The following is a 57,671-nucleotide window of genomic DNA, read 5'->3' on the forward strand; positions in this document are numbered from 1 at the left end:
GAAACCGCCTGCGGGAAACCGCCTGCGGGAAACCGCCTGCGGGAAACCGCCTGCGGGAAACCGCCTGCGGGAAACCGCCTGCGGGAAACCGCCTGCGGGAAACCGCCTGCGGGAAACCGCCTGCGGGAAAGAATGAAAAAAAAACTGCCTTTCGGCAGCTTTTTTTTCATTCTTTTTTTAACATTCCCTGCAAAACCAGGAAGTTCTGTAATTTTTCCAAGGTTTCCAAACTGATCACATGCTCCATTTTACAGGCATCTTCTTCGGCATTTTCAGCGTCAACCTGCAAAGCACTCTGTAAAAAAGTCTTTAAAACGGTATGGCGCTTGCGCACCGCTTTGGCTGCCTTGATACCCTCTTCGGTCAGGATGATATCGGAATAACGCTCCTGCAAGACAAAGCCGCTGTTTTTTAAGACACCGATCGCTTTGTTGACACTGGCGCGGGACACCCCGATCCGGTTAGCCAAATCAATGGAGCGGACGGGATGCATCCCTCCCGACAACTCTAATAAGGCCTCGAGATAATCCTGACCCGACGCGCTGATTTTAGCCATACTCTCCCTGCTCTCAAACATTTTAGCTGAATTGATTATAGCACTTTTCAGAGGGGAGCACAAGAATTTAGTTTGCCGATTGGCTGCAAAGCAGGCTATTTCTCAAATTTATCCCTGAATCCTCTGTCTGTTTGACCGGAGAGCACCCGTTTTTTTCTGATTTTGTTTGTTGTCAATTCAGAATTGATTTGAGATAGTAAATGCTGCTGTTTTGAAACAAAGCAGCCAAAAGGAACCCAATATGGTTTTCAGCAGCGTCATTTTTCTGTTTTAATTCTTACTTCCCCTTTTTAGTCTATTTTCTGATCCCGGCTCAATGGTTATCCTGGCGTAATTTTGCAATTTTGATCCGGAGCCTCTTCTTTTATGCATTCGGCGAACCAACTCATATTATCGTGATACCGGCTTCCATCGTGATCAATTACTTTCTTGGCTGCGCAATCGAGCAGGAACGGCAACGCACAGACAAGTATTTATGTTACCTTCATTGCGACAGCCATCAACCTTAGTCTGCTGATCTATGATACCTATGCCGCCTTTTTGGTCGGCAGCTGGTTTTCTTTGCTGGGGACAAGCGGCACGTTGCCCACTATCGCCTTACCGATCGGTATCTCTTTCTATACCTTTCAGGATTTGAGTTATCTGTTGGATGTGCGCAGCGGCAAGGCCGACGCGCAGCACAATCTTTTGGACTGGGTGCTTTGGCCGAGGAAATTTTGGGGAAACCCGCCGGTTCTCTGGTCACTGCTGCCGCCTGGCTTGGTTTACCGGCTTCCAGTATGCAAATCTACTTCGATTTTTTCGGCTATACCGACATGGCGACCGGTTTCGGCCGCATGTTTGGTTTCATCTTTCCGGAGAATTTTAATTACCCTTATATTTCTCGTTTCATCACGGAATTCTGGCGGCGCTGGTATTTTTCACTCAGCACCCGGTTCCGCACGATTACTTCTATATCCTTCTGGGCGGTAATTAGGTCTCCATTGGACGGAATAGTTTACTGCGCAATCTTTTTGGCATCACAACTCCTTTCAGGAATCGATGCGAACCGTTTTATTGTCTGCGTACGGTGACTTCCCCACTGCGCAGCGTCGTTTGTTCTCCATCTTCTTTGGCTACCAGCAAGCCGCCGGCAGCATCAATATCCAGTGCTGTCCCTTTGTAAAGGATACCGTTTTCCTGCCAGGTGATCGCCTGCCCCAGCAACCAGGAATGCGCCCGGTACTCCTGCAAAGCAGCCGCCTGCAGGGCGGGTTGGTCAGCCAGCAGCAGAAGCTGATTGATTATGGCAGCGATCAGTTGATTGCGGCTGACCGGTGCCGCCTCACGATAGAGGGCTGTGAGCACATTTTGCAGTTCGGGCGGATATGTTTCCTGTTTACCGCAGAAATTCAATCCGATGCCCAGCACCACTGCCGTCAGTTCTCCCGCCGGACCGATCACACCTTCTGCCAAAATTCCGGCCAATTTGCGGTCGCGCAGATAGATGTCATTGACCCATTTGATCTGAGTTGCGATGCCGCAGACTTCGGCTACCGCGCGCCGGACCGCGACAGCCGCTAAGGTCGTCAGCAGCAGGAGCGGCTGCTGTTCCCTTTGGCGGCGTAACAACAGACTGAGATAGATTCCTTGCCGGTCGGGTGAAAAAAAGCTGCGGCCCAACCGTCCCCGACCGGCTGTCTGACTTTCCGCTAACCAAAGCGAGCCATGCGAAGCGCCGTTTCGTGCCTCTTCCCTGGCTGTCTGATTGGTGGAGGCAACCTGCTGCGCGATGCTGATCGGTATTTGACGATATTCGGCACGCAGGTGCTCCCGGATGATTGCCGCATTCAGTTGATTGTCCTGCATACTCGCCCCGTTTACTGCGCTTTGCCGCGGCTGGTAATCAGGAACCGGTCGACGACTTGATCGCCATGCACCAGATAGATCTTATCGTGCAAATTCGCTGTCGTACAGCTGTGACCGGGAATATAAAAAATCTTATCGTTGATTTTGCAATTGTTTATTTCTAAGCAAATGGCTCCGTGCTCTTCGCTCATGTTGACGGGCGCTGCCGGATCAAAACCGACGAAGACCGGATTGCCCTGGTCAACCCCAACCGATTTGACACCGGCGTCGGTTACCACCCAGTGTTCGCCGCTGCTGATCACGGTCGTCAGAACAAACAACGCCTGCTCAAAGGGCAGCTGCATCTTGCCGTAGGACGCATCCATGAAAATATAAGTTCCCGCCTGCAGTTCCGTGTATATCCGCGGCTTCCCTTTCAGCAAGGCCGTACCCGTGCTGCCGCCGCTGATCTGAGCCACCGGAATACCCCTTTCTTCCAGGTATTTTTTTAGTTCCACCAGAGTTTGATCGGTCAAGGCAGAGGCGCTTGTCCGTTTTTGCGTATTGTATTCGTGCGACAATTGGCCGGCATAGGCTTGGATCCCGTCAAAGCTCAGATGCGGCTGCGCCATGATGCAGCGAGCCAGTTCTTCCACCGCGGCAAAGGTAGTCACACCGCAGCGCTTCATGCCGACATCAAATTCAACATAGCAATGCACGGTCGCATTGGCGAAGGTCGCGGCCGCAGCCAGGGCTAAGATATTCTCTTCGCAATCCACGCATAGCGTCAGGCGGCAGCGCCTGGCCAGCCAAGCCACTCGGCTCAGTTTGGCAGGCTGCACAATTTGGTTGGCAATCAGAATATCCTGCACGCCGGCCTCCGCCAGGTCCTCCGCTTCGCCTAATTTGGCGCAGGTAATTCCCTTAGCGCCGTATTCGATCTGTTTTAAGGCAATCGCGGTGCTTTTATGCGATTTATAGTGCGGCCGGAGTGCCATACCGCTGTCCTTGATCAGGTCCATCATGGTTTGCAGATTCTGTTCAAATTTCTGCTGATCCAAAATCAAAGCCGGGGTTTCAATGCCGTCAATTTGCATTACGATACACGACCTTTCTTCTTTCCTTTTGCTTGTCAGGTTATTATAACATAAAACCGGCTGCCTGCAATAGAGTCAAAACGAATGCGGCGTTCCTGCAAAAAGCAGTTGGTAATTGGCAAAACCCGTGCTATAATTCAGTTCGGAAACGAAAGGAAGCAAGTGTTACCTGCCAAGTATTCAGGAGCCGGAAAGGAATGCATACGATGAAAACATTGATGATCGGCGTCGCCGGGGGGACCGGTTCCGGTAAAACGACCTTAACACGGCGCCTGGCCGAACGTTTCGGCGATGATCTCTGTGTTATCTATCATGATAATTATTATCGGGCCCATAACGATCTCAACTATGAGGAGCGCTGCCGCTTGAATTATGATCACCCGGAAGCGTTTGAAACCGAACGTTTGGTCAAGGATCTCGAACAGCTGCGTCTGGGCAATGCCATCCGCTGTCCGGTTTATGATTTTACGATTCACAACCGCTCTGAGACCGCCATTCTGGTACCGCCCACGCCCGTCATCGTGATTGATGGCATTCTGATTTTGGAAGATCCCGCTTTGCGCGCGATGCTGGATATCAAAGTCTTTGTCGATACCGATGCCGATGTGCGCATTCTGCGCCGGATTGAGCGCGATATCAATGAGCGCGGCCGCAGTCTCGTTTCCATTCGCGAGCAGTACCTGAACACCGTGAAACCGATGCATGAGCAATTTGTAGAACCCAGCCGCAAATATGCCGATATCATCATTCCGGAGGGCGGACATAATACAGTCGCCCTGGCCATGCTTTTTTTACGCATCCGCGCTTTCATTGAAGAAGCGGAAGAAATTGTCGAGTAACCGCAGCCGGGCCTGAGTCAAGGAAAAGCCGCCGGTCAAGAGGAGGAAAATACTTTGCATATCGTTGTAGCCGTTGATTCCTTCAAAGGCAGCTGCAGCTCGCTGGAAGCAGCCCGCGCCGTGGCGCGGGGCATCGCCAAAGTCGATCCGGCTGCCCGGGTAACAATCATACCAATCGCCGACGGCGGCGAAGGCACTTGTCTTGCTTTAAGCGAGGGTTTATCCGGCGTGCTGCATCACCGCAAGGTCTGCGGTCCGCTGGGCGACGCAACCGATGCGATTTTTGCCGTCCTGCCCGACGGGACCGGCGTGGTGGAATTGGCGGCAGCCTCCGGTTTGACCTTGCTCAGCCAAGATAATCTCGATCCGCTGCGCGCTTCCACCTATGGCACGGGTCAATTGATTGCCGCGGCGCTCGAGCTGGGCTGCCGCCGGTTGATCATCGGACTGGGCGGCAGCGCCACCAATGATGGCGGCATGGGTCTGGCCAGCGCCCTGGGTGTTCGATTTTACGATCAATCCGGCTGTTTGCTGCCCCAGGGGGGAGCCGCGTTGGCTAACCTGTATCGGATTGATCTGAGCGGTCTGGACGATCGTTTCGCTGCCGCCGAAATCGTCATCGCCTGCGATGTGAACAATCCGCTCTGCGGCCCACAGGGTGCCAGCGCGGTGTTCGGACCGCAAAAAGGAGCTTCGCCGCAGCAGGTGCTGCAGCTGGATGCGGCGCTTTTTCATTATGCTTCCCTGCTGCAAACGCAGTTGGGTCTCGATCTTGCCGCTCTGCCCGGTGCGGGAGCGGCCGGGGGCGCCGCCCTGGCTTTAATGGCTTTCGGCAACGCTAAAATTCAGCGCGGCATTGATGTAATGTTGGATTTAGCCGATTTTGACCGGCTGCTGCCAAGCGCCGATCTGGTCATCACCGGCGAAGGCCGCATAGACAGCCAAACGTTGTTCGGTAAAGTGCCGGTTGGCGTGGCTGCCAGGGCCAAGCAAAGGCAGGTGCCGGTCATCGCCATCACCGGCTGTATTGCCGACGGCGCCGAAGCAGTCTATGAGCAGGGAATCGACGCCATGCTCAGTATCGCCAACGGCCCGATCTCCCTGCAGGATTCCATGCGACAGGCCGAAACCTTGATTGAAGCCGCGGCGGAACGCATCCTGCGTCTGCTGCGAATCGGCCAATCACTTTGACCTTCTATTGATTTCGGCAAGCTGCCGAAAAAGGCAGTTGACGGTTTTCACCGCCGGCTGCCTTTTTCTGTTGCGGGTCATTGGCCACGCTTCTCTTTTGGCCTAAAAACGCCGGCCGCCGCCGCCGCCGTGCGTCACCCCGCCGCCGGAGACATGCGTACCGCTGCGATTGCCGCCAAAGCCACCGCCGCCGCCACCGCGATTGACCGGCGGGCGCGGTCTGGGAATGCGTCTGATCGAGGTGCGCAGATAATCATCTCTGCTGCCGGTGATCTGCACAGAAGCATGCTCGCCCGGATCATAGTGATAGGTGCTGCCCTGCAATCGATAGGAAGCGCGCACGGCAAAGTAAAGGATCGCCGCCGCCACGGCGCCAACTCCGGCGGCAATACCGGCTTCCGCAACAGTCAGCGCCTTATGAGGTGTGGTGGTGGGTAATCCGGTTTCTGTATCGTATTGATACGACCCCTCCGGAATACCGCTCTCAACGTATTTTTTGGTGTTCTGCAGAACACTGCTGACCGAAGCGGCAAAATCACCGTCAGCCAAAGGCTGCCAGGCTGCATCCAGCATGGTTTCCAGCCGGGCATCGGTGATATAGTGAATCATCGCACCGCAGGTCGTAATAATCGGCATCCGGTTTGACATATCAATAAAATAGATCAGGCCGCTCTTCGCTTCGCCGCTGCCAAAGCCATTTTGATCGTAAAAATCATCGGCGAATGCCATGCCATTTTTTTCAGCCTGGCTGTCATTCGCACTGTATTCGGCGGCTGTGCTGGTCAAGACGACGATATCCATCTTGATCGCCGTGCGCAGTTTGCTGATCTCCTGTTCAAGGGTTTGTTCTTCGGCAGCAGTGAATAAATCGGCATCATCGAAGACCCGGGCGCCGGCGGAGGCGAGATCGGCAGCCAGCACCGTATGACCTAAAAGCAGCAGAAAAACCAGACCAAGCGTCCGGCAGAGTCCGCGCCGTAAATGCTTCACCATAAGAAATACCCTCCCGCGCAAAGCAGCGCTGCGACAGCAAATGCCAACAGGACGCAGTCCCGCAGCAATTTTCCGCTGTCCAAGGGCAGGATGCCGCATGCGGCCTGTGTTTGACCGTTCATGCTGTAGTAGAAAAGCCGCCCCGCCTGATCGTGATAGGTGATGATCCAGGCCGGCAGCAAGGCATACTTAAACTCCGCCTTGCGGACCGCGGTGCTGACATTGCCATTCAGCGAACTGTAATTGAGATCCTGGGTCAGCAGCGGCCGCACATATTGTTTCAGTTCGGTTTCCACCGATTCATGCAGTTCGGCATTGTCAATGTCACGTTTTTCCGCCTGAAAACCGGAAAGATACGTTTCAGAAAATGCTTTCATTTCCGCCAGATTGTAGGGATGCACTCCGTCCGCCAATTTACGATCCGCTTTTTGCAGGGCGCTGCGTTCGATCTCGTTAAACTCCAGCGTCGCTTGCCGACCGACAGCGTAATGTTTGGTACTGACAATCGTTTCCATCGGAGTGACCACATTGCTCACCTGGGTGCCTTCCCCCTCAAAAGAACCCGCCAATTGATAATTCGCCAGCCAATAGGGATAGTAGACCCCGGTGATTTTTTCAAGATTTTCATCATCGTAAAAGTGCCTGGGTACATAGCGTTTTTTGCCAATCCAGTTCAGAAAAGCTGCCTTCGCCGCTTCTTTACTGACGCTGAAAGGCAAAATAAAATCGGGCTGAAATTCGCCGGTTAAACGTCCCGACAAGACCACCGGGTTGTGGCAATAATAGCAGAAAGTCGCTGCCGTGGTTTCATCGGTCACAATTTCAGCGCCGCAGCTGGGACAGGAATAGACCACACTGTGCTCCAGCTCAGCGGACTGATCCTGCAGCTTATCGGTCAATTGCTTTTCTTCAAAAGTACTACCGCAATAATCGCAGCTGAACTTTAAAATTTCGGGATTATAAAGCAAACCTCCGCCGCAGGCAGGGCATTTATAGGTTGTGGCAGGCATATCGGCTCTCACCTCTTTTCCCATTGATACTTTATTGATTCGCGAAATTAAGCGCAATCTCCTTTTGCCTGAACCGCTGCCGCGGCAGCGGTTCAGGCAAATATCCAAACAAAAAGGCTCTTCACATCGTTGTAAAGAGTCTTTTTCAGTCGTTCCGCCCGACTTGTTTCTAATTATCCTTTAACATGGCTTCCACGGCTTTGGCCAGCGCTTGCCGCTTGTAATCGGCATTCCAACGATTGACACTGAAATAGTCAAACACTTTGCCGCCCATCTGCGTTACGGCCCGCTGTAATTCTTCCAGGCAGCTCAGCGTTCCGTTGCCGGAACCGCCGGCGCTGGCGACGAGCAGACATTTTTTATCTTTCAGGATACTTTCTTCCCGGTGAGACGCTTCACAGCGTCTGAGGCGGTCAAGAAAGAGCTTCATCGGTTCGCTGACTTCTCCCCAATAGACCGGTGTGACAAAGAGAAAACCGTCGTAATTTGCCATGGATGCTTTCAGCTCATTGAAACCATCGTTGATGATACAGGTGTGCGCCGTGCGGCATTGACCCCAGCCCTCATTGCAGACGCGGCAGCTTTCCAGTTTCAAATCGCTCACTGAAACCAGATCACAGCTATTTTTACCGGCTGCCTGGGCAGCCTGAAGCAATGAAACGCAAAGACCTTCTTTTTTGGGTGTGCCGGAAATGATCAGTAATTTCACATCAACCACTCCTTTTTTGTATTTCATTATAGCATAGTATGGCTCGTCTGTCAGCCAAGCAAATAAAACGCTCAAGGCTTTTTTAAAAACCCTGAGCGCTTTTTGGCGGAACTGAACGGATTTGAACCGTCGATCTCCTGCGTGACAGGCAGGCATGTTAGGCCGCTACACCACAGTTCCATATTGTTTGAACAGACAATATTATACCTTATTTTTGCTTTTTTGGCAAGTGAATAGCCCGGTATTTTCCTATAAATTACGGTAGCACTGAGAAGGCTGACGTTGGATATTGAATTTGTCCGCTGCAGAAAAGGTTTTTCGTTTCGTGTAGCGAACTAAATAATCAGCTTAACGCGGCTTCGTTTCCCGTTCTGTTTTTTTTTTCGAACAACCGCTTATTTGATTTCTTTTTGACTGATCCGAGGTGATTCCTGCGATCGGCTTATGGTATAGGAGGTTTTTTCATGTCAGTCAGTCGCTCAGAGCAGGCACAATTTGACAGCGGCAGCAGTTATTTTGATAAAATCCGCTCTTTCAGCCGCAATGCCAAGCTGTTCCTGCTCAGTCACGCTTCCACGCAAATTTGCCTGGGTGTTGGTTCCACGATTCTGAATGTCTATTTTTTAAAGCTCGGTTTCAGTAAGTCCTACATCGGCACTTACATGGCCATGAATACCTTAGCCGCGGCGATCGCCGCGATTCCCATTGGGGTGATTGCCGATCGGGTCGGACGCAAAAAATCAGTCATGTGGTCGATTGGCCTGAACACCGTCGCAACGCTGGCTGAAGTCACTTTTTTAAACCCGGCCATCCTGCTCTTCGTCAGCTTTTCCAAGGGCATCGGGTCTACTTTCAAAGCCGTGGTGCAGAATCCCTTTCTGATGGAAAACAGTAAGCCGGAAGAACGTATCCATCTTTTCTCCGTCAACCAGGCTTTGCAAACCGTCGCTTCCGTGGGCGGCTCCGCTTTAGCCGGTGTGTTCCCCATGCTTCTGGCCTTTTTCGCACAGGCAATGGGTTGGACTGACTTTTTGGAAGTTTCACAGCTCCGCCTGGCCCTGGCCTTTTCGACGATTTTCTTAGTCTTGTCCGCCATCCCGATGGCCATGGTGAAGGAAGATAACTTCCAGCCCTCCAAGCGTCACAACGTTTTTTCCGATCTGTCAACCATCGTCAAAGATCAAAATCTGCGCAATCTGACGATCTATCGCTTTATGATCGGCGCCGGTGCCGGGATGACGGTTTCCTTTTTCAATGTCTTCTTAAGCGATTCCCTGGGCGCTTCCGCCGGAGAAATCAGCTTTATTACCATGGGCTCCCGCGTTGCCTTAACCGTAGCGGTTCTCTGCAGCCCCTGGCTGGTGCGGACGCTGGGCAGGATCAATTCCGTCCTGATCACGCAGGTGCTTTCCATCCCGGCTTTGCTGACCATTTCTCTGGCACCCAACATCTTCGTTGTAACCATTCTCTATTGGGTGCGAACGGCTTTAATGAATATGTCCTCTCCGATTTCCACCTCTTTTGCCATGGAAATTGTACCGAGCGATATGCGCGCCACGGCCAGTTCCACCATGAACATGGGAGATTCGCTGGCACGCAGCGCCAGTCAGATTCTGGGTGGTATCATGATGGATACCTGGGGTAATTCTTCGCCGTATTACTTTACCTGCGCCCTCTACTTTGCCGCTTCGGTCTTTTATTGGTGGGCGTTCCGGAAATATGATCAACCCGGCAAATCATCATAACAAAAACGGAGCCATGACAAATCTGAAATTGCCGCGGCTCCGTTTTATTTATTTATGATAGAGTTTGTTGCTGCTGTAAACCGGCTCACAGGTCAGATTCAAACCTAATTTCCGATAGACCGTCTCGTCAATCTGGGAAAGCAGCACCGTAGAATGCGCTTCGCAGCCATGCAGTTCCGGCAGTTTAGCGACAGCGGTTGCGGCCGCTTCGCTGCTGACCGCACTGATCGATAAGGCAATCAGTACTTCATCGCTGTGCAGACGGGGGTTCTGATCTCCCATACTACCCGTTTTCAGCGTTTGGATGGGACGAATGACCTCCGGTTCAATCAATTTGATCTCTTTCCTGACATTGCTCAGCGCTTTGATGGCATTGAGCAAAGCGGCTGAGGAAGCACCCAGCAGATCGGAAGTTTTACCGGTCACAATCTGTCCGTCCGGCAGTTCAATCGCCATAGCCGGTTGATTCTGCGTTTCTTTCGAGCGTTTCAACGCAGCAGCGACCACAGGCCGATCATGCAACGAAACGTTCGCCTGATTCATCAGCAGTTCTATCTTATGTACTGCCTCTTCCGGCAGGACGCCTTTGCGGCGCAAAGCGGCTGTTTCATAATAACGGCGGATGATTTCATCCCCTGCTGCGGCGCTGACCGCCCGGTCATCAAAAATACAAAATCCCGCCATATTGACACCCATATCGGTGGGGGATTGATATGGGCACTCGCCGCTGATCCTCTCAAACATGGTGCGCAGGACCGGAAAAACTTCCACATCGCGATTATAGTTGACGCTCGTTATACCATAAGCATCCAGATGATACGGGTCGATCATATTGACATCGTTCAGATTGACGGTAGCCGCTTCGTATGCCAAATTAATCGGATGTTTTAATGGCAGGTTCCAGATCGGAAATGTTTCGAATTTCGCATAGCCGGCGATACAACCGCGCTTATGTTCGTGATAGAGCTGCGATAAGCAGGTTGCCATTTTGCCGCTGCCCGGTCCGGGTGCGGTAACAACCACCAAAGGCCGACTGGTTTCAATATATTCATTGCGGCCGAAGCCATTGTCGCTGACGATAAGCGCAACGTTCAGCGGATACCCTTCGATGCTGTAGTGCAAAAACACCGGCACTCCCAAGCGGTTCAGCTGACGCTTAAACAATTTTGCCGCAGCTTGCCCATTGAACTGCGTGATGACGACACTGCCCACATACAAACCAATGCCGCGGAACGCGTCGATCAGACGCAGCACATCCGCATCATAGGTGATGCCCAAATCACCTCTGATTTTATTGCTCTCGATATCACCGGCTTTGATCACAACGATGATTTCGACTTGATCATTGATCGATTTGAGCATTTGCAATTTGCTATCCGGTTTGAAACCGGGCAGTACTCTGGCTGCATGGTAATCGTCAAACAGTTTGCCGCCAAATTCCAGGTAAAGTTTGCCGCCGAATTTCTCAATTCGATTGCGGATTTCCCGTGACTGCCGCTCAATATACAGATCATTATCAAAACCCTTGCGGATCAAATCCGGCACCCCCTTCATCGTCAATCGTTTCAAACCCATTTCATAAACCGTAATATATCACACCTGCGGAGCACTTACAAGCAGAAAAATTCAACGCCGCCAAATCCCGCAAACCTCGACAAGGGATCCCTGCAACTCTTGTGGAAATAAACATAAAATGATCAATCAACCAATGGTCAGAGCAGAAAAGAATGGATTGATGAGGTGTTTTGAGATGATCTGTCACTTTCCATGGATTCCTTTAGCCGACACCGGCTTCCTGCTGCCGACGACGGATCTGATTTTACAAATTCAAAATCACCTGGCTGCCGATGGCTTGGGTCATCCGCAACCGGGAACTCCCCGTTTCATTTTCACCCTGGCGCAATTGACCACCCGTCTGCTGCAGGATGCCAGGCAAACCGAGCGGCTGCTCTTACCGCGCGAGCAGGAGCTGATCCTGCTTGATTTGCTGAAAGCACTGCGCAGTCAAAATCAACTGCGCTCTTTTCGCTTTGGTGATCAGCAAAAGGGGCTTGCCCAGTCCTTGCTGCGCAGCATCACCACCTGTAAGGAAAACGGCATAGACTGCCGACAGCTGACACTTGCGGCAGCCGCTGTAAATTCCGCGCGCTTAACCGATCTGGCGACGGTCTATACCGCTTATGAAAATAGAAAAAAAGACATCGGCTGTATCGATGCTGCCGACCAGCCTCTTTTGCTGCTCAATTTGCTGCAGAATGGCGAAATACCAGCTTTATTTCACAATTTACAGGCTTTAGAGGGCAGTTACCTCTATCATCTCAACCAGGCAGAACAAGCGCTTCTGCAGAAGCTGCAGGAGCTGGCAGCCAACAGCGCCGTCGATTGCAGCGAGCCACCCGCCTTAGCCGGATGGGAACAGCCGCCATGCCTGCATTTCTTGGCGGCGCCGGATCTGCGCCGGGAAACCAGAGAGATAGTCCGCCGTGTCAAACAATCTCTGACCGGGGGTATCGCTCCGCAGGAGTGGTGTTTGGCAGTGCGCGATGAAACGATTTATTTCCCTTTGCTGATGGAAGCGCTGCAGGATGCTGCGGTGCCCTTTAGCTGTGTTGCCCGGGAAGCGATCGGCCGTCAGCCTTTCTGTCAGGCCATGCTGACGCTGTTGGATACCGCCTCGTCTTTGCGTCAATTCAATCTGGCGCTTCTGTTGCGGCAGCCGCTGCTCAACCCCAAAGCCGATTTGGCGCAGAGCTTAGCCGGTCTTTGGCGTGCCGAAGGGCTTTCCGGTGATTGGGACGCCTGGTTCGCGCGGCTGGCAGCCGCCGAGCGCCGCAACAGCCGCCTGGCTGCCCTGCAAAAAAGCAAGGAAGAGGATGCGCTCAATTTTCTGATTCTGCCGCCGGATTTTTTTGCGGAGGGGCGCCAATATTTAGAGCAATGGCAGCAGGATTTGGCACAGCTGCCCTCTGCTGCCACACCGGAGCAATTCCGCACGGCAATTCTGCACCTGATGCAATGCCGGCAGATTGATCAAAACCTGCGGCGCTTGGCAAAGATCAATCTGTCGGAAGCGGATTTTCTGCTGCAGGAAAAACGGCAGCGGGCTGCCTGGCAGGGTTTTTTGCAGGCCATGGAGCAGCTTTCCGCAACCGCGCCGCTGCTGCTCGAAAATGGCAGCTGGACTTTAACCGAATATCTCAGCGAGCTGAAAACCATCTTAAAAGGAATTCAGCTGACGATACCGTTCGGCCATCCGGCCGGCGTGCGTTTGGGCAGCCCTTCCTCCCTGAGAGGGCAGCATTTTTACGGAGTGGCTCTGCTCGGTCTCAATGACGCCGTCTTCCCCCGCTACCCGGTTGCCGATTGGATTCTGGAGGAGGAAAGCAAACGAGAACTGAGATCCTGCGGTTTTGTGATACCGGAAATCAGCAGCCTGATCGCCAAAGAAGAAGCCTTATTCCGCGGCTGTCTGCAGATGGCAGGAGAACAGCTGCTGCTCTCCTACAGCCTGCGTTCCAATAGCGGGGAAGCCTTATCGCCATCGCCTTATTTACTGTATTTACAGCTTGCGTTTCCGGAAGCCTATCGGATTCAAAGCGTACCGGCTTCTCCCTATGAAGTCGCCCTGGCAGATACTGTCTCAATGACAGAAGCAGCACAGGCGGTACGTGCCGGGCAGCCGCGTCAGGCGGAAACAACAGCCGCGCTGCAATGTGATCCCGCTTGGCTCCCGCTCGATTTAATCAATTCTCCTTCCTCCTATCTGCGTTATCAGGACTGTCCTTACGCCTATTTTCTTAATTATCTGCTGCAGCTGCAGCAACCTCAGGCTACTGAGACCGCTTTGTCCGCCCTGGATCGGGGAATTCTGATGCATCGCATCCTGGAGGAACTGACCAAGGCCTGGCAACAGCCGCTTTATACCGCATCCCCTCCCGATTTGGCAGCCTGCCGTCAATTGATTGCGCCGATTGTGGAAAAGCTCTGGCAGAAGCCGGAACTATTGGAAAGCACACCGCTGCTTTGGCAGGCGGAAGGACAACGTTTCCTGCGGCTGATGACCACTTGGCTAACCGAAGAAGCCGCTCTTTTTCAAGAAAAACAAGCCAGACCTTTCTTGCAGGAATGGAAATTCGGTGATGATCCCGCCGCTTTGCTGCGGCTGCCCGGCTGCCGCTACCCGTTGCATGGTAAAATTGACCGGGTTGATTTCCGTCAAAACAGCAGCGGTCAGGCGGAGGTTTTGCTTTATGATTATAAAAGCGGTCGGGCCGAGAATTATCAGATCCTGAAAACGCAGCCGCTGGAAGATGTGCAGCTGCTCTGCTATATGCTGGTCTGGCAGGCACTCAGACCGGAAAAAGCGCTGTCGGCTGCCTATTATTTCCCCGGCAGAGGCAGTGACGGACAACCAAAATTAATTGAGGCTGCCAATCAAGAAAACTGGCAGACCTTACAGGCGGACACGCTCGCTCTCTTGGCGGAGATTGACCGGCAGATCAGTTCCGGCAATTTCACGGCAAAACCCAGAAAAAAAGAAACCTGCGGCAATTGCAGCTACCTGGCCATCTGCCGAAGGGAGGCGATCTGATGAGCGTTTTATCGGAAGATCAGCAGTACGCCGCCGAACAGGTGGCGCAGTCGCTTGTGCTCACCGCCGGCGCCGGCGCCGGCAAAACACGGGTGTTGGTCGACCGCTACCTTAATCTTCTGCAAGCCGGTTTGGCCATCGATCAGATCGTTGCCATTACTTTTACCCGTAAGGCTGCGGCAGAAATGCGGGAACGGGTTGGTCAGGAGCTGCGCCGCAGCCTGACGGAGACAAGCGACCCCGCCGTAAAGCAGCAGCTTTCGCGATGGCTGCTGCTGCTGCCCACTGCCAATATCACCACCATCCATGGTTTTTGCAGCGGCCTGCTGCGCGCCAATCCCCTGGAAGCCGGTCTGGACCCCAATTTCAGTGTGATGGAAGAATGGCAGAGCAGCCGCCTGCTGCAGGAAGCCATGCGCAGCGCTTGTGAGCAGATACTGCAAAGCAAAGATTCCGGGCTGGAATTGCTGCTCTTAGAGCATTCTCCTTATCAGCTGATACCAAAGCTTTGCAGCTTTTATCAACAGTTGCGCAATAAGGGAGTCACTTTGCAGCAATTGGCGCAAGTCTCTGCGGCAGCGCCGGCGGATCGGCAGGTAATTTTAGCGGATCTCGCAGCCGCCATCCGTCTGCTTCGCGCCGCTCAGCCTAGATTTGATCAGCGCGGTACCGCCGTTTTAAAATCGTGGACCAAATTGCTGGAGCGCCTGGAGGACTTTAGGCAGATCGACTTTGCCGCAGCCGGCTTTGAGGAAATCGCTGCTTTGCTGCAGGACAGCATTGATCTCTGTAATGACTTGACGATCACCGGCAAAGCCAAACCCAGCAAGAACCTGCTGCTCAGTGACGAACTGATCCGGCAAAGCAAGCTGAGCGTCAGCCTCAATCAGCTTTACGAAAGCTGGCTGCAGCCATATTACAACTCCCTGCTCCAACTCTTTCAAACGGCGGAGCAGCTCTTCAGCCAGGCCAAAAGCAAGGCGGTAGCTTTGGATTTCGCTGATTTGGAAGCAAAATCGCTGCAGTTGCTGCAGGAAAATCCGCAGATTCTTACCCGCCTGCAGCAGCGGTATCAGGCTTTTTTAATTGATGAATTTCAGGATACCAATTATGGCCAGTATGCTTTCCTGTCCCTGCTGAACAACAGCAGCCTGGCACGCAGTCTCTTCATTGCCGGCGATGCACAGCAATCTATCTATGGCTTCCGCGGCGCGGTTGTGGAGCTGTTTTCCCGCCTTTCCGGCGAAATCGCCGTCGCTTTGCAGCCGTCTCGGCTGCCCGGCCGCAAACATTTGCGCAGCAATTACCGCAGCGGTGAAAAGATCATCGCCCTGATCAATGCCTTCTTTACGCCTTTGATGCCGGATTATGAAGCGATGATCGCTGCCCGTCAGCTGCCGTCAGAAACTGTTCAATTGGAACTGCTGCTGTCCTCCGGCGGCAGCGCCGAAGAATTCCGCCGCCTGGAAGCCGAAACCCTGGCAGACCGGCTGCAGCAGATGGTAGCGGCAAAGGAACAGCTGGTCTGGCAGCGCGAGAGCGATGGTACGGAAGCCGCCCGGGCGGTCACTTACGCGGATATCGCCTTGCTTTTTCGCAGCCGCAGCTCAATGACTTATTATGAAGCCGCCTTACGGCGCCGCAATCTCCCCTATCTGGTCCTGGGCAGCCGCTCTTTCTATCAAAGACGCGAAATCGAAGATATCCTTCTTTGTTTAACCGCCATCGCGCATCCGGATGATGAATTTACGCTTTGGGGTTGGCTGAATGTTCCCGTCAACAATCTGCCTGTCAATGCGCTGGCGGAGCATGTACTGCAATGCCGCAGGCGGCAGCAAAGCTGGCTGCAAAGCATTTGGTTCGGTAACCCCCAGTTTGCTGACGACTGGCAAGTAGCCTGGCGCCGCCTGACGAACTGGCGTTACCTGCAAGGCCATGTTGATCCGGCCGCCCTTTTGCAGCGCATCCACCGTGATCTGCAATGGGAAACGTATTTTGCCGGCTTGCCGGACGGCGAGCAAGCAATGACCAATCTTTGGAAATTTGAGAATCTGGTCATTGATGCCAGCGGTTTGGAATTCAACGGTTTGGAGGAATGCCTGCATTATTTCCGTCAGCTGGCAGAAGAAGAAAACGAAGGTGAACTGACCCTCTTTGAAGAGGGGCAAAATGCCATTCGGCTGATGACGATTCATGCCGCCAAGGGCTTGGAATTTCCCGTCCTGGTCCTGCCCGATTTGATTCGCAGACAGGAACTGCCGAACCGCGATCTGCTCTTATGGCATCCCGAGCTTGGTTTGTCTTTCGCCAACGGCAGCCTGCGCAGTCAGACGATCCGAACGCGCTTACTGCAGGAAGACAAAGCAGAATCGCTGCGGGTACTCTATGTGGCCATGACACGGGCCAGAGATTATCTGCTCTTGTGCGGCGGTGAGCTAAAACGGCCGGAGGCTTCCAGCTGGTGGCAGCTGCTGAGCGACTGGCTGGGACGCGAACCGCTACGCGCTGCCGCCTGCAGTGACGCGGACAGCCTGACGCTAGGGGAGCATGCTTTTCGTATCACCAGAGCGGCGCTGCCAAAAGAAGGTGTGTCAGCCGAATCTCAGCAAACCCTCGCTGCTGCCGCTGTGCCGGATGAACCTGCTGAACCTGCGGCAGGGCAGATGATTTTCCCGGTTACAACCGCTTTCACTCCAAGCGCGATGCAGCGTGAGATTGCCCTTGTGCCGCGCCCGTTGCTGAAGTTTTCCGCCACCACCCTGCTAGTCTACCGGCGCTGTCCCCGCAGCTATTATTTGCGTTATCGTTTGTGGCTGAAAGAAGCGCAGCCGGGGTTTGCCGGGACCGATCCCGATTTTTGGCAGATTGGCGGGCTCGATCGCAGAGAAGAAGAAGGTTACGATTCTGCCGATGTGGAATCCAATCAGCAGAAGCTGCCCGATGATCCGCTGCGTTTCGGTTCTCTGATTCATCGCCTCTGTGAATTGCTGACTCCGGAAACCGACCTGCAGCAGCTGTTGAACCAGGTCTTCGCTGAACCCGACTTTATTTTGCAAAGCAGCCGGCGCGAATCGGCGCAAACCCTGCTGCGGCAGCTGCAAAATCAGCCCAGCTATCGGGAAATCTTCCGTCAGCCACAGGCAACCCGCTTACGGGAGTGGCCGTTCACGGTTCTAGTGGCACCCGGTTTTCTGCTGCAGGGTGTCGTCGATTTCCTGGCGGAACAGGAAGACGGCAGTTGGCTGTTGCTCGATTATAAAACCAATCGCATCGGGGCGGCGCAAGCAGAGTCCGTTGCGGAAGGCTATGCTCTGCAGCTGCAGCTCTATTGTCTGGCGGTGGAAAAACTGACCGGCAAACCGGTTTCTCGCGCGCAGCTGGTCTTTGTGCAGCCGGGAATCTGGTGGGACGTTCCTTGCGATGCGGTCACGCTGACCAAAGCAAGACAAGAAGCGATTGCTTTGGCTGCCGCCATTGAGCGCAGTCTGGATGCGGCTGATTTTAAAAAATGCAGCCGGGAAAACTGTTATCATTGCGAATATACTTCGCTTTGCCATGACAAAAGTGAATGAAAGGAGCAACTCACGATGAAAATTACTTATTTATACAACAGCGGTTTTGCCCTGCAATGGCCGGATCACCTGGTTATCATTGATTATTGCAAAGATACGCCGGGCAAAGGTCTCTCCGACGGCGTGATCCGCCCCGCAGATTTACAAGGGTTTAAATATGTGACGGTGCTGGCCAGTCACGGCCATGCCGATCATTTTAACCCCTGCATTCTGGAATGGGCGAAAGAACGCAGGATCCACTATGTGTTTGGCTATGATATCGCGCAAAAAAACCTGAAAGCGGAAGCAACTTATCTGCGGCCGGGTCAATCGGTCAGCATCGGCGATTTGGATCTCACCGCATATGGCAGCACCGACGAAGGAGTCTCCTTTCATCTGCGCAAAAAGGATTTTTCCATTTTCCACGCCGGTGATTTAAACAACTGGCATTGGCAGGAAGAATCGACCCCGCAGGAAATCGCCGAAGCAGACGCCTGGTTCAAACGGGAACTGGATGTGATTCGCCTGCACACCCTGCCGCTGGACATCGCTTTCTTTCCCATCGATCCCAGGATGAAAACCGATATTTATCGCGGCGCTCTGCAATTTGCGGAAGCGACGCATACCACCCGCCTGATTCCGATGCACTTTGGCAATCAGTTGCCCTTGACCAGGAAATTTCTCAATGCCATTTCCCCTTACAGCTGGCTGACTTGTATCACCAATCCGGGTGATACCATCGAAGTGAAATAGCGAAAAACCACGAGGAGGAGAAGAAAAATGCAATTCAAATTAAGCCACAGCAACATCAACGTGACCGACATGCAGCGCAGTTTGGACTTCTATGAAAAAGCGCTGGGGTTAAAAATTCTACGGGACAGCAGCGCCAAAGACGGACGTTACCGCATCTGCCACCTCACCGACGGCTCCGGTATTTACAGTTTTGAAATCACCTGGCTGCGGGATAAGCAGGGGCCTTATGAACTGGGTGATAATGAATCCCACATCGCCTTTATCGTGGACGATTTTGCCGCCGCCCATCAACTGCACCAGGAGATGGGTATCATCTGCTATGAAAATCCGGGTATGGGCATCTATTTTATCGAAGATCCGGATGGTTACTGGCTGGAGATTTTGCCGGCCAAACGCTGATCTCTGCCTCTGCTCAGCCATATTTTGCTGATTTGGCAAGCCGGTGCTTTTCTGCTACTGTTTCATCAATCAATGAAATGGCCGAAGAAAAAGCATCGGCTTATTTTTTACCGCTTGACAGCCTATCCTAACATATGTTATTATTAACCTATGTTAAAGAAAGAAGGTGCTATTTTGATTCAAACTGCAATTTTAGGTTTGCTGAATAAAAAAGCCATGTCGGGTTATGATTTAAAAAAAGCCATGCAGGATTCATTGATTATGTATTGGTCCGGCAATAATAATCAGATTTATAAAGTCTTATTGGAATTGAAAAATCAGGGTCTCGTCAGCTGCCAGACCGAACATCAGGAGAGCGCTCCCTCCAAAAAAGTCTACACCATCACCGCTCAGGGCCGCATCACCCTGCAGGAACAACTCTGCAGCCTGCCGATTGAGCTGCCGGAATTTAAAAAGCCGTTTCTGATTCAATTTGCCAACGCCGACGTGCTGAGCAAAAGACAGTGGCAGGAACTGATGCTGAATTATCAAACCGAGCTGCGCAATCAGTTGCTCTTACAAAAACGAAAACAGCAGCAGGAATTGGAACAGACAAACTGCTCCGCAGAGGAGCATTGGCTTGCTGCCATGCTTTATGAAAATATTATTGGCTTTTATCAGACAGAATTGAACTGGACTGAGCGAGTCCTCTGGGGACAGTCAAATTTACGACAGGAGGAATGAACAAGATGAATTTGGAAAATATCAAAATTTTACGGCAGGAAACCGGCGCCGGTGTGCTGGACTGCCGGCAAGCGCTGCATACAGCCAATGATGACCTGAAAATCGCCATGTCGATTTTAATTGAAAAAGGATTCCATTTAGCGCAAAAAAAGGAGAATCGCATAGCGGCAGACGGCATTGCTTTTGCCGGTGTCTATGGCCCACGCGCTGTCTTGCTGGAAGTCAGCTCGGAATCCGATTTTGTAGCCGGCAACGCCTTATTTATTGCCAATGCCGAGCAGATCGCGCGGGCAATTGCGAAATATCGCCCAGCCGACCCGGAACAGCTGCTGCAGTGCCCCAGCGATGACCCGGACCTGACAGTGCGTCAGCTGATGCAGAAAATGGTCCTGATGTTTAATGAAAAAATCGTCATCCGCCGTTTTCAGATACTGAACGGTGACTTTCCGATTGCCTTTATGCATCAGAACGGTAAATACGGTGTTATTCTCAATCTAAGCGTTGACCACCCCATCGAGGCGTCGGCTCTTCAATTGATTGGCAAGGAAATTGCCATGCAAATCGCCGCGATGCAGCCCAAGTATCTGACCCGCGAGCAGATCCCACCGGCAGCTTTGGCGGCAGTCCAAGCGCAACTGCAGACAGAGCTGGAATTGGAACAAGCCATGCATAAAAAACCGCCTGCTGTCCTGGCAAAAATCCTGCAGGGGCGCCTGGAGAAATTCTACCGGGAGAACTGCTTATTGGAACAGCAAACCATCAGAGATGACAGCATTACAGTCGCTCAGTATCTGGCGGCAGCCGGCAATGCGCTGCATAGTAGGATCCAAGTCACCGAGTTTTACCGCTATCAAAAAGCGGAAGAACCCGGCAGCTGATAGATTTTTGCTTTGCTTGCCTTTATAGTAAAGGCTCCATCACAATTGGGTAACCGGCTTCCGGAACCAACCGGATGCAGGCATCCACATCCGGGGTCGCTAAGGCAAAATGCCGAATACTGCCTGAGGTGCTGCCTCCTTGCAGTTTGCAGTGATTTCTATCTTACGATTACCGGTTGACAGCATCATACCGCAGTTATTGTCGTTTCGCCAGGATCTGATTTCCCGCAAGCTAAGCAGACGCGCAAAAAAATCAACTGTCTGCCGGTATTCAGCCTCACCCAGGGTTTTTATGGCGATGTGATGCGTTCCGCTGACTTATTTACTTTTCATATTGATCTCCTCCTTGATCGGTTATTGAAAAAGGCGTACTGGTAAATTCATACCAATACGCCTTTTGATTTTGCTTTCCGAAGAGACATTCCTCCTCGAAGACAGATATTTTGTTTTGCCTATTTCATCAGATAAGTATCGAACCAACGCATAATCTGACGTAAGCGGTCCTGGCGGTTCATCGGTTTACCGCTGCGGGAAAGCTCATGGTTTTCACCGGCAAAACGGACAAATTCGCACTTATTGCCCAAACGCATCAAAGCGACATAGAACTGTTCGGCTTGTTCCATGGGGCAGCGATAATCTTCTTCGGACTGCATAAACAAGACAGGGGTTCTGACATTGGGAGCATAGCGGATCGGACTGCGTGACATGATAAATTCCTCGCCGCCTTTATCCCAAAGATCAACACCGCCCATACCGGACTTGTTGCCGACCCAGCCAATATCGGACACGCCATATTTCGTGTACATATTGGAAATGGAACGCAGAGAAACCGCTGCTTTGAAACGGTTGGTCTGGGTGATCATCCAGTTGGTCATATAACCGCCGTAAGAACCGCCAATCACACCGCAGCGACTGGCATCAAGCCAAGTATTGTCTTTCAGGGCCTGGTCGGTGATATTCATTAAGTCGGCATAGTCACCGCCGCCCCAGTCACCGATCACACCCAGCGCATGTTTCTCGCCATAGGTAGCAGACCCGCGCGGATTGCTGATTAAAACAGCATAACCGTTGGCCGCCAGTAATTGATATTCAAAGAAATAGGCATAGCCGGAAGCGCCGTAAGGGCCGCCGTGAATATTCAGAACCAAGGGGTATTTCTGCTCGGGGTCATAATTGATCGGTTTCAGCAGCCAGCCATGAACTTCGACCTGATCGCGGCTGATCGTTGAAATCGGTTCCATCCCGGCGACATAAACTTCATTCAGCAAAGCCTGATTGAGTTCGGTCAGGCGAATACCTTCTGTCATTTCCGGTGCTTTATAATAGATATTGCTGGCACAAACCGAGCCGTCCAGAACATAGGCGACCGGCATATTGCCGTCTTTCGTTAAAGCCGGTGCCGCGCTGAAACTGGTGATCGCATGTTTTCCGGTTGTGACCATCGTCTGGCTGCCGTCGTTTAAATCGAAACGATAAAGATTGGTTTCACCATGAACCGTGATCAGGGCATAAAGAGCGGAGCTGTCGCCAACCCAGGCATAAGTACCGTTGCCGCCATCGGCTCTGGCATCGCCGCCGCAGTTGTTGCCAACCGTATAGTCAAACGGTTCCGTCAGATTTTTTGCTGCGCCGCCTTCAACGGGACGGACCAGAATGCTGGTATTGACACCGTTTTTACCCTGGCCTTTTTCATGACCAAGGTAAGCAATCCATTTGCCGTCCGGAGAGAAGAGCGGATCATGGGCGGTGCCTTCGCTGTTGCTGACCGCTTTGATCTCGCCGCTGGCGATGTCTACGGTCCAGACGTTGTTGATTTCATTGATCTCATCGTCTTCCAAACGGGAGCTGACAAAAGCCAGTTTTTTGCCGTCCGGGCTCCAGGCAGGAGACGCTTCGCTGAATTTGCCGTCGGTGATTTGTTTATATTCACCGGTTTTCAGATTCATCACAAAGAGATGTTTGTTGCGGGGATCGAGAAAACCCATGCCATTGAATTTGTAACGCAGCTTGGTGATCACGCGCATATCTTTGTTTTTTTGTTCCGGTTTGGTGCCGGGAACAAAAGAGGAGAAGGCAACTTCGTTGCCATTGGAAGGATTCCAAACGAGGCCGCCTAACCCTTCTTCCCAGGTGGTCACTTGTTTGGCTTCACCGCCATCCAGAGCGATGATCCAAAGCTGGTTCTTGCCGCTGCGATTGGACATAAAATAAATGCCTTTGCCGCAGGCAGTCCAGCGGGGAGCGGTATCGCGGATCAATTTATCGCTGCTCTGCGGATAGGTGAATTGATGCGGCGCACTCCAGCCTTCGTCTGTTTTGTCGAGCAGCCAGAGGGTACTCTTGTAGCCATTCTTTTCGAGATCCATGACCGTGTGCACATAAACGATATGCTGACCATCCGGGCTGAGTTGGCAGTCACCGGGAAACTTCATCCCCATAAAATCGTCTATGGTAATGGGACGTTTGTTCATCTGAATCGACTCCCTTCAAGATTTGGGTATCCATTTACCCTTCTGTTTGATCTTTCGCCGGATCAGACCGAATTTCCTTTCGCTAACCGAAAAAGCTTAGGTCGCTTCTTGCGATTTATGCTTTATCAGCAAGCTCTCCCTGCAGCAAGTGTTGACCGGCTGCAGGGAGAGGCTTGAAAAAGAACCATTCACAAAAGGGTAACTGCAAGCCGCACGATAACGCGGCGAGGCAATGGCAACCGCCTGGCAGGCAGATAATCTTATTGCTAGACCGGAGGGCCAACCAAGGTCCCCTGCTGCTTCTGAATATTGATTGTGTTTGTTGCAGAAATCAGGGCATTGGCTGCATTTTCTACTTCTGTCTGTGTGGCATTGTCGTTAGTGATCACAGCCATCGCTTCATCAAAAATATCCTGATAAGCTTCATAAGCAGAGAAGCTTACCCAAAAGGAGGAGTCTGGAACATCCGTTCCGTTTTCGCTGGGTCGCAGCGACGACAGTACTGAATCAGCTGCCCGCAGCGCATTGTCTAAAGCTGACTTATCAACTCTGCCATCCAAATCCGGATCATGGGTGATGGTATGACCGTCTGTCACTGTCAAATTGGCTGCATTGACATTTCTGATGATAGTCACATCGGAATCGACTACGCCGCTGACGAGAAAATCACTAAGGCAGCGTTCGTTGTCACCACCGATAATCACTAAATAAGGTACCGCAACACCTGGTGTTTCGAAAACCAGGCTGACGTCGGCCGGACAATACCACATTTCATAGCGTTGGAAGGCAGCGACAGCAGGGACTGTCAGCGTTTGGACATTGCCAAAAATGGCGAAAGCCACGAACCGGTCTGCTGTCGCACACTCACTATGCTCTCCCGTGTAATCCTTAGGATGATCCACACCGCAATTCCAATAGATGTTGCTGCCAAAATGGTAATCCACCTCATTGCCTGTCGGGGGAATGCTCTGCACTTTCACCAAATTCAAAGTATACCAATCACCGACACAGTAATTTTCAATCATGCAGTTGACTGCGGAAGTCACCGTTGTGCCGTTACATAAACTATAGAGTGTAATTGATTTATCGCCATCCAGAGGATTGAGCGAAGTTCCTGCCTGCAGGCTGATACCACCGGGAACGTAAGCGCCGCGCAGATCCACGTCAAAACTGATGGTATTCAAAATCAGGGTCAGACCGGCGGAGAAAGAGCAGTTGTTGAAGGTAAGGTTGCCACCCCAACTATAATCTGCCGTAGGATCAAACGGCGTGCTACAAGTAACCGTGACCGGCATGGTGAAGTTCTTATTGTTGATCACCTGGTCAAAATCGGGAGAGACCACAAAACTGTTGATCCCGGATTCAACTTGGGAGTACGGTTCAAGTGCGCTGACAAAATTTCTCAGGTATTCGCGCATTAATCCATCAGGAACTCCATTATTTGGCGCAAATACAGTCCCCTCATAATCCGTGATGACACCTGTTTCAACCATTTTAATCACAGCAGCGTAATAAGGCTCCGTTCCCACTAGATCGCTGAAATTCGGCACTGTAAAGTTGCCAGTTAAGTGATGTGCCAGCTTTGCATCAAGCTGATCCAGGATAGCCGCAATTTCCGCCCGCGTCAGCATGTTATAGGGTTTGATTTCATTCGCTGTTCCGCTGATCAAGCCGTGCTTTAAAAGGAACGCCATTGCTGCTTGCTTATCGGCTGACATTGCTGTCCAATCGGCGCTGTAACTCAGACTGTAGCTAGCGATTTCTTCCTGGGTAGGAGCTGCCAGACCATAACCATCTTGGAATGCCGCATAAATCTGGCTCGCCACATCAACGCGGTTGACCGCAGGAGGCAGATAATTCAGCCAGGCATAGACAACCGTGATCACCTGATTGTTCTTTGTCCAGGTCACCGTCAGGCGGACATTATAAGGGTTCGTAATCGGTGTCGAGACACTGGGATTCAGGTGAGTCTTGTCTGCAAAATACTCTGGCGTGACCGTGAGCGGCTGCCAATAGCCATCGGGATGGTTCTCATCATAGAGGATCTGCTCCACCGTATAAGCATATTCCGTAGCGTTGGCTGTGCCAATATAGACGCCGTAATCACCGGCATTACCAAAGACATGCGGTGCATCGATGGCAAAACCCGTCTCTGTCTCTGTTTGGTTGATCACAAAGTATTGATCCGGCTGCTCTACAATGATTCTGGCACCGTTCCCAGCGTTGATACCGATGGTTACATTACCGTAATTGACAATGGTAACTTCCTTTGCGCCGATTGTGGTCAGACTATCGCCCGCCCAGGAAGCGCTGAGCAAGACAGAACCCGTCACATTGACAGCAGAGATATCATAGTTACCGATCACCACCAGATCCCCTGTCACAGTTCCGCTGACTGCACAATTGGCTGTTGTGCTGCTGGTTAGGAAAAGGTAACCGATCGCCGGTTCGATGCTTCCCAAAGACAAGGACGCGCACGTGCAATCCTTTGTCATTTCATAGCGATAAATACCGTTCGTTCCGCTTTGCGTGGCAACAACCTCTGCAGAACCGGTTTTACCCCAGAGCAGCATTGACAGATAATGCTTGGCCAATTCGGATCTTGGATTGTTGCGGTCCTTCACACAATTGGTATGGTCGCCGATATAGTTTTCGGCATGATCCCCGTTGCACTCCCACATTATCTGGGCGCCAAAAGGATCATTCGCCGGGGCAGTAGCAGCCTTCGTTATTTTCACCCCATTCAGCGTGAAATAGGTGTTGGCTGTCTTGCAGGCTGCATTGACATTCACAGTGGAATTGACGGTCATACCATTCTCAATGCCATTGATATCAATCCGCAGCGGTGAATTAAGCTGAACCGGTGCAGGTTTAATGCTTTCATCCAACACAGCGTTGACTGTTTGACTCAAAATCGTGACTCCATCCAAATTGACTGCAAAGCTGCGATCACCCAATTTCAGCGTCAAACCACTGTTAAAGTGACAATCGGTGAAGCGAATTTCTCCGCCCCAGTCCCCGCTTTGCCCCGGTTCACAAGTGACGATGACCGGGTTGCTAAAGGTTTTGCTCTGCACCGTTTGGGATTGATTTTTAGATACTATAAAACTCGCCTGGCTTGAGGGAATCGGACCGATGATTGACTGTAATGAAGTAATGAGGCGCGCCAGATCGTCGGCTGAAATTTCTCCCGCGGGGTTGAAATGGCCGTCGCCACCGCCGATTAAACCGGCCTTGGTCAAGGTCATCACCGCGGTATAGAAGGGATCAGTAGAAATCACATCATAGAAAGAAATCCCTGGCTCAACATTCTGCGGCCATCCATTTTTTAAAACCTCAACTATTCTCAGCTGTTCGCCTAAATTGTAAACCAGAATCGCCGCATCGCTTCGGTTGAGGCTGCGGTAAGGATCCACAAAGTGTTTATTCGCATCCTCCCCACTGCCTGCTGTTGCTGTGATGATCTGATAGCAGAGCAGAAAAGCCATGGCGGCCTGAGCATCTGCATCCGCTTCCATCAGACACCAATCGGCATATGCTGCATAAGCTGTCAGCTCGTCGCTGTTGGGTTCCGCCAAACGATAATCCTGCCGGAATGCCTGATGGATCAGTTTCGCTGCTCCGCTGAGCGTCACCGGGGCTTGTTTATACTCTAATTGCCACCAAATCACCGAGATGGTGCCGGCAGAAGTCGTCCGTTCAATCGTCAATTCCACTTGATAGGGATTTCTGATCTGACTGGTTGGCAGCAAATACGTACTGAGACCATCCGATGCTGTTGCTTGCGTAAAGGTGATTTCTTCCGGAAGAGGTTGCATCGAACTATCATCAAAATAGTATTGCCATAATTCGAAGCGATACTCGGCCGAAGTATATAATCTGTCGAGGTTAATGCCATATCCGATCTCGGTGTCAAAGACTACCGGCCTACCAAGCAGGAAACCACCATCCGGATCTGAGGCGTTGATGCTGACTGTCTGGTTCGGCTGCTCCAGATTGACGATTGCACCCAGCAATGCGGTAAGCGCAACCGGTATGTTATTGTAGCCGATGATCGTGACCATTTGGCTGCCGATGGCTACCGCGGTATTTTCCTGCCAGGCTCCGATCAGGATCGGACCGTTGGGATGCTGCAGCGCTGTGATATCCACTTTGCCGCAAACCACCGTCTCCGCCGTCAGAATAGTGCCGCTCACTGTCAATAATCTGCTGGAATTTCCATTCAAATTAAAGAAGGTTTTCGAAGGCTGCAGAGTGCCTAAGGACAAGGTCACATCCTGAGATTGCTCCGATACCCTAAAACTGCAAATATCCGTCAGGGTAGGAGGTGTCCCTGCCTGGAGCACTGAGACACTCTTGACTTTGCCGTTGATGGCAAAAGCAAGATAATGATCCGCTGGTTCGGTCTCGGCAGGGGAACTTCCTGGATTTTTGATACACTCCTCATGATTCCCGAAATAACCCGGTTCATGATAACCATTGCACTCCCAGTTGAGGTTGGCGCCAAACCACTCCGATTCACCGATTTGGTCGGCCCCGAACACCTTGAATCCATTGAGCGTAATGCTGCCGCCGGCCAAATTGGAAGCAATGCCAGTTGTCACGCTGGACTCCACTGCGATCGACTCTGGCAAACCATTGATTTGGAGATTGACTCTGCCATTGAATTGGTAAGCCGCATTCGAAGCTGCTGCGTCTACTTTGATGAGGTTATCTTTGACACTTGTCGTGCCGGCGAAATTGAGATTGTAGCGCACTTCACCTAAATATGCCTGTAAGCCGCCATTGAATTGGCAGTTGACAAAGGTAATCTGACCACCACCGGCATCGCTCTCCCAATCAGCGGAGGTAATGACCACCGGAGTACCCGAACTGAAGATCTTATTCGTAACTGTTTGTTCTTGATCCGGTCTGACGATAAATGATGTTTGCGTGGAAGTCGCCGGACCCAAGGCATTGACAAACCGGATGATTAATTCATTCGTTTGATTGGACAGCATTCTTTCATCGGGATAGAAATTGCCTTGATTGTCCCCGCTGACAACGCCGGCTCTGGCTAAGGTCATGATCGCCATATCGTTTAACGCTTGCCCATCTGTCACATCGTGGAAACTGATATTGACCGATTGATCTAAGCTGCTTAATCGATTCAACGCGATGATCGACTGATAGAGAATCACGGCTGTTTCGGAACGTGTCAGATCATTATACGGCAGCAGATTTGTGCCTGCGGCTGGGTTGAGAATGACGTTCTTCAGCAGGAAGGCCAATGCTTCCGAGCCTTCCCCGTCATTCGCCAATTGCGCACGGTCCTCGAAACCACTCAAGAGCGTTTCTACTTCAGATGGGATAGCAGTTGTATCAACAGAAGCAAGACCATACCCCTCGCTGAGCGCTGTATAAAGCTGCATCGCCAGATCACGGCGGTTGAGCGCCGGCTGTTTATAATACAAATTCGGCCAAACGATGGTGATATCGGTGTTTGCATCCGGCTGCCAGTGCACGGTCAGGCGCACGGCAAACGGATCGGTGATCTGGCTTTCTGGATCCGGAATCAAATGTGTTTTGTTCTCTGCGGGCTGGTAGTCCGTGATATATTTGATGGCCACCGGTAGTTCTCCATTCATCGTGCGCTGCTCCAGCAGATATGTGCAGGTTTGTAAGGGAGCGCCCATCAGATAAACCCCATAATTACCAACATCACCAAAGACATGCGGACCACCGAGACTGAATGTGTTGTTCGCTGTGTAACTCACCGCCACATCCTGCATGGATTGCTCGACAATGACCGTTGCACCGCTCTCCGCTTGAATTAACGTCGGATCAGTGCTCTGTCCGTTGACGGTGACCGTCAGACTGCCAATGGCAATCTGATTGCCGTTATTCCAGGCAGCCAGATAAATTTGGTGGTTTGGATTAAGCAAAGCAGAAAGATCGACCTTACCACTGATCTCGACATCTGCCGATACCTGCCCGCTCAGCGTTAAAGTTTTACCGAATTTCTGATTGCGATTGTTGATCCGCAGACGATCCATGCTGACGGCTACGCCATCGGCAGGGAAGTTCAAGCTGATATCGCTCGAGTTATCCCACATTTCATAATTTCCGAAGACGGCACTTGCACTTACCTCTACTGTCTCTACCGCATCATAGAACGCAAGCGCAGTAAACTGGCTGCCACTGCAGGCACTATGATCACCCTGATACTGTTCCGGATGGAAAGAGTAGCATTCCCATTTCAGATAGGCACCAAAAGATTTCTTCTCACCTAAAACAGCAGAACCTCTGACGGTGATCCCATTGATCACGAAGCTGCCTGCCTCGATACCGCAATTGACTGCGGTAGCAGCATCGGAGCGGATTTCGGTTCCATTTGCCACATTATTCAGATTCACATTCACATTCTGCTGGAATTTGTTGTTTGCATCGCTTCTGCTGACTTGAATCCCGCCTGTAACAACAGATCTGCCCAAATCGATGTCATATCTGACCAAGCCCACCTCGGCAGTCAGTCCAGCAGCAAAGGTGCAGTTGCTGAAGCGAATCGAACCACCATAATCGTCGTTCGGATTGACTGGTGTACCGCAGGTAATGTTGACTGTATTGGTGAACTTTTTGTTTTCTATCACCTGTTCACCATTCCGTAAAACAGTAAAACTTTGCTGAGTAGAAGTAATCTGACCCAAAGCCATTACAAAACGATGCACCAGATCGCTCAATTGACTGCCCCAATCATACCAGGTGGCATCCATGGCAGCATTCGGGTTAAAATTGCCGCCCGTGTCGCCTTGGATCACACCGGCTTTGGCCAGCCTCAGCACAGCTTGGTAGTACTCCTCTGTACCGTTCAAATCATTGAAGACAGGATTCGGAACTATCGTTTGATCCAAGCCGGTGATCGTTTGCTTCCCAATCAGGACGGTTTCCAGCTTGATCAGCAGCATCGCAGTCTCCGCGCGGCTGAGAGTCGCAAACGGTTGGATATATTTCTTCAGAACGTCGTCACCCAAACCAGCTACACCTGTGATGATTCCATTCTTCAGTAGGAAGGCTATTGCCATAGTATTTTCAGTTTGGTCGTTAGGGTTGCTGCTCTTAGGGATGCTGCTCCAATCGGCATAAACTCCTGCATATTCATTGATGTCTGTCTGAACCGGCAGGTCCAGACGATACCCCTCTTTCAGCTGCTGATAAATTTGCTGCGCCGCATCGAGCAGGTTGGCATTATGATGATAAGTGATATTGGGTTTGCTGCCATTGATGGCGGAACCGCTCTCGAAAACCGCACGACCATAAACATCCAGGTTGCTGTTGTTGGTCAAGACGGAACCGTTCATAAAGGATAAGCTGCCGTTGACCGTGACTTGAATTGATCCATTATTGATCAGCGTTCCCCAGACGGTAGATTGACTGTTATCAATGGTGTAACCAATACTTTCTGCGATCGTCAGCGTAGTTCCGGCAGAAATTAATAATTGCTTATTTAAAGTATCATTTGCAGTAATTGCAAAATCACCTGCCGTCACAACCTTCTGAACCAAAGCGTCCGTAAGCGCGATCTGAAATTGCGCATAAGTCCCTGCTGAGGCAATGACAGACGACAATCCTGCGGTTAAAGCATTGACCGCACTGAGGCACTCACCACTCGCCGCACTGATCAGGCCATTGGGATTGAGTGTATTCTCTGTTCCCAGTGTGATGACACCGGCATTCGCCAGATGGAGCGCCTTCTGGTAAAGAGGATCACTCGAGTTCAGATCAGTGATTCCTTCAATCGTCACAGTTTCCCGCAAGTGCACACCCACAGCCTCTTCCAGGTCTGTCAGCAGGTAGACGAGATCGGCTCGGTTGATGGCTGCATTGGGTTCCATCCGCTGTTGATTGCCGATTTGACCCCTGCCGTTGATCAGGCGATAGTGATACAAGAAGGCAAAGGCAGATCTCTGTTCCGCTGTCATGTTGATTGTTTCAACAAAATTCGCCATTTCTGCAATTACAGCACTTGAATCCAAAGGCAAGTAACCAAATTTGCCCTGCAGGCTGTTAGCCAGTACCATCGCCAGCGAACCTCTGGTTTCGCTGGCTGTGAAGGTTACCGTAATGGTTTTCTCGTTGCTCGTATGGCCTATACCGTCAGCAATTTGCACGGTGTAACCGCCACTGACTGAATCAGTAATTGTTACACCCCAGAGTGGGTTTCCACCGGCATTGATTATTTGACGGGATACAACCTCTTTCACAAGCTTCATTTTTTCAGCAGCAGTGGCGCCTGCTTTGACTTCCAAACTGAAATCGCTGACAGCCGCCAACACAGCATCCAGACTGTCATTAGCGCACGGAACCGCATCAATCAATACTTTGGCTTCCTGTAGCAAACCAAGGTGCTCTCCATCACCGTTGATTTCTGCAACCGTCACCGCTTCACCGAGTGAACGGGACCAGACGGCGCGAATACTCACTATTTTCAGCAACATGGTGGAGGTATAGTCTGCAACGCCGTATTTTAAGCCTGTTGCTTGATTGACAGGCCAATAGGAACTAATCTCTCCGATGCCGGACTGAATCGCCAGCCTTAATTCGAATTCCTGTTTATCCGCGTTGGTCCTCAGAGAACGGATTGTTCTTTCCGCCGTTTGCCAAGCTCCGGAAATTTGTTCCGGTGTTACTGCTGCATTGATAAACGTCTTCATTGCATTCAGCGTACTATGATAGACTGTCCATTCGGAGCCGCTGTAATTCCCCTCATTCAATTCTGCCGCAGCGATAAAGTTCAGTGCATCCGTGCGATAGTTTTCCAGAGTGGATTTGCCCCCCACCACGACATCCAGATCCACGATCGCTCTTCTGCCAAAGATGAGCTGAACTCTTTGTGGGGTCGCTAAGTTTGAATTGAACCCGATTGCCACAAGGCCGTCCGTCAAATGACCATCGGTCATCATCGGTACGGTTTGTTCTCTCGCTATCCCCTGATAGGCGACAGCCAGAATCCCACCGTTTAGATCCAATGGATTGCCGATCTGGTAGGTCAGTTTCGTCGGGTATTGAACGATTCGGATCTTCTCTACTTCATAGGCATTGACCACATTGATGAGAAATTCTACGCTCTGCTGACTTTCCTGATGCGTTACGCGCAGCGTATAGCTGCTTGCACTATTCAGCAAGGGCATATCGGTTCGGAAATTTTGATTGCCCTTCACTTCTTCATAACGAGTAATGGGTGTGCGGATTACGCTGCTCGTACCCGGCATATAGACCAATTCAACCATCATGCCGCTATAATCCATTGTCTCATTGACTTTATAGGTTGTTTTTCTTGGTAATTCCACAATATTCATACCAACAAAGACCAAATCGTTGCTCGAAGCAGGCGCAGTAGCATCTCCTTCACCAATTCTCATTTGCAGTCCGGAGGAATTATTGCTGTCAAAAACATTACCAATCAGGCTGTTTTGACTGCTGCCGGTCGGCAGCAGCAGCTGACTTGGCAGCGGTGAGTTATTGATCAGGGATCCCAGCTGACCGTTTAGATTATCTGTTCCACCCAAAGTGAGTTGACCGGCACTATTGTTGCCAAATTGCACAAACTGCGCAAAAACTCCCGGTCCAAGATGGATCGGCACAAAGGAACCGGTACCATTCAAAATAGAGATACCACCTAAATTACCGCTGCCGCTGGTCAGGATACCGCCAACACCGGAACCGCTCATGACCGTAAAAGAAGGTCCGCTCGAAGCCGATAAGGCAAGCAGGTTCAGGCTTAGTGACTGCATGGCCGGTTCGCTGGTCTGCATTTCGACGCTGCCAATTTCATTCTCGCCGTTTTCAGACGCCGCCAAAATCGCGGTTGCCTCACCGCCCAGTGTTAGTTTTTTAATCTTACCGCTCAGTGTGGTTATGCCGCTGCCCAACAAGGTTAAATTCGGCGCCGAATCGAGCGCAGCGGCATTGACCTGTGCGCTTTGCAGCCTTCCGGCAATCACAGCATCAGCATTGGTCGTTAACGCAGTAATGCTGGTTCCCGCATCGGCCTGCAAGGCGGCGGTCATTGTGACAGTGCCGATTTCTGTTATTCGCTGCAGCTGCAGCGTCTGGCTGCTGTCGATCAGGTTGATTTTATTCTCTGTATTGAGGTAGAGCGTTTCACCCGTGCTGATGCGCGCTGTACGTAAATCGTCAAATAAAGTTTCCGCCGCAGCAAAAGTGCTGACCTGTTTTCCAAGTGTTGCCGAACCAACCGCCGCTTCGGTCGCTGGAGCGACCGTCAGATTCTGCACTTCGCTCTGATACAAGCCTACCTGCAGCGCCTGCAGATCGCCTGCCTGCGCAGTCAGTTGGCCAACCTTGGTATTGATCAGCTGCAGATTTTGCCCGGCTGTGATATTATTAATCGTATTCTCGCTTTCGGTCAAGCTGACAATCACCGCGCCGGCGCTGCCTAAAACCTCGGCGGATTGAATATGTGCCTGTTCTTCCAGGATCAATTGCAGCGGCTCTGCGCTGACACCTTGCCGATTCAGCACAACTTTTCCTGCCACTGTCGTGCTGCCGGTCAAAGACACCGCTTGGTTCGCTACGGTCAACAAACCGAGCGATTGAGGCGCGATACCGCCCGCGATGGTTAGATTGCCGCTGATGTACATATCAAGCAGCGTGACGGGAGCAGTAAGTGCGCTCTCTAGAATCGTCACGTTGGCATAGCTGCCGTTATAGCTGCCAGCTGTATCAATCGTAAGCAGCATCCCAGAGGTGATCATTTCCTCGGCCGTGAGCAGAGGTTTACAGCCGTTTGTATTATTATCCAAGAGGAATGCCTTGACACAATTGAGAGTACCGCTGGGGAAATCGAGAGTGATCGACCAGCTGCCGTCTGCCGCATCCTGAGTAACGTCTTTTACATCCGTCATTTTTCCGTCGGCAGTATAGGCAGCAACCAGCAGTTGCGCTGAGCCGGCTTCGCTCAGAGTTCCGCTCACTGTGACGCCGCCATTTAAGATATTTGCTTCCGTGATTGCCAGCATTGGTACAGCAGCAAACACTGCCCCTGATAAAGGCAGCGACACCAACAACAGGCAGCTGATCCAGATTGCGACGATAACTTGCTTTGACCACTTCATTTTCCTTACTCCCCTCGTGTCAGGCTGAATCATCAACCAGCCATTCTTCTTAAAAAGTGCTTTTGGTTTTCGCTTTTTGATCAGGTGCGTTTACCAATTATTGTTGTAAATATTTCTCCTGTATTGGCAGGTTTCCTTCTTTTATCAGAAGAATTTTGATCTTTTTAAAATAAAAAGTCCGTGAAAATCACGGACCTAAAACCCTTTATTAGAATTTTTGATACTTCGTTGCACAAAAGCGGTTCTCGGCTTATGAAGCCGACGAAATTCATTTTTTCTCTGAAAGCAAATCGCGATATTGTCTGTAAAATACCTCTGGCCGCAGAAAGAGCGCCTCATTCACCGCGGATGACCCATAGGTTTGATTGATCCGGCGGATCAGGGCACAGCCAACGCGATAAGCATAACGGTGTTGACCAAAAATGAAATCGATCCAGTCCTCATCAGATCGATTGTCACTGTTTTCAAAACTTTCCAACGTTTGCAGGAAAGACAGAATCGATTGCTCTAGTTGTACCGGGTTCTGCAGCACGAGGTAGTCTTTGATGGTAAAGCAACTTTCATCCGGTTCGATTCCTGCCAGCAGACGTGCATTTAGGGAACTATAGGTTGCATATCCTTCATTTTGCACTGCCCAAGCAAGCATTTGCAGCCACTGTGACTTCGTTTTGGCTGCTTTTAAATCCGGCACAGGCTGATACTTCTCATAGGCTGCGTGAAAGCACTCATGCATCATCATATAGAGAAATTCATTTTCATATTTCAGATAACCGGCGTAGTTGAGATTCATGGGAACTTGCCCATGCAGTCCAATGCCAACATCATAACCGATCACAGGATAAACGGTAATCTCCCCGAGATCTTCCGGTGGAAAGAGAACCTGCAGAGCTGCCGCCGTTTGCTTGAGTAAGCTTTCCTGTTGTGATTCCAAACGTTCCAGAGTGGTTTTTATAGCAGGCAGATTTTCCTGTAGGCCCCGCAAACCAAAAAAAGGGGATGGCTCCTGGCGCACTGCCGTCTTGATATCCTCCGGAGTCAATCCGGCCGCAAATTGTCGGTTATGTTCAAAAATCGTTTGATAGCCGGGGTGCCGCAGCAATTCATCCAATTCACATCTCCCTTGCAGCCAATCCAGAAAGAGTTTCGCCCCATCGAAATTCATTTTCATGATCAAGATCCTCCTAGCTTTCTTGCATGAGCAGGGCAAGAATCGCTGCATCCGCCGGGCAAAAATCATATTGCCTTAAATCGCCCAGCCGCACAAAGCGAATCTCATTGTGTTCTTGCTTTTTCGGCTCACCGCTGAGAATATGGGCACGATAAAAAGTCAGATGCACGGTAAAAGCAGGATAGGAATAAGTCGTATCCGTGATTTCTTTTTCAATTGCCAATTCAATCGCTAACTCTTCGTGGCATTCCCGCAGCAGGCATTCGCGCAGCGTTTCTCCCGCTTCCTGTTTGCCGCCCGGAAATTCCCAAAGCAAGGCGCAATTCTTGCCTTCTGGGCGCTGGCAAATCAGAATTTCATTCATTTCATTATAGATCAAAGCGGCAGCGACTTCTAACATGGCTCATTCCTCCAATTTTAAGATTGCTTCCCGCGCCAACTGATCACAGCGGTTATTTTCCGCACTATCTGCATGCCCCTTTACTTTGTGCCAGCTGATTTGATGCCGCTCGGCTTGCTTGAGCAACCGCTGCCATAAGTCTTGATTTTCTACCGGCTGTTTTTTGCTGGTCAGCCAGCCGTTGCGCTGCCAGTTCACCAGCCAGCTCTTTTGGAAGGCATTGACCAGATAGGCGGAATCACTGTAGAGCTCTACTTCACATGGTTCCAGCAGCAATTCCAGCGCCTCAATCGCCGCCATCAGCTCCATACGATTGTTGGTAGTCTCTTTCTCTCCGCCGGAAATTTCTTTCCGTTGGGTATGATAGAGTAATACCGCAGCCCAGCCTCCCGGTCCCGGATTGCCGGAGCAGGCGCCGTCGGTGTAAATAATGCATTGCTTCATCATGGTTCGCCTCGCTTCCTTATCTGCGTTATCTTTTCCGCATCGGAAGGATTTTTACCTTCTTTGGCGAAAATCACAACAGAAAACAAAGAAGGAGTGATTGATGAATGCGTATTTACATTTCTGCTGATATCGAAGGAATTACCGGCGTCGTGCACGGCGATCAATGCAATATCACCGGTGCCGGGGAATATCAAAGAGCGCGTTTACAGATGACCCGCGAAGTCAGCGCTGCCGCTCAAGGTTTTTTTAATGCCGGCGCCAGTGAAGTCATCTGCAATGACAGCCATGGTTCCATGCGGAATATACTCATTGAAGAATTGCATCCGGACGTCCGTCTGATCAGCGGTTCTCCCAAACACCTTTCTATGATGGAAGGCATCAACGATCAATTCGATGCCGTCGCTTTCATCGGCTATCACGCAAAAAATGGCGACCGCGGTGTTTTGAGCCATACCATCTCCGGTGGGACCGTATTCGAAATTCGCATCAACGGCAAACCGGCCAGCGAAGCGGTAATCAATGCTGCGATTGCCGGTGATTTCAACATCCCTGTCATTCTGCTGACCGGTGATCAGACCATCTGCAATGATGTCAAACTGGATTTAGGCAAAATCGAAACGGTCACCGTCAAAGAAGCCATCACCCGCTATTCCGCTTTGAATTTACCGAACGAGGAAGCCTGCCAGCTGATCGAAGCCGCTGCCAAGCGTGCCTACGGACGCATCGGAGAATTGAAACCTTTTATTCCCTCCCGTCCGGTCAATCTGGAACTCGTCTGCCTGAACAGCGGTCTTGCCGATAACGCCTCCCGTTGCCCCGGCTCAGAACGGATTGACGGCCGCACGCTGCGCTGCAGCGGTAAAAACTTCCTGGAAGCCTTCCGTATTCTGCGCACGATGATCGCCTTAGCAAACTAACCAGGATGAGCGAATGGGCTGTGCTTCCGATCGACCGCTCCAACCAACAGTATCTGCTGCGTCCCAACACAGCCTTTGAGATCATCGGACGTTGTATAGCGCTCTTCGATGGTACGGTCTGGAGCCATAAAGAAGTGCTGCTGCCGCAAAAGAGCAGCAAGTGTTTTCCTGATGAAAAGCTGGATCCGGCCGAATTCATTGACAGCACGGATAAAACTGTTTTGTTTTGCTTTACCAAAACAGGCCGCTGTGCCGGCCATCTGCGTCTGCATAAAAATTGGAATCATCTGGTCTATATCGATGATATCGAAGTGGAAGCGGATTTGCGGCGTCAAGGCGTTGGTCGGGCACTGATGGACGCTGCGGTGGCATGGGCCAAAACAGAGCGGCTGCCGGGCATCGTCCTGGAAGCCCAGGATTGCAATTTAGTCGCCTGCCGCTTTTATCTCAAGTACGGCTTTGTCATCGGCGGCGCCGACAGTCTGCTTTATGAAGCAACCGGCGCCCGCGGGGAAAAAGCAATCTTTTTCTATTACTTGTTTTGGTAAAATCAATACGGTTCTGTTTATGTGCCGAAAGCAGCGCAGCGAAAGGACCGTTTTTTCGTCGTCGAATCGCAGGCGAACGAATGTGAGACAGAGATTGATCAGCACTTGATGTTGACTTTACATTTCCCTTTATGATCCTTGGAAAATAGGAATGGGAGAAAGGTTGCGCCGTTTATATGAGTTTTTTTCGTAAAAGTTCAAAAGAAAAAACGCTTCAGGAAACTACAGTCCCAGACGAGCAGTCGGCATCCCGGGAAACCGAAGACAGCTCGGATTTTTCGGCGGCAATAAAAGTAAAAAAAGAAAAAAAGAAGTGGCCCGGCTTCTTAATTGCCGTCTTATGTATCGCTCTTGCCGTGGTTGGTATCGTCTATTATCAAAAAAATAAGCAATCTGCCGACAACAAAAACAGTGCTTCTTATTCCTACTATACCGTAACAAAACAGGATCTTGTTTCTTCTCTCAGCAGCAGCGGAATGCTGCTGCCTGCTGATTCTTATAAAGTTACCACTTTGGTCAGCGGAGAGGTTTTGAGTTCGAATATTAACGAGGGCGATATTGTAAAAAAGGATGCGGTGCTTTATCAAGTGGATAGTTCTGCCATCAGCAATACGATTGCCCGAGCTGAGTTGACGCTGAGTCAGAGTCAGAAAAATTATGACCGCAAATTGGCGAGCTTAGAGGACCTCAATATTACCGCAAGCGAAGGCGGCACGGTCATTGAATTATTGGTGAAAACAGGTGACAACCTGAAAAGCGGCCAAAAAGTAGCGACACTGCGCAACAGTAGCGTTATGCAGTTAACGTTGCCCTTTAACTCGGTCGATAGCAAAAGCTTTTATCTTGGCCAACCTGCCCAGGTTACGCTGGACAGCAGTTACGAAACCTTGAACGGCACGATTCGTCAGATTTCTGCGGTCGATCAAATCATGAGCGGCAATATGTTGGTCCGTCAAGTAACAATCGATGTTGTCAACCCGGGTGCTCTTTCTCCCCTGCAAAGCGCTACGGCGATGGTGGGTGATGTTGCCTGCAATGCAAAAGGTAATTTTGCTTACGCCAGTGAAACCACAATCACAACTTCCGTCAGCGGGGAAGCCGCAACTTTGCTGGTAAAAGAAGGCGATTTTGTCACTGCCGGTCAATTATTGCTTACACTGACCAGCACAATTCTGCAGGACGACCTGGAGAATGCGGCCAACTCACTCAAAGATGCTGCTTTGGCTGTACAAAACCAGTACGATAATCTGAATTCCTATACCATAAAATCGCCGATTGCCGGAACCATCATCCAAAAAACCGCCAAAACGGGTGATAAGCTTTCCCCTAATGCAGCTTTGTGTACCATCTTTGATTTGTCTTATTTAACTTTAACTTTGAATATTGATGAATTGGACATCAGCAGGCTTGCTGTGGGTCAAACCGCCACAATCACAGCCGATGCGGTGGAAGGAAAGACCTACACAGGAACCGTTACAAAAGTCAGTATCGCCGGGACCACCGCCAACGGCGTGACCACTTACCCAATCACCATTCGGATTGATCACACCGAAGGGTTGTTGCCCGGTATGAATGTGACTGCCATGATTACCTTTGAAGCGCGCAAGAATGTGCTGGTAATACCGATCGCCGCGATCGTGCGCGGCAATCGTGTCTTGCTGAAGTCGGAGGCTGCAGTCCAAACTCCGGACCAAACCTCCGATCCAACGATCCCAAAGGGATATCACTATGTTGACGTGAACATCGGTATCAACAATACGGATACCGTTGAAATCACCGCCGGCCTCAGTGAAGGAGATGTCATTGCGGTGAAAAACAGTTCTACTGCTCCTCCTGCGGCACAGAATCCTTTCGGGCTGCGCTAAGATGATGAACAATAGCGCTAATACCATAATCCCCGGGTCGGTAGGCTCAGCCAAAATGGTTCCTCTCATCGAATTTCATCGGGTCTATAAAGTCTATACCATGGGTGAAACTGTCGTGCGAGCCATTGATGGAATTTCCCTGCAGATCTCACAGGGTGAATTTGTCGCAATTGTCGGACCGTCCGGCTCGGGAAAAACCACCTGTATGAATATTATCGGCTGTTTAGATGTTCCGGATTCCGGACAGTATTTGCTGGGCGGGCAGGATGTCGGACAATTAAGCGACAATGCCCTGGCGGTAATCCGTAATAAAATGATCGGCTTTGTTTTCCAGCAGTATAATTTGCTGCCTCGCTTAACCGTAGAAGAAAACGTGGAAGTTTCACTGATTTATGCCGGCGTCGGCAAACAGGAACGCATCAAACGTGCCCGTGATGTTTTGAGTCGTGTCGGTCTGTCCGATAAACTAAAAAGCCTGCCCAATCAGTTATCCGGCGGGCAGCAGCAGCGCGTCTCAATCGCGAGAGCCTTGGTTGGCAATCCTTCTGTGATACTGGCCGATGAACCAACCGGCGCACTGGATTCCAAAACCGGGATGGATGTTTTGCGTTTATTACAGGAATTGCATCAAGACGGTAATACAGTTGTTTTGATCACGCATGACAATGGAATTGCTGCCCATTCCGAACGCACCATCCGCCTGTCGGACGGAAAAATCATCTATGATGGCCCCACGCAAAGAGAAAGCGGGGCAAGTTTATGAGCATTGTACAGTCATTCCAAATGGCGATTAAAAATATCGCTACCAGCAAGTTCCGCTCTTTACTTACTATGTTGGGTATCATTATCGGCGTGGCAGCGGTCATCATCATTGTGGGTTTAGGCAATGGTGTGGAGATTTATATGACCAGCGCTTTTCAAAGTCTGGGAACCAACTTATTGACCGTCAATATCAGCGGGCGCGGTTCTACGCGCAGCATTTCTGTCGATGAAATCTATACGCTCATCGAGCGCAACCCAGACTTGCTGCAGTCTGTTTCTCCCACAGTCGCGGTCAGCGGAACCGTTAAAATCGGTTCCGAGAGCGTCGGCACCACCAAAGCTACCGGTGTGAGTGAAGATTATGCACGGATGAAAGATTATTCCCTAAAAGCAGGCCGCTTTCTGGAATATGTGGATATCCTCACCCGACAAAAAGTCTGTGTCATCGGCAGCTATTTAGCAAAAGAGTATTTTAATAACAATGCTGTCGGCGAAACATTGCGCATCGGCGAGAACACTTACTCCATCGTCGGTGTTTTATCGGAAAAGGCCGAAAGTGCAGCGGCCAGCAGCGACGATGCCATCTATCTGCCCTACAGCGTTGCCGCCAAATTATCCAGGACAGGGATTAATACTTACAATATAGCCGTGACTTCGCAGAACACGGTAACTCAAGCAAAAGAGTTGGTCGAAGACGCACTTTATAAAGTATTCGGCAGTGATACAGCTTACAGAGTAATCAGCATGGCGGAAATGCTGAGCACAATGACGAGTATGATCAATATCGTAGTCCTGGTTCTGGGGACTATCGCCGCCATTTCCCTGGTGGTCGGCGGAATTGGCATCATGAATATCATGCTGGTTTCCGTGTCGGAACGTACGAAAGAAATCGGCATCCGCAAAGCATTGGGTGCCAAGCAACGCAATATCATGGAACAATTTGTCATAGAAGCCGGCACAACCAGCGGTTTGGGCGGTGTGATTGGCATTGTTTTTGGTTATGTTCTTTCGTCGGTGGGATCCCAGGTACTTTCTGCCGTAGTTTCTACAGAAATCACCATTACTCCCTCCGGCTCTTCGGTACTGACTGCTTTTGCTGTCTCTGTAACAATCGGTATTGTCTTTGGTTACCTTCCCGCCCGAAAAGCGGCCCGATTGAATCCCATTGAAGCACTGCGCTACGATTGATGAAAGGACAAATGGAATGAAGAACCGATGCTTGCTCCTGCTGCTCAGTACTTTCCTGTTCTGTTTACTGTTTGCGCCACCCGTCTACGCCGGCGAGACAGACAGCAATGTGACGCTCGTCCTGAAAGCGATGAATATTTTGACTTTCGAGCCCTCCGGCGAAGCGGATCCCCTGCAGCCGGTCACCCGGGCGGAATTTGCCGCGCTGCTGGTCTCTGCTTCGCAATACAAAACCATTCTCAGCTCAAACTCACTTGTCTCTCCCTTCTGGGATGTCAAATACAATCATCCTTATGCCGCAGCCGTAAAGGCAGCCGCGTCGGCCGGTTGGCTGGTTGGCTATCTTGATGGCAGCTACCGGCCGGATCAGGCCATCAAGCCGGAAGAAGCAATGACCGCTGCCCTGCGTCTGTTAGGCTATACCGCGGAAGACCTGTCCGGCATTTATCCTGCTGCGCAGCTGAGAAAAGCGCAAAGCCTGGGTTTATCGGACGGGCTCAGCCCAATGTCCGCAAAAAATCTGTTACTGACGGATGCCAGACAGCTGATCTATAATCTATTAACCGCCAAGACAAAAAGCAATGTTTACTACGCCACTACGCTTGGCTACAGCGTGAATGCCTCAGGAGAACTCGATTATACCGGCTTGATCGCAGCAAATCTGCAGGGGCCTTTTATCTTGGGATCCAACAGCCTGGACTCTCTGATCCCTTTCGATCTGGCGAACGCTGTTGTTTATCGCAATGGCAAACCTGCAAACGTCACGGCGATCGTTGCCAATGATGTAATTTACTACCACTATAATTTGCAAACGATCTGGGCTTACAGCAATCAGATTGTGGGCCTTTACACAGCTGCCTCACCGAATACTGTGGCTCCCACCAAAGTAACCGTTGCGGGTAATACTTATTCTCTGGGCAGCACGACAGCGACTTATAAACTATCGGCTATGGGTGAATTTGTTGTGGGCGATACCATTACTCTGCTGTTGGGGATGAACGGTGAGGTGGTTGATGTATGTTCGCCGCAGGAATCTTCCGGCATCCAATACGGAGTCGTCACTGCCACCAATGTGGAAACTTTTCTTACCAATACCAGCGGCAGTCAGGTCGTTAAAATTACCACCGTGGCCTGCACCGACGGCACGACCCGTCAGTATAACAGCAACACCGCCGTCAGCGTGGGCGACCTTGTTTCAGTCGGTATCGTCAATGGCAGTGTGAATCTCAAGAGACTTCCCATAAAACGCATTGGCGGAACCATCGATGCTGCCGCTGCCAAATTGGGTGATTACAGTTTGGCTTCCGATATCAAAATCCTCGATACCGACTCCGGCGGTCATTTCTGCACGCTGACAGCGGCGCGTCTGGCCAATATCGAACTGAGCTCGGAAGACATTCGCTATTTCGTGCAAAACGAAGCCAAAGAAATCACTGACTTGATTCTATATGATGTTACAGGTGATCTGCATACCTATGGTTTCATCACCGACGTAACGGAAACAACGACTTCCGTCAGCGACGGTGCCGGCGGTAAAGTGGATGTTACCCACTACATCTTCAGCTATCAAAGCAACAATGTAAAGGGCAGCTATTCTTCCCCGATCGACAATTTGCGCGGTGGAGTTATGCTGTTTTATCAAAACAACATCGTCACTACGATCGCAACACTCAGTGAATTTGATATCGATACGATCAGCAACTATGCCGCAACTGGCAATCAACAGGAATACCGCTTAGCCGATAACCTGCAGGTCTATATCAAAGCAGACGGCAAAACCTATCTAACCAATCTCGCCGCAGTTGCCAATCCGGATGTTTACAAATTGCGGGGTTATTATGATAATTTCTCCTTTGCGGCAGGCAACCGCATCCGGGTAATTCTAGCCATAGCAAAATAACAGTCAAGTCAAAAAATGCGTGATTTGTTATGACATGCTCCCCATTTTGCAGAAACTCAAAACAGCAAAAAGTTTGAGACTACAGCCTGGGGAGCTATTATTATGTACAAAACGAAAGCAGCATCAGAAGAAAAGATCCAAACTGTCAAAGCGTATCCAGCCGGAACCGGACCGCCCAAAACAATGTGATTCTCCTTCACAGCGCCCGGCATCCCAAAGCGGGGAAACAGTCAATTCGGCTTTCTCGCCTTGGCTGCTCAGTAGTTTTTTCAATTTTTCCCTCTTATCAAGCAGGAAAAAGGACTACCCTTCCGCGAATTTAGAAATACCTTGCGCAAAGAAAGAAGGCAGGTCCTGATGTATCATCCCTATACCATCAAAATTCTGCTTACCCCCGCTATGTCTGACCTGCAGAAAACACTGACTCTGGAATTGGCGATTTGGCTGGGTTTTCACAGCCTTTCCCTGGAATTTCCCGTCGCTGTCAGGCAGATGACCAGCAGGGAGGAGAATCTGCTTTATCTGCAGGCCGCCGATCAAACAGACGACGCGTTCAGCATCCTGCAGCAGCAAAACAAAGTCATCGTTGCCATTCGGGGCTTACAGGATCTGCCGGCGGCTCTGACCGATTTGAACAGCAAGGCGGACGCGCTGCTGCATATTCGTTTGCCGCAGGCGGCCGGGCAGCGGCCGGGCGGTTTGAAAGCAAGTAAAGCACCGGAAGATTACCGTCCTGTCGGCGCGCTGCCGCCGCAGCGCGGTCTGGCCGATCTATTTTCTCCGGGAGTTTTTTTAAAAGACAGCGATCATAATGGCCTCCCGGACCAGCTGGATTTGCATTTCCTGCTGCCGGCAAACTGTGACGACAGCACGCTGATCGCCGCCTGCAACTTTGCTGCCCGTTTCGGCATGGAAACCACCTCCTATACGCTGCCGGTCACAGTCAGCCAAGCGTCAGCCGGTAATTTGCTTGTTTTCCAAACGCAAGCCAGCTGCAGCATCAAACTGATTTCCGCACCGGAAAGCAGCCGGCTGCTGATCAGCGGCAGCGGAGCCGAATTGGAAACTTGCTCGGCAGAATTCTGCAAGCGTTTCCCCGCTCTCTGCGACGACCAAACCTGGCAGGATTTTTTGCAGCAAACGGAAGACGATCTCTGCCTGCAGACACTGAATGGTCAGACAGCGGCGCTGCAGATGCTGAGCGAAGCGGAGGATCCTCCCTTGCTCTGTTATACCTCTCCTGCCGACCCGAAGGAATTGGCCAGTCTACAGCGGGAGTATCCAACCATGCAATTCTTCAATCACAAAGCATCCCGGACGGTTTACAGCAAAGCCTATGATCTGCCCTGGGAAGCGGATGTGCTGCGCCGACTGCTGTCGGAGGCGGTTTATCCGTTGCTGCAGGCCGGTGATCACATCGAACTTGAGGCTGCTCTGAGCGAAGATGCCGCCTGCCGTCAGCAGCTTGCCGCAGAAATTCAGGATCAGCTGCAAAAACAAGGCCTGCAGACCGATCGTTTTCACTTGCTTTGCGCTTATAAACAGGGTTATAGTTGGTTGGAAGAAGTCATCCTGCCGCAGCTGCAGCGGCTGGATTCGCTCCACCACATTGAAATTGCCTTCAGGGCCTTTTTACCGGAAGGGAAAACGGAATGGCTGGATCAGGATGGCGCTACCCCCATCCATAACCATCTGACAACGGCCACAACAGAGCAATGGCATGACCTGCCGCTGCGCTATCTGCAGGAACTTTATCCCGCCGATGATCTGTTGAGCAGTCGGCTCGCGCTGCCGCGCAGTGCGATTCAATTCCTTGCCTACAAAGGCACGGCGAATCTGACCTACGAAGTAACCGCCTTTGACCAAAACAACACGCTTTTGCTGCGGGAGCATTATCTCGCCGCCTGGCAGAGCCGCCCTTATCTCGACGCTTATCCCGCTCTCGGGCTCGTCCATCCCGCCTGCGGTTACCTGAAGGTTCGCCGCAATGGAACGCCGGTATTCGAGCAAATGATCGATACCGATCTGACCACGATTTGGAATCTTTATCAGCAGGAAATCCTGCCCGACTGCCGCCATTATATCGAAGCAAAGCTGCCGCAGCAGGTCAGCCTAACAGATCAGCCTTTCTTTTCGCAACTGCGTTTGGAGATTGAAGTCAGCGAACCGGATGAAAAACTGCCCTGGCGGCAGGATCTGCTTTCGTCGCTTGATGCTATGCATGAAGATCTTTACTTTGCCGGCAGCGATTTCTTTAAAGCTTACGGTTTAAGCCGCTGCCAAGAGCAATTCACCGCCCCCGGATTGATCCTGCCTCTGCTCCATCAGCGGCAAGGCAAGCCGACCTTGCGCGTCACCCTATTGGAGCAGATAGAGAAAAAGCCTCTGCTGCTCACGCAAAGCGGCCGGCAATATCGCGCTTTGCCCAAAGGTTCTGTGAAAACCATCCTGCGGCAATTGGATTGGCAGCAGGATCATTTCCGGGCTCAGATTGCCGTGGAAGATTGGCGCAGTCAAAGCGATGAATTCGATTTCCATCGCTTGCTGCATTTTTACACAAAATGGATCGGCAAAAAGGCAGCGCAGGAAGAAATCTCCTACTTCCCCGTCCGGCAAATGATTTTTACCTTGGCCAATGACCCTCAGCCAACCGTCTATCCGCTCGATTTGCCGCAAAAACAGTTGCTGCGTCCGCCGCTGTCAATCCGGCAAATTGATTTACAGGAACACAGCGTGATTGGTTATGAGGAATATCTCGCCATCATGGAGCAGCTGAAATCGGTGCCGGGTTTACGCGTTCTGCCGCTGGCCAGGAGTGTTTTGGGCAAAGTGATTTATGGCGTCGAACTGCTGCCGCAAGCCGGCGGCTATCTGTCGCGTGTGAAGCGGCTGAGCTTGCTGCCTTCCGAAATTATTCTCTGCCGCCATCATGCCAATGAAGTCTCCAGTACAAATGCCGCGTTCCTGCTGCTGAAAGAACTCCTGAGCAATCCCCTCTATCAGAACCTGGCGGAGCAAATCAGCCTTGCGATCATTCCCCTGGAAAACCCCGACGGCGCTGCGCTGCATCACGAACTGCAGCTGGAACATCCCAATTGGAAACTGCATGTCGCCCGTTTCAACGCGCTCGGGCGCGATTTCACTTCCGAATATTTCCACCCCGATACGATTCACAGCGAAGCCTTGGCTTTCAGTAAGCTCTGGCTACGCAATCTGCCCGATGTGGTGATTGATAATCATGGCGTACCCAGTCACGAATGGGATCAGCAGTATTCCGGTTATACTTCGCCGGGATTCAAAGGCTTCTGGCTGCCGCGCGCGCTGCTCTACGGTTATTTTTGGACAGTAGATCATGCCGACTTTACTTCCAATTTAGCGGTCAATCAAAAGATCGCGGAGGTCATTGCCGAGAGCATCAACCGGGATCCGGAAATTTCCGCCTGGAACAGCGAATGGCGCGAACGTTTTGAAAAGTATGCGCATGCCTGGCTGCCGCGGCTGTTCCCTGCCGATTATGTGCAGAACATGATCAATTACCGGATCCCTTACACGCTCAATTATCAACATCACTATGCCGCAATCCGCTGCCCCTGGATTACCGCCGTCTCCTATACATCGGAAGTGGCCGATGAAACAGCACAGGGGGATTATCTCTATCTCTGCGCCAGGACCCACCTGCTGCAGGATCTGGCTGTGATCCAAATGCTCTGCCGCAGCCGCAGTGCCTTCACTGATTTCAGCATCGAAAATGATGGGACCCTGACGCTGCAGCTGCGCCGGCAGCGACCGCTGCTTTGCTGATTGCAGAAGACAACCGCTGATTCCGCTCTCCGGCTGCCTTTTGCAGAGCGGCGCCGGTAAATAACGGGCCGAACAGAAGGAACCTGCGGTCACCGACACGAAATAATAAAAACCGCTTACACCGGAAAAATGAAGGAGAACGATCATGCGCAGCGAGCAGGAAATGCTGGATTTGCTTCTCAGCACAGCCGAACACGATGAGAGAATCCGTGCGGTTTATCTCAACGGTTCCCGGGCAAATGTCAAGGTCCCGAAAGATATCTTTCAGGATTTTGATATCGTTTATGTGGTCACGGAGACCGCTTCCTTTTTAGCCGATCCCCATTGGCTCAAGCGGTTTGGTGAAATCCTGATTATGGAAGAACCGGATCGCCTGGATCGGGCCTTGGGACAACCCCGCGATTTCTCAGAGCGCTATGCCTGGCTGATGCAGTTTACCGACGGCAACCGCATCGATCTTTCTATCCTGACCAAAGCGGCGATGCGAAAAGAATTCGGTCGCGACAGTCTGAGCGTTGTCCTGCTTGATAAAGAGGCGCTGCTGCCGGAAATCCCGGCTGCCAATGACGGCGATTATCTCGTACAGCGGCCAAGCCAGGCGATTTTTGATTGCCGCTGTATCGATTTTTACTGGGTGGCGCCGTACATCGCCAAAGGACTTTGGCGCAATGAATTGCTCTACGCCCTGGATTATTTTCAATCTCAAAAAGTTAAGCTGATCACTATGCTGAACTGGCAGGTCGGTACGGAAACCGACTTCACGGTTTCCACCGGAAAATCCGGAAAATATCTGAAAAATTATTTGTCGCCGCAAACCTGGCAAAAATTGCTGGCAACCTACCCCGGCAGCGAGGAAACCGCACTTTGGCAGGCCTTATTTACGATGATGGACTTATTTGAAGAAACCGCCCAAACGGTGGCGGTACGGCTGCAGTTTTCTTATGATCAAAGATTAGCCCGCAACAGTAAATCTTTCGTCCGCCATATTTACGAACTGCCCCGCAACGCCAAAGAGATTTATTAAAAACGCAGCGCCGCACTGCAGGCTGCTATTTCTGAATAAGGAGAAAAGGTGAATTCTATGAAAGTTTTATTTTTATACCTTCCCACCGGACAGGGACATTATTCCACCTCCAAAGCCATGGCCGACTATCTGCAGGAACAAGGCGTCACTTGTGAGCTGCTCGACGTCTATGAGCAAATTGCTCCTTTGTTGAATGAAACTGTTTCCCGGGGTTATTTGCTCAGTGCTTCTTATGCGAAGCCGGCTTATCAAAAAATCTATCAAATCATGGATCGGGTGACCAAACCTGCTTCCCCTTATTCGCCGACTCAGCTGATCACCCGCCTGCTGACGCACGAAATACAGGATTATATTCTCAATTTCCAGGCGGATGTGATCATCAGCTCGCATGTTTTTGCCTCCTGCATGCTCAATCTGATCAAAAAACGGGGATTGCTGCCAAATACCCTGACCGTGAATATCATCACAGACTTTACGGTTCACCCGCTCTGGCAGGAATGCACCGACATGGATTACTTTGTGGTTGCCAGCGAACTCTTAGCCTACGGTTTGCAGCGCAAAGGGATTTCGCTCAGCAAAATGCTGCCCTTTGGCATTCCGGTTCATCCGAAATTCTCGCAGCGCGTGGAACAAAAAGAAGCCCGGCGTCAATTGGATTTAGATCCGGAAAAAAAGACGTTATTGATCATGAGCGGCTCCATGGGATTCGGGCATCTGGATGAAACCATTGAAAAATTGGATTTGCTGCCGCTTGATTATCAGGCTTTGGTGGTTTGCGGCAATAATAAACGCATCTACAATTTATTGAAAAAGATTCGGGTCAAAAAAGATTTCCGTATTTACGGTTTTGTCGACAATGTGGATTTGATGATGGATGCCGCCGATTGCATCATCACGAAACCAGGCGGTTTAACTTCATCAGAGGCTCTGGCAAAAGGGTTGCCAATGATTATGATCAATCCGATTCCCGGTCAGGAAATCCGCAATGTTGAATTCATGCTGAACAATGGGTTGGCGCTCCATGTTACTCCCACTTTTCCTCTGGAAGAAGCAGTCTACAATTTGTTTTCCAATCAATTGAGAGTCAGAATTCTGCGGGATACCATTCAGCTGTTAGGGAAAAGAACCGCTACCCAGGAGCTCTGCGGATTTATCATGCATTGGTATGAGCAGAAAACGGCTCAAACCGGTCAAAATTGAAATTCGTCCGCCGCCGCCAATGCCTTGCAGCAGAGATCATTTCCAGAGACCATCCGACCGGATCCCCACAATTTTCTCATCCATAATAAACGATACCAAAAAAACAGAGCCTTGTGTCTGCTTTTGGCAGCCGCTTGGCTCTGTTTTTGGGGGCTGTTTTGTTGCAGCCCCTTTTTTCTGCTTTTTACCTTCCACTGCCTAGGCAATCAAATGAATACTGCTTTCACTGCTGTCGGCCAGCGGCTGCAAACTGCTGAGCGTATCGATCAGGAAGACCTTGCAGCGTCCGCCCGCAGGCAGCGCTTTGAATGAGATCTCTTTGTCCACTTCAGCCGTATGCGCAAGACCGATGTCGCTTTCCGTCTTGACTTCCGTCATGCGGCCGTTGGCATCATAGACTGCGACCACCAACATGAGATTCGCGTCTGCTCCGGAATGGTTGCCGAGTGTGACCCGAGTGGTCAGGGCGGTCGGATCAAGCTCCAGTGCCCGCGTATAAATCGTCTGCGGATAGAGAACCAGCGCAGCGGAGCTTGTCGGTAAGGATGCATAGGAGGTTTCGCTTGCCTTGATTCGGGCAGCAAAGATATGACTTTCGAAATTGCTGACCGCAAAGAAGACATTCGTATCCTGCCAGCTGCCCTCGTCGATCTGATATTCCGCGCCATCGATTGGGCTGACCGTTACCGTATGGTCAGCCGTTTGGCTGACCGCCAGATTGCCCGGTGCGCCCGGCCGCGCCGGCGCCTTGAGAGGAACGATCGCGCCGGTTGCTTCTTGTTTGATATAAAGAACCGATTCCGGTGCAAAGTTCGCTCCGCTGGCTACCGCAACTCCGTTGAAATCCGCTGCGGTATTGGCTTGATAACCTGCCTCTAAGCTGAGTGTTTCCGCTGCGTAATTGATCGTCACACCGTCAGGCACTAAAACGACTGTTTGGGTTACCGCCGCGCCGGCTACTGTGACCGGCAGGGTGACCGCTTGATAGCCATCCGCGCTGATTGTCAGGTTGTAGTCGCCATTACTGAGTAATTGTGCGGTTTGGTTACCGGTCACAACCCACTCCGTTGCTCCCAGCATGACTTTCAGGTGATTGCTGTCTTCCGTTTTTTCTAACCCCGTATTGAGCTGATTTTGCAGCTTGATGGTCAGCAGGAAGTTAGCCGTCGTATCATTCGCCAGACTGACTGCCTTTACGGCATCCTGCGTCACCGCAAGCTCAAATGTTTGACTGAGATAACCCACTTTGCTGATGGTGCAGTCATAGGTTGCCAGCGGCAGCTGCAGCGTCAGTTGACCTGCGGCGTTGGTATCACCCGAGGTCACCAGCACTGCCGCTTTGGTTTTGATTTCCACTTTGGCATTGGCTACGGCATTCGCAGCACTGCTGACGGTATAGGTAATGTTAGCAGATTTCTGTAAGAGAACTATGATGCTGCGGTCATCCGCCTGAATATTTTTCGAATCATTCACGCTGAGATAACCGGTCTTGCTGACTGTATACCTATAATTTCCTGCCGCAAGCTCGGTGGAAACGGTTCCGTTGAGATCGGTTGTCAAATCTACTCCGTTAATGCTCACGGTAGCTCCTGCGATCGGCGTGGAAGCTTCCATTACAGTGAACACAGCCGTAATGACATCGCCCAGGATTACATCATACGTCTCCGTTGCGAGCAAACCTACTTCATTCTCCGCGCTGATGCGCAGATTATTGGTGCCGCCGGTCAGCGGTGTCGCCAGATTCACTTCGTAGAGTTTCTCCGTGCGGTTCCAGGCAGCGTTCATACCGCTGCCATTGACATCCACTTGAATGCTTTCCTCAACGACTGCGCTTTCCCCATCGAAAACTTCAAAGCGAATTTGGCTGACTGGGTTGCTCAGTTCCACACCGGCATAGGGGGATAATAGGGTGATCTCGGGAGCGGTGGTATCATAATAATCGATATTGACGCTTACCGCTGTACTGGCCTCGCTCAGCACGCCGTTGGCGGCCGCCGCTTTGGCATACAGGGTCAGGCGGCCGCCGGTTGCTGTTAAGAATTCTTCCGTCATTTCCAGGACCAGATCCATGCTATAGCCGCCCCCGGCATCCGCCGTAAGCACAGCATAAACCTGATCGGCCGCATCCGCCAGCTCACTGCCCGGCTCTGTTGTGTAAATATAGATTCTTTCTCCCGGCATTGCCGAACCGCTGACCGTAACGGTGTTGGCGGCCGCAGCATTGACTTCGGCCGCAAAGCCGGGCGCATTCGGCACAGCGGTATCCAGTTTCAAAGCAAGCGGAATGACTAAAGTATAGCTTCCATCCCCGTTTGCAGTCCAGCCAGTGTGTGTTGCATAACCGGTATTAAACGCTTCCGCCGTCAAATGAATGCTTAGGCTGCCGGTGTAAATGCCGTCGGCACGATCCGGGTTCGGTTTGATCACCAATGCGAGCTGTTTGCCCGTCCCGGCCGGAATGGCAAACGGCTGATTCTGCACTTCATTCTTCGCATTCCGGATGGTCATCTCGCTGCCGGCGATTTTTATCGTCGCGTCGCTCTGCAGGCTTAAATCGCTGACCGTGAAGGTGATTCCCGTCAGATCATGCAGTAACCCGGTTTCATACAGGTTGATCGGAATGGTTGCCTGCCATTCTCCGCTTGAATTTTGTGCTGCCTGAACGTTGGTATACTGCGTATAGATACCGGCAACTGTGCCGTAATTCGGATGTTCCACCACCTGCAGCGCAAAGCCCTGTTCGCTTGCCGCACCGTTGCTCACCGTCACCGTATAAGTTCCGGCTGCCGGATCGCTGATTAAAACGAAATCCGCTGGATTGATCAGATCGGCAAAAGCACTCACAGGCTGCCCTTGGCTGTCGCTGACGCTCAGGCTGACCCCGCTGCCGCTGATAGCGGCGCAGAAGATACGCAGGATCGTGCCGGCTGATTTACTGATCGTGACTGTTTGACTGTCCACGACCTCAGCAACCTCCACCACTTGACCGTTCATAACCGCCTCAATTTTGCCAGCCAGGTATCCACCCAACGGCTGAGAGGTCTTAACGGCAGCTGCCGTCTCACTCTTCATCTGGGCTAAAGTTGCCGCCCTGTGGGCATTGAAGGCCGCCGTGTAAGGTCCATAAGTCGGGGAAATGGTCATGGTTTCGGCTTCGGAAGCTTCAAAGGTAAAGACCGCAATGTAGCCGCCGGCATCTCTTAAAGCATTGTGCGGCACTGCAACCAAACCGCTGAATTGACCGGTCTGACCCGGCAGCAGCGTTTGGCTGGCCAAAGCAACGGAATTTACCAGACCATAACTATCGTAAATTTCCACAGTAGGAGCGATGGTTACCGAACCGGTATGCTCGTTGCGAATGGAAATTGCGACAGTGGCTTGACCTTCGGTGTAACCCTCCTGCAGCGCCACATCCGTGGCTTGCTGCGACAGGACAGTCAGCGGTAATTCCGGATCGACTTGACGCCATTTCTCCAGCGTATTGAAGACATCCAGTAAATTGGAGGCAATGGACGTTTCTTTGTTGACCATCAGGTTTGAGTTAACAGCCAATTCGCCGATTTGTTTCGCGAGTTTGGTTAGGATGGTCGCATCGAGCGCATCCAGCGCTGTGACGTAGGAAGAAGTATTGATCATCTGAGCAGCCGTGGCTGCGATGGCGGAAAGGGAACCGGAGGCACCCGAAATGCTGCCCATAAAGGCAAAGGCCGTGCCGGCCAAGGTTAACCGCGTCTCAATGTCTTTCATCATGTTTACGATGTGACGCTGATAAATGGCATCGAATCCTTCTGCAATGGAAGCGTCGACTTCCTGCTGCAATTGATATATTTCAAAGAGCGTGATCTGATCCGGCGCCAGATCCATGCCGTCGGCAGTATAAACCCAGAGATTGCGGTAGCGCCCGACCCGCGTAATCGGGATTGGGCTGCCGTTGGGGTTCGCATACATCGACTTTAACTGCGTATTCAGGGATTTCAGGTAATCCAGGACCTGACCGGAAGGATAGTAAGCGGTAGCGGTCAGGTCATTGTCGAGATAGCCTTGCACCATCTCCCCAATCAGCTCAATATCAGTCCGTGCCTGTTCCAGCATGTTAAAGACATTGCTCTTGCGGGTCGCCGCTGCCACCGCAGCATTCATCGCCGCTTGGCTGTTGCTCGTTTGACTGGTCGCCAATTGGTTGATTGCTTTCTCATAAGCATCCAAATCGATGACAGGCGTGCTGCTCAGCTTAATCGCCTGGGTTAAGGTATAGATGGCATACTCTGCCGTTTTGGAGCCGCCGGCCGGAGCATATCTGTTAAATTCATCATAGAAGTAGGCGTATTTTTCCTTGGCAACCTCAATGGAATTGGGGAAGATGCATTCGAAGATCAAATCTGCTACTTCGGCATTACTTAATTCTGTTTCAGCAGTTTTGATCTCGACGGCCAGATTGCCCAGGCTTTTGACCAGCGTCGGTGTGGTCCTGGAAATATTCTGCAGCGCCGCCATATCCACAATCGTCAGTTTACTGGTCAGCCAGCTCTTGGCAAAATCCAACACCGTACTGGAGCTGCGGAAGTTTTTGACCTGATCCATCACCGACTGGTTCGGCTGATAACCGACATTGTTCAGCATGTTGTTGGTTGCATCCAGCACCTGCTGCGCTTCTTTTGTAACTTTGGTCATGTTTTCTGCTGAAGCTTTCATTCCCTCGGCTGCATCTTCGAACGCATTGACCGCAACAATCGCCTGCATCTGCGCCGCAATGATTTTTAGGGTTTCCTGCACGGCAAATTCAACTTCGTTGACATACGCATTGGCGGACGAGAGATAGTAGCGATCCACTTCTCCGCCGATCCAGCCGTTGGTGGAGCCGCTGGCGATTGATTCAAAGACCGCCATGTTCTTCGTCTTGATTTCGCTGGCAGCCAGAATTAAGCTTTGAGCTGCTTCCAGAGCCGCTTTGCCCTGCGTCGTTAAAGCGATCCGCTCGCTCTTGCTCCTGGTATTGACTGCATCCGAAATAAGTTTGGCCGCTTTGCCCAAGGTATCCAGCGCCTGATTGGCTGTTACTTCATAATCCGCCATCGCTTCCACGCCGGCTTTGCCTTTCCTGGCATCGGCAAAGGTATTCCAGACATCTTTTGCGGTATTGACATAATCGTCATGCGTGTTGCCGATCCAATTGTTGAACCAGCTGACTCCCGACGTATAAAGATTTAATAGTTTTGTGCCATAGCCCTGGTAGGCTTGCTGCGTGGCGGCGAAAAGCTTATATTCATCCGGTGTTAAAACTTTGCCCTTGAGCACTTCTTTCAGCTCATCGTCTGCCGAAGTGAAGGCGCCTTTCAATTTCGCCGGCAGTTCTTCGATTGACTTGATCCAACCGATTAAGTTGGCGACGCCGCTGGTCATTTCGTAAACCTTGGTGATGCCCACAGCGCCGGTCAGGATTTTGGCATAATCATACTGATCCAGGATCGAACGAGCCAGTTCGGATACCGTTTTATCGACCACTTTTTCCAAATTGACTTGCAAGCTGTCCAATTCATCTTGAATGGATAAGAAGTTTTCATGTGCTCTGAGGGTGTTCATGGCTTCCATTTTCATCGGAGCTACAATCAGATTTCCCGCAATCTCGCTCCTGACCGGCATCGCCGGCAATTCGGCCAGTTTGCCTAAGGACAGCTTGGTTCCTCTCTGAGCGGCAGTGACTTCGATTCTCCGCAGGTTGAAGCAGACTTTTTCGGTTTCTCCCGGCCGGATCGTCCCCAGCTGGACTTTGCCATCGACCAGGTTAGTCCCTTTGGTTGAACTGCCGCTGATCACCACAAATTTGTATTCGGTTTCCGGCATGATCGGTGCGCTGACATAAACACCTTCGGCTGCACCTTCACCCAAATTGGTCACATAGGCCGTCAGCGTAAACAGAGTCGGATCGTTTTGATACGCTTCCAGATCATAGCTGATGTAAACCTTTGGTTTCGCTTTGACTTCAAATTCACGCACGCTGCTCATCACACTTTGTTGCTTGCCGTCCTGCGTATATTCATAGAGGAAGCGGGCGTAAATCTTACCCGAAGATTTATTCTGCAGCAATTTGGCAATGGAAGGATCAAATTCTGCAATGGCAGAGTAGATGTCCTGCAACTCATCCAGCTTCAATTGATAATTCAGTTTTAAGGTCTCGCCCCGGTTCAATTCACTCAAAGTGATGCCATAACCCTCCACCACCGGTGCGCTTCCGCTCGTGACAGAGGCTGTCAGATTGACCGCGGGATACACCGGAGAGCCGCCTTTGATTAAATTGCCCTCGGCATCGTAACTGTGATCGGTGAGCAGCAGGCGGATACTCAAGTCGGTCATCGGCGAGGTTGAGGAAGTGTTGGTTAAATTCAGTTTCAATCCCACGACCTGTTCCGCAAAACCGGCTCCCGAGGTGAAACCAAAGTCCAGATCCGCATTCTTCGTCGCTTCCTCCGGCACTTCCGGCAACCCATAGCCCATTTCTTTCAGGAAATTCTGACTGTAATTTCCTTTCGCTGTCTGACCGTTGGCGGAAGGGAAGGCGGCTTCCAACTGAATCTCCTGTTTCAAGCCGGGATTCTCATCATAGGCATCCAAAACCGCGCCTTGGGAACTGCTGTCCCCTTGATTGGCGTTCTGTTTGCCGGAACCCCAGATTTCATAATCGGGAGCAAGGTAACGAATGCGCACCGGAATCAGGGTTTCAACGGAAACCCCGCTATCGCTTCTGCTGCCGCTGGCTTTAATGACGGCATCAAAGAGATGAACCTGATTGCCGAAATAAAGCGGAATCCGGTCCGTCGGTGTGCGGTAGGTTTGATCTGCATTGGCTCTGACTTTGACGCTGAAACTGCTGCTGCCTTCCGTATAGCTGCCGGCAATCAGCTGCAGCGAGCCTTCTCCCAGCGGATCATTGGCCTTAACATACGCATCCACCATGGCTTGGTTGACTTTCGCTGCATCAAAGCTGAGCTTGAATTCGCCTGCACTGCCGGTCTGTTCTACATCGGCAAGTATGAAGAGTCGGTCAATATCCAAACTCCAAATCAGATCGATCACCTGACCGGCCACCAAATCTCCGATATAGCGAACCGGTGTATAACCGCTTTCCCCCTTCAGCAGGAAAGCATTGAGCGGCAGGTTTTTACTGGTGGATACCACTTCCAGAGTGACATCTTTCAGCTTAGTATCGCTCGCTGACAGATCAGTTAATGTGATCGGTGCAGCCGGATTGCGGATGGAGAGCCGATTGAGAATCTTACCGGAGAGATACCAGAATTGCTGTTCGTCCGCGGGGAGATTGGGCTGCAGCTGAGGTTCTGTGCTGGCAACCAACTGCTCCGCTTTGTAAACGACGCTCTCATAGCCAACACTCCTGGTTGAACTGCTGCGTATACTGTCCTCCAGAGCGGCTTCAAAGCCAAAGACTATCGGCTGTTTTGATAAGGTTATGATTTGCGGCAGCCGATCGTTCAGCGCCGGGAGATCAACCGCTGCCGAGAGGGTCGAATGCAAATCCGCCGACGCGGTTAACTGATAAGCGCCTGCCGGGATGTTGCTGAAAGTAATGCGCCCATTCGGATCGGTTTTACCGCTGAAATTGACCGGATCTTTTTGCTGCACTACACCGCTGAGCTCTACCGTTGCATCTTGCAGCGGCGTATTGCTATCGTTGCGCACTTCATAGGTTAAGCTGGCCACTTGTTCACTGCCAACGGATACCACGATGGGAATCTTTCGAACACCGGCATTCGATGTTAGGGTGATGCTGCCTTCATAGAGACCGGTTTGTGTAAAGTTAGAAGGAGAAACAGCTACGACGATGGAAGCGCGGCCTTCCGCGTCACGGATCGTGTAACCTTTGTTGACCGGTTTGATCAGATAGCCGTCCACCGGTGCAGCGGAGAAGCGCACAAAAGGCAGATCGCAGTCGACCGTCAGTCCGGTTAGATTGGCGGTGCCGCTGTTCGTGACCTGAATCACAGAAGTTTT

General features: G+C 51.2%; 33 protein-coding genes and 1 tRNA gene (1 of these 34 running past the window's edge). 19 read left to right on the plus strand and 15 right to left on the minus strand.

The window, feature by feature from the left end; translation table 11 throughout:
- Positions 1 to 166: 166 nt before the first annotated feature.
- On the minus strand, positions 167 to 556 hold the full coding sequence (locus tag LLG09_08320; GenBank protein MCE5197113.1) for a metal-dependent transcriptional regulator: 390 nt from the start codon (positions 554 to 556) through the stop codon (positions 167 to 169).
- A 429-nt stretch (positions 557 to 985) separates the two neighbouring features.
- On the opposite strand from LLG09_08320, the gene LLG09_08325 reads away from it, so the two are divergent.
- Complete coding sequence (locus LLG09_08325; protein MCE5197114.1) at positions 986 to 1,528, plus strand: hypothetical protein; 543 nt, start codon at positions 986 to 988, stop codon at positions 1,526 to 1,528.
- Between the two features lie 81 nt (positions 1,529 to 1,609).
- Here the strand turns inward: LLG09_08325 and LLG09_08330 are convergent, their stop codons facing one another.
- Positions 1,610 to 2,404: a biotin--[acetyl-CoA-carboxylase] ligase gene (locus tag LLG09_08330; GenBank protein MCE5197115.1), complete on the minus strand. Its 795-nt coding sequence runs from the start codon at positions 2,402 to 2,404 to the stop codon at positions 1,610 to 1,612.
- Between the two features lie 11 nt (positions 2,405 to 2,415).
- The gene (locus LLG09_08335) at positions 2,416 to 3,480 is read right to left on the minus strand and encodes a DSD1 family PLP-dependent enzyme (protein ID MCE5197116.1); all 1,065 of its coding nucleotides are present in this window, start codon (positions 3,478 to 3,480) and stop codon (positions 2,416 to 2,418) included.
- A gap of 206 nt (positions 3,481 to 3,686) precedes the next feature.
- Between LLG09_08335 and udk the strand changes: the two genes are divergently transcribed.
- Positions 3,687 to 4,319, plus strand: a complete 633-nt coding sequence (udk, locus tag LLG09_08340) for a uridine kinase (protein ID MCE5197117.1) — start codon at positions 3,687 to 3,689, stop codon at positions 4,317 to 4,319.
- 54 nt (positions 4,320 to 4,373) lie between these two features.
- Positions 4,374 to 5,510 (plus strand): glycerate kinase, encoded by a 1,137-nt coding sequence (locus LLG09_08345; protein MCE5197118.1) that lies wholly within the window; start codon positions 4,374 to 4,376, stop codon positions 5,508 to 5,510.
- 102 nt (positions 5,511 to 5,612) lie between these two features.
- Here LLG09_08345 and LLG09_08350 read toward each other — a convergent pair whose 3' ends face one another.
- The 4 genes from LLG09_08350 to LLG09_08365 form a co-directional block, all read right to left on the minus strand.
- Complete coding sequence (locus LLG09_08350; GenBank protein ID MCE5197119.1) at positions 5,613 to 6,503, minus strand: TPM domain-containing protein; 891 nt, start codon at positions 6,501 to 6,503, stop codon at positions 5,613 to 5,615.
- The gene (locus LLG09_08355) at positions 6,497 to 7,513 is read right to left on the minus strand and encodes a TFIIB-type zinc ribbon-containing protein (GenBank protein MCE5197120.1); all 1,017 of its coding nucleotides are present in this window, start codon (positions 7,511 to 7,513) and stop codon (positions 6,497 to 6,499) included. The genes LLG09_08350 and LLG09_08355 overlap by 7 nt, the downstream gene beginning before the upstream one ends.
- 169 nt (positions 7,514 to 7,682) lie before the next feature.
- The gene (locus LLG09_08360; protein MCE5197121.1) at positions 7,683 to 8,222 is read right to left on the minus strand and encodes a flavodoxin family protein; all 540 of its coding nucleotides are present in this window, start codon (positions 8,220 to 8,222) and stop codon (positions 7,683 to 7,685) included.
- Between the two features lie 103 nt (positions 8,223 to 8,325).
- A tRNA-Asp gene (locus LLG09_08365) sits at positions 8,326 to 8,402 on the minus strand.
- Positions 8,403 to 8,686: 284 nt separating this feature from the next.
- Between LLG09_08365 and LLG09_08370 the strand changes: the two genes are divergently transcribed.
- Positions 8,687 to 9,967 (plus strand): MFS transporter, encoded by a 1,281-nt coding sequence (locus tag LLG09_08370; GenBank protein MCE5197122.1) that lies wholly within the window; start codon positions 8,687 to 8,689, stop codon positions 9,965 to 9,967.
- 48 nt (positions 9,968 to 10,015) lie between these two features.
- On the opposite strand, the gene LLG09_08375 is transcribed toward LLG09_08370, so the two are convergent.
- On the minus strand, positions 10,016 to 11,500 hold the full coding sequence (locus LLG09_08375) for a DUF1846 domain-containing protein (protein ID MCE5197123.1): 1,485 nt from the start codon (positions 11,498 to 11,500) through the stop codon (positions 10,016 to 10,018).
- Positions 11,501 to 11,717: 217 nt separating this feature from the next.
- On the opposite strand from LLG09_08375, the gene LLG09_08380 reads away from it, so the two are divergent.
- The 6 genes from LLG09_08380 (at position 11,718) to tsf (ending at position 20,862) form a co-directional block, all read left to right on the plus strand.
- Positions 11,718 to 14,558, plus strand: coding sequence for a PD-(D/E)XK nuclease family protein (locus tag LLG09_08380; protein MCE5197124.1), 2,841 nt, complete (start codon positions 11,718 to 11,720; stop codon positions 14,556 to 14,558).
- Positions 14,558 to 18,130 (plus strand): UvrD-helicase domain-containing protein, encoded by a 3,573-nt coding sequence (locus tag LLG09_08385; GenBank protein ID MCE5197125.1) that lies wholly within the window; start codon positions 14,558 to 14,560, stop codon positions 18,128 to 18,130. Before LLG09_08380 ends, LLG09_08385 begins: the two co-directional genes overlap by 1 nt.
- A 15-nt stretch (positions 18,131 to 18,145) precedes the next feature.
- The gene (locus tag LLG09_08390) at positions 18,146 to 18,862 is read left to right on the plus strand and encodes an MBL fold metallo-hydrolase (GenBank protein ID MCE5197126.1); all 717 of its coding nucleotides are present in this window, start codon (positions 18,146 to 18,148) and stop codon (positions 18,860 to 18,862) included.
- A 27-nt stretch (positions 18,863 to 18,889) separates the two neighbouring features.
- Complete coding sequence (locus LLG09_08395; protein ID MCE5197127.1) at positions 18,890 to 19,261, plus strand: VOC family protein; 372 nt, start codon at positions 18,890 to 18,892, stop codon at positions 19,259 to 19,261.
- A gap of 174 nt (positions 19,262 to 19,435) precedes the next feature.
- Positions 19,436 to 19,984 carry a PadR family transcriptional regulator gene (locus LLG09_08400; protein ID MCE5197128.1) on the plus strand — a complete coding sequence of 183 codons (549 nt, stop codon included), beginning with the start codon at positions 19,436 to 19,438 and terminating at the stop codon, positions 19,982 to 19,984.
- A gap of 5 nt (positions 19,985 to 19,989) precedes the next feature.
- Positions 19,990 to 20,862, plus strand: coding sequence for a translation elongation factor Ts (gene tsf, locus LLG09_08405; GenBank protein MCE5197129.1), 873 nt, complete (start codon positions 19,990 to 19,992; stop codon positions 20,860 to 20,862).
- Between the two features lie 452 nt (positions 20,863 to 21,314).
- Here the strand turns inward: tsf and LLG09_08410 are convergent, their stop codons facing one another.
- The 5 genes from LLG09_08410 to rnhA all read right to left on the minus strand — a co-directional run bounded on the left by LLG09_08410 (position 21,315) and on the right by rnhA (position 36,459).
- Complete coding sequence (locus tag LLG09_08410; GenBank protein ID MCE5197130.1) at positions 21,315 to 23,333, minus strand: S9 family peptidase; 2,019 nt, start codon at positions 23,331 to 23,333, stop codon at positions 21,315 to 21,317.
- Positions 23,334 to 23,599: 266 nt separating this feature from the next.
- Positions 23,600 to 34,447, minus strand: coding sequence for an S-layer homology domain-containing protein (locus LLG09_08415; GenBank protein ID MCE5197131.1), 10,848 nt, complete (start codon positions 34,445 to 34,447; stop codon positions 23,600 to 23,602).
- 268 nt (positions 34,448 to 34,715) lie between these two features.
- Positions 34,716 to 35,615 (minus strand): hypothetical protein, encoded by a 900-nt coding sequence (locus tag LLG09_08420; GenBank protein ID MCE5197132.1) that lies wholly within the window; start codon positions 35,613 to 35,615, stop codon positions 34,716 to 34,718.
- 13 nt (positions 35,616 to 35,628) lie between these two features.
- A complete protein-coding gene (gene mutT, locus LLG09_08425) occupies positions 35,629 to 36,015 on the minus strand; it encodes an 8-oxo-dGTP diphosphatase MutT (protein MCE5197133.1) in 387 nt (128 codons plus the stop codon).
- A gap of 3 nt (positions 36,016 to 36,018) precedes the next feature.
- On the minus strand, positions 36,019 to 36,459 hold the full coding sequence (gene rnhA, locus LLG09_08430) for a ribonuclease HI (GenBank protein ID MCE5197134.1): 441 nt from the start codon (positions 36,457 to 36,459) through the stop codon (positions 36,019 to 36,021).
- 107 nt (positions 36,460 to 36,566) lie between these two features.
- On the opposite strand from rnhA, the gene LLG09_08435 reads away from it, so the two are divergent.
- From LLG09_08435 to LLG09_08460, 6 genes are all read left to right on the plus strand, one after another.
- Entirely contained in the window at positions 36,567 to 37,379 is an 813-nt protein-coding gene (locus LLG09_08435) for a M55 family metallopeptidase (GenBank protein ID MCE5197135.1), read from the plus strand.
- A 5-nt stretch (positions 37,380 to 37,384) separates the two neighbouring features.
- The gene (locus tag LLG09_08440; protein MCE5197136.1) at positions 37,385 to 37,927 is read left to right on the plus strand and encodes a GNAT family N-acetyltransferase; all 543 of its coding nucleotides are present in this window, start codon (positions 37,385 to 37,387) and stop codon (positions 37,925 to 37,927) included.
- Between the two features lie 176 nt (positions 37,928 to 38,103).
- The gene (locus tag LLG09_08445) at positions 38,104 to 39,792 is read left to right on the plus strand and encodes an HlyD family efflux transporter periplasmic adaptor subunit (protein MCE5197137.1); all 1,689 of its coding nucleotides are present in this window, start codon (positions 38,104 to 38,106) and stop codon (positions 39,790 to 39,792) included.
- Between the two features lie 55 nt (positions 39,793 to 39,847).
- On the plus strand, positions 39,848 to 40,555 hold the full coding sequence (locus LLG09_08450) for an ABC transporter ATP-binding protein (GenBank protein MCE5197138.1): 708 nt from the start codon (positions 39,848 to 39,850) through the stop codon (positions 40,553 to 40,555).
- A complete protein-coding gene (locus tag LLG09_08455; GenBank protein MCE5197139.1) occupies positions 40,552 to 41,742 on the plus strand; it encodes an ABC transporter permease in 1,191 nt (396 codons plus the stop codon). Before LLG09_08450 ends, LLG09_08455 begins: the two co-directional genes overlap by 4 nt.
- Positions 41,743 to 41,758: 16 nt before the next feature.
- A complete protein-coding gene (locus tag LLG09_08460) occupies positions 41,759 to 43,642 on the plus strand; it encodes an S-layer homology domain-containing protein (protein ID MCE5197140.1) in 1,884 nt (627 codons plus the stop codon).
- A 123-nt stretch (positions 43,643 to 43,765) separates the two neighbouring features.
- Here LLG09_08460 and LLG09_08465 read toward each other — a convergent pair whose 3' ends face one another.
- Complete coding sequence (locus LLG09_08465) at positions 43,766 to 43,915, minus strand: hypothetical protein (GenBank protein ID MCE5197141.1); 150 nt, start codon at positions 43,913 to 43,915, stop codon at positions 43,766 to 43,768.
- 84 nt (positions 43,916 to 43,999) lie between these two features.
- On the opposite strand from LLG09_08465, the gene LLG09_08470 reads away from it, so the two are divergent.
- From LLG09_08470 to LLG09_08480, 3 genes are all read left to right on the plus strand, one after another.
- Positions 44,000 to 47,443, plus strand: coding sequence for a M14 family metallopeptidase (locus LLG09_08470; protein MCE5197142.1), 3,444 nt, complete (start codon positions 44,000 to 44,002; stop codon positions 47,441 to 47,443).
- A 145-nt stretch (positions 47,444 to 47,588) separates the two neighbouring features.
- Positions 47,589 to 48,467, plus strand: coding sequence for an aminoglycoside 6-adenylyltransferase (locus LLG09_08475; protein MCE5197143.1), 879 nt, complete (start codon positions 47,589 to 47,591; stop codon positions 48,465 to 48,467).
- Between the two features lie 57 nt (positions 48,468 to 48,524).
- Positions 48,525 to 49,667 carry a glycosyltransferase gene (locus LLG09_08480; protein ID MCE5197144.1) on the plus strand — a complete coding sequence of 381 codons (1,143 nt, stop codon included), beginning with the start codon at positions 48,525 to 48,527 and terminating at the stop codon, positions 49,665 to 49,667.
- Positions 49,668 to 49,865: 198 nt separating this feature from the next.
- On the opposite strand, the gene LLG09_08485 is transcribed toward LLG09_08480, so the two are convergent.
- Positions 49,866 to 57,671, minus strand: partial view of a PKD domain-containing protein gene (locus tag LLG09_08485; protein ID MCE5197145.1) — the 3' end only. It continues 18,273 nt past the right edge of the window; only the last 7,806 of its 26,079 coding nucleotides appear in the window; the start codon falls outside the window, past its right edge — the gene reads right to left on this strand; it ends in the stop codon at positions 49,866 to 49,868.

The sequence above is a fragment of the Negativicutes bacterium genome, assembly GCA_021372785.1.
Classification (GTDB): Bacteria; Bacillota; JAAYKD01; order JAAYKD01; family JAAYKD01; genus JAJFTT01.

Bases quoted from the DNA above. Each gene is read 5' to 3' on its own strand.
- LLG09_08395 (MCE5197127.1), top strand. From the start codon at position 18,890: ATGCAATTCAAATTAAGCCACAGCAACATCAACGTGACCGACATGCAG.
- udk (MCE5197117.1), top strand. From the start codon at position 3,687: ATGAAAACATTGATGATCGGCGTCGCCGGGGGGACCGGTTCCGGTAAA.
- LLG09_08330 (MCE5197115.1), bottom strand. From the start codon at position 2,404: ATGCAGGACAATCAACTGAATGCGGCAATCATCCGGGAGCACCTGCGT.
- LLG09_08380 (MCE5197124.1), top strand. From the start codon at position 11,718: ATGATCTGTCACTTTCCATGGATTCCTTTAGCCGACACCGGCTTCCTG.
- LLG09_08440 (MCE5197136.1), top strand. From the start codon at position 37,385: ATGAGCGAATGGGCTGTGCTTCCGATCGACCGCTCCAACCAACAGTAT.
- rnhA (MCE5197134.1), bottom strand. From the start codon at position 36,459: ATGAAGCAATGCATTATTTACACCGACGGCGCCTGCTCCGGCAATCCG.
- LLG09_08390 (MCE5197126.1), top strand. From the start codon at position 18,146: ATGAAAATTACTTATTTATACAACAGCGGTTTTGCCCTGCAATGGCCG.
- LLG09_08435 (MCE5197135.1), top strand. From the start codon at position 36,567: ATGCGTATTTACATTTCTGCTGATATCGAAGGAATTACCGGCGTCGTG.
- LLG09_08475 (MCE5197143.1), top strand. From the start codon at position 47,589: ATGCGCAGCGAGCAGGAAATGCTGGATTTGCTTCTCAGCACAGCCGAA.
- LLG09_08415 (MCE5197131.1), bottom strand. From the start codon at position 34,447: ATGAAGTGGTCAAAGCAAGTTATCGTCGCAATCTGGATCAGCTGCCTG.
- LLG09_08370 (MCE5197122.1), top strand. From the start codon at position 8,687: ATGTCAGTCAGTCGCTCAGAGCAGGCACAATTTGACAGCGGCAGCAGT.
- LLG09_08450 (MCE5197138.1), top strand. From the start codon at position 39,848: ATGGTTCCTCTCATCGAATTTCATCGGGTCTATAAAGTCTATACCATG.
- LLG09_08350 (MCE5197119.1), bottom strand. From the start codon at position 6,503: ATGGTGAAGCATTTACGGCGCGGACTCTGCCGGACGCTTGGTCTGGTT.
- LLG09_08335 (MCE5197116.1), bottom strand. From the start codon at position 3,480: ATGCAAATTGACGGCATTGAAACCCCGGCTTTGATTTTGGATCAGCAG.
- LLG09_08480 (MCE5197144.1), top strand. From the start codon at position 48,525: ATGAAAGTTTTATTTTTATACCTTCCCACCGGACAGGGACATTATTCC.
- LLG09_08385 (MCE5197125.1), top strand. From the start codon at position 14,558: ATGAGCGTTTTATCGGAAGATCAGCAGTACGCCGCCGAACAGGTGGCG.
- tsf (MCE5197129.1), top strand. From the start codon at position 19,990: ATGAATTTGGAAAATATCAAAATTTTACGGCAGGAAACCGGCGCCGGT.
- LLG09_08470 (MCE5197142.1), top strand. From the start codon at position 44,000: ATGTATCATCCCTATACCATCAAAATTCTGCTTACCCCCGCTATGTCT.
- LLG09_08460 (MCE5197140.1), top strand. From the start codon at position 41,759: ATGAAGAACCGATGCTTGCTCCTGCTGCTCAGTACTTTCCTGTTCTGT.
- LLG09_08410 (MCE5197130.1), bottom strand. From the start codon at position 23,333: ATGAACAAACGTCCCATTACCATAGACGATTTTATGGGGATGAAGTTT.
- LLG09_08455 (MCE5197139.1), top strand. From the start codon at position 40,552: ATGAGCATTGTACAGTCATTCCAAATGGCGATTAAAAATATCGCTACC.
- LLG09_08420 (MCE5197132.1), bottom strand. From the start codon at position 35,615: ATGAAAATGAATTTCGATGGGGCGAAACTCTTTCTGGATTGGCTGCAA.
- LLG09_08320 (MCE5197113.1), bottom strand. From the start codon at position 556: ATGGCTAAAATCAGCGCGTCGGGTCAGGATTATCTCGAGGCCTTATTA.
- LLG09_08445 (MCE5197137.1), top strand. From the start codon at position 38,104: ATGAGTTTTTTTCGTAAAAGTTCAAAAGAAAAAACGCTTCAGGAAACT.
- mutT (MCE5197133.1), bottom strand. From the start codon at position 36,015: ATGTTAGAAGTCGCTGCCGCTTTGATCTATAATGAAATGAATGAAATT.
- LLG09_08355 (MCE5197120.1), bottom strand. From the start codon at position 7,513: ATGCCTGCCACAACCTATAAATGCCCTGCCTGCGGCGGAGGTTTGCTT.